Origin of the sequence: Caulobacter hibisci (assembly GCF_016135805.1) — a bacterium.
GTDB lineage: Bacteria > Pseudomonadota > Alphaproteobacteria > Caulobacterales > Caulobacteraceae > Caulobacter > Caulobacter hibisci.
In genome coordinates, this window is the sequence record NZ_JADWOX010000009.1 from 108,738 (window position 1) to 164,565 (window position 55,828).

Here is a 55,828-nt window from a genome sequence, read left to right on the forward strand (position 1 = left end):
TGCATCTCGACGGTCTTGGGCGACAGGCTGAGCAGGCGCGCGATTTCCTTGGAGCGCTGATGCTGGGCGATCAGGCGCAGGATCTCGCGCTCACGGGGCGTGAGCTTCTCGAAACCAAGGCTGTCGGCAGGCTCGACCATGGCGCTAACATGGTCCCAGCACAGCCTCCCGTCCAGCGGCTGCGGCGTCAATTCCGGACGTTTCAAAGTTAACAATCAGACAGTTCGCCCGATTGCCCCCCTGACGAGACCCCGGATGGAGTCTCGCTCAGGCGCCGCCCACGAACGGCAGGCGGGTGGTCGCCTGGCCCGACAGCGCCAGCAGGGCGTTGGCCGTCGCCGGGCCGATCACCGGCGTGCCGGGCTCGCCCACCCCGCTCGGCGGGGCGGCCGACGGCGCGATGTGGGTCTCGACGCTCGGCGCCTCGGCGATCCTCAGCACGCGGTAGGTGTCGAAATTGCTCTGGTCCACCACGCCCTCGGTCAGGGTCACCTGGCCGTACAGCGCCGCCGACAGGCCGTAGCAGGTTCCACCTTCCATCTGGGCGGCGATCTGGTCGGGCGAGATGGCCACGCCGCAGTCGATAGCGGTGACCACCCGGCCGACGCGCGGCTCGCCGTCAACCAGCTTGACCTCGGCCACCTGGGCGACGACCGAGCCGAAGCTCTCGTGCACCGCCACGCCGCGCGTCCAGCCCTCTCCCGCCTTGGGCCCGGCCTTCTCGATCGCGAGGTCCAGCGCCGTCAGGTGCCGGTTGGCCCCCGCCTTGGCGTAGAGGGCGCGGCGGTACTCCACAGGATCCTTGCCGGCCTTGCGGGCCAGCTGGTCGATGGTGTGCTCCATGACGAAGGCGGTGTGGGTCGCCCCCACCGAGCGCCACCACAGCACCGGCACGCCCACTTCTGGGAAGGCGACCTGGGCGTCGACGATCGGCGTGGCCTTCAGATAGGGCGAATCCGACGCCCCCTCGACGGCGGTCTGGTCGACGCCCTTCGAGGGCATCGGCGAGTCCTTCATGATCGACTGGCTGACGATGCGATGGCGCCAGGTCGCCGGCAGGCCGTCCTTGTCGAGCGTCACCCGCACGGCGTGGACCACCAGCGGCCGGTAGTAGCCGGCCTTCATGTCGTCCTCGCGGGTCCAGACCAGCTTCACCGGCTTGCCGCCCCCGACCTTCTTGGCCACGTGCACGCACTCGGCCACGTAGTCGGCGTTGAAGGTCGCCCGCCGCCCGAACGAGCCGCCGGCGAACAGGGTCTCGACCTCGACCGAGCCTGGCAGGGTTCCGACGATCCGGGCCGCGGCCAGCTGGTCCAGCGTCTGGCCCTGCGAGCCGTGCACCAGCTTGACCGAATTGCCGTCGACGATCGCCACGCAGTTCATCGGCTCCATGGTGGCGTGGGCCAGGTAGGGGAACTCGTAGACCGCCTCGAAGGCGTCGGTTCCGCCGGCGGCCTGGGCCGCGTCGCCCTTGGCCCCGAACGATTCCCACTTCTGGTCGGCCGGACCCTTGCCGGTGGCCAGGTCCCGGAAGGCCGCCGTGATCTGCGCCGAACCGCGCTTCTCGGCCTTGGCCTCGTCCCAGCGCACGGTCACGGCTTCCTTCCCCAGACGCGCGGCCCAGGTGGATTTCGCCACCACCGCCACCCCGGTCGGGATCTCGAAGACGTCGACCACGCCCGCCACTTTCCTGGCGGCATCGGCGTCGAAGCTGACGACCTTGGCCCCGAAGCGCGGCGGATGGACGACCATGGCCGTCAGCATGTCGGGCAGGTGGACGTCCTGGGTGTAGCGGGCCGTGCCGTCGCTCTTGGCCTGGCCGTCCTTGCGGCGCACCCGCTGGGTGCCGATCAGGGTGAAGGCCTTGGGATCCTTCAGGGCCGGGCTCTCCGGCGGCGTGACCTTGGCGGCGTCGGCGGTCAGGTCGGCGAAGGCGGCGGACTTGCCCGAGGCGTGGGTCAGCACCCCGTCCTTGACCACGATCTCGCCGGCCGGGACGTTCCAGCGATTGGCGGCGGCCTCGACAAACATCGCCCGCGCGCCCGCCCCGGCCTTGCGCAGCTGCTCCCAGCTGTTGGAGATCGCCGAGCTGCCGCCGGTCAGCTGCGCGCCCAGGGCGCCGTTGCCGTAGAGCTTGGCGTTGGCCGGCGACTGCTCGACCCGCACCTTGGCCCAGTCGGCGTCCAGCTCCTCGGCGACGATGGCCGCCAGGCCCGCATGGCTGCCCTGGCCGAACTCGACATGCTTGGAGATCACGGTGACGAAGCCGTCGGGCTCGAAACGGATGAACGGGCCGAACGCTCCGACCTCGACCTTGGAGCCGGCGCTCATCAGGTCGGCCGGCGAGCAGCCGACCACCAATGCGCCGCCGACCACCGCGGCTCCGACCACCACCTCGCGGCGGCTGAAGCCGTCCGGTTTAACGGGAGCGTTCATCGCACCTCTCCGCGCTGCACGCGCGACGTCGCGCCGGAGGCGGCCGAGATCGCCTCGTCGATATCGGCCTCCGCCGCGGGCTTGGCGGCGGGCGGGGCCGCCACCACGGGAGCGGCGGCGCTGGAGGCGGCGTCCTTGATCGCCGCCCGGATCCGCTGATAGGCGCCGCAGCGGCAGATGTTCCCGCCCATGGCCGCGTCGATGTCGTCGTCGGTGGGCTTCTTGTTGGCTTCGAGCAGGGCGGCGGCCGACATGATCTGGCCCGACTGGCAGTAGCCGCACTGTGGCACGTCCAGCCTGACCCAGGCCTGCTGCAGCGGATGGGCGCCGCCCAAGCCTTCGATGGTGGTGATCTTGGCGCCGGACAGCGCCGCGATCGGGGTCACGCAGGAGCGCACCGGGTCGCCGTTGACGTGCACCGTGCAGGCCCCGCACTGGGCCAGGCCGCAGCCGAACTTCGTGCCGGTCAGGCCCAGCTCGTCGCGCAGCACCCACAGCAGCGGCGTATCGGGATCGGCCTCGACCGACATCGCCTTGCCGTTGACGTCCAAGCTCGCCGCCATGCGTCGCCTCCCTGCCCTTGCACCTGAGCTAACACCGTTCCCCAGGCGGTTCGCCAGTGAAATTTTAACGCCGTCAGGATCGCCCCAAAGCCGGTTCCGCGACGCCTGTTGCGCGAAAGGCCTCACGCTCGCGCCCGACGCGCCCTAGCTTGAACGCACGACTTCTTCAGAGGACGCGACCTTGGATTCCTTCCCCGCCTATTTCCCCCTCGCCGGCCGCAAGGTGGTGATCGCCGGAACCGGCGAGGGCGCCGAGGCCAAGGCCCGGCTGTTCGATGGCGCCCCGGCGACCCTGATCCGGCTGGAGGACGCCAAGGCCTTCCTACCCGGGTCCTATACCGGCGCGGTGCTGGCCTTCGTCTCCAGCCCGGACGAGGTGTTCGTCCAGGCGGCCGCCCGGGCCGCGCGGGCCGCCGGCGTGCTGGTCAATGTCGTCGACAAGCCGGCCATGTGCGACTTCAACACCCCCGCCGTCATCGACCGCGGCGAGGTGGTGGCGGCCGTCGGCACCGGAGGGGCCGCGCCCGTGCTGGCCACCATGCTGCGCTCCGACATCGAGGCCCAGGTGCCCGAGGGCGCCGGCCGGGTCGCGGCCCTGATGCGCAACTTCCAGAGCGAGGTGCGCGGCGCCCTGCCCACCCTGCACGAACGCCGGGCCTTCCTGCGCGAGGCGCTGTCGGGCGAAGCGGCCCAGGCGGCCATGACCGGCGACATGGAAAAGGCCGGCGTGCTGTTCCGGGAGGCCCTGGCCCGCAATGCCAAAAAGGACGGCAAGGTCCGCTTCGTGGCCGGCAAGGGCCCCGCCGACCTGCTGACCCTACGCGCGGTGCGGGCGCTCAGCGCCGCCGACGTGCTGGTCATCGACACCGGCGCCGACCCCGAGGTCGTCACCATGGCCCGCCGCGACGCCCAGCGGCTGTCGCCGGCCGAGGCCAGCCCCGAACACCTGATCGAACTGGCCAAGAGCGGCCGCCAGGTCGTCCGCCTGGTGGCGGCGCCGGTCGAACCGGCCGACATCCAGGCCCTGGCGGCGGCGGGGGTGACGGTCGAGGTGCTGCTGACGGCGCCGGCCGGCTAATTGAAACCTCTCCCGTGGGGAGAGGGAGGGGCCCGCGCCGCAGGCGTGGGAGGGTGAGGGCGTACGCCGTCGGCGGTCCCGTCACCAGTTCGTCCCCGTCATTTCCGGAAAGGTCTAAGCCCCCTCACCCTCCCATGCTGCGCATGGGCCCCTCCCTCTCCCTATGGGAGAGGTTTTCTTCGCCGCATTGACTCCCCGCCCCCCCTCCGTATGTTCCGCGCCGTTCGAGTGACTGGCGTTGAAGGTGGGTGACCACCGGGGAGCTCGAGACGCATATGCCGCGCGCCTGGGCTCCTTTCTGACCGCAACCAGACCCGGAGTCCCCCGTGCCCGCCGCCCCCGACTATCCGTCCGCCCCCGATCTCGTCGCCCCCAAGCGCGCCCTGCTGTCGGTCTCCGATAAGACCGGCCTGGTCGAGGCGGCCAAGGTCCTGCACGAGGCGGGCGTCGAGCTGGTCTCGACCGGCGGCACCAAGGCGGCCATCGCCGCGGCCGGCCTGCCGGTGAAGGACGTGTCGGACCTGACGGGTTTCCCCGAGATGATGGACGGCCGGGTCAAGACCCTGCACCCCATCGTCCACGGCGGGCTGCTGGGCGTGCGCGACGCGCCCGAGCACGCCAAGGCCATGGCCGACCACGGCATCGGCGGCATCGATATCCTCTATGTGAACCTCTATCCATTCGAGGCCACCGTCGCGAAGGGCGGCTCTTACGAAGAGTGCGTCGAGAACATCGACATCGGCGGCCCGGCCATGATCCGCTCGGCGGCCAAGAACCACGGCTACGTCTCGGTCTGCACCGACCCGGCCGACCTGGGCGACGTGCTGGACGCCCTGAAGGCCGACGGCGGCACCTCGCTGGCCCTGCGCAAGACCCTGGCGGCCCGCGCCTACGCCCGCACGGCGGCCTATGACGCGGCGATCTCGGCCTGGTTCGCCGCTCAACTGGGCCAGGACTTCCCGGCCCGCAAGTCCATCGCCGGCGAGCTGCGCCAGACCATGCGCTACGGCGAGAATCCGCACCAGAAGGCGGCTTTCTACACCTTCCCCAATCCCCGCACCGGCGTGGCCACGGCCAAGCAGCTGCAGGGCAAGGAACTGAGCTACAACAACATCAACGACACCGACGCGGCCTTCGAGCTGATCGCCGAGTTCGACCCGGCCCAGGGTCCGGCCGTGGCCATCATCAAGCACGCCAACCCCTGCGGCGTGGCTCTCGGCGCGACCCAGCGCGAGGCCTATGAGCGGGCCCTGGCCTGCGACCCGACCAGCGCCTTCGGCGGCATCGTCGCGACCAACACCCGCCTGACCCGCGAAGCGGCCGAAGCCATGGTCGAGATCTTCACCGAGGTGGTGATCGCTCCGGAAGCCGACGACGACGCGATCGCCGTGTTCGCCGCCAAGAAGAACCTGCGCCTGCTGGTCACCGGCGGCCTGCCCGACCCGCTGTCGACCGGCGACACCTTCAAGAGCGTGGCCGGCGGCTTCCTCGTTCAATCCCGTGACGACGCGCGGATCAAGGCGACCGACCTGAACATCGTCACCCAGCGCCAGCCGACCGAGGAAGAGATCCGCGACATGCTGTTCGCCTTCCAGATCGGCAAGCACGTCAAGTCCAACGCCATCGTCTACGCCCGCGCCGGCCAGACCCTGGGCGTCGGCGCCGGCCAGATGAACCGCAAGGACTCGGCCCGGATCGCGGCCCTGCGCGCCGCCGACTTCGGCCTCGACCTGAAGGGCTGCGCCTGCGCCTCGGAAGCCTTCTTCCCGTTCGCCGACGGCCTGATCCAGGCGGCCGAAGCCGGCGCCACGGCGATCATCCAGCCGGGCGGCTCGATGCGCGACCCCGAGGTCATCGAGGCCGCCGACAAGCTCGGCCTCACTATGGCCTTCACTGGCGTGCGAGTGTTCAGGCACTAAAGGTCTGGCACTAGGGTCTTTGGGGAGCTTTCACGGCTCCCCAAATCCGACTACCCCCGCGAAGGCGGGGGCCCAAGCTGAGGTTCCGGAAAGCCCGCTTGGATCCCCGCCTTCGCGGGGATGCGCGGAGATGAAGACGGGAAGCTAGATGGACAGCACATCCTGGGGAGCCAAGGTCGTCGCGCGCTCGCGGGTGTTCAAGCCCGTGGGCCTGGGGCCTTTTCCGGTGGCGCTGATCCTGCACGGCTGCGGCGGCAAGACCCCTTTCCTGGAGACCTATGCCGAGGTCGCGGTGAAGGCCGGCTACGCCGCTGTCGTGCTCGACTCGTTCAAGCCGCGCGGCATGAGCACGCTCGACGGCAAGCTGTTCGTCTGCACCCTGATGACCCTGCACGGGGCCAAGCGCGCGGCCGACATCTTCGGGACCCTGGCCTGGCTGAAGACGCAAGACTGGGCCCGGGCCGACCAGGTGTTCCTGGCCGGCTGGAGCCACGGCGCCTGGACGATCATGGACGCCTACGCCCTGGGAACCTCGGCCCCATCGGCCACCGGCCTGCCCGACGCCGACGCGGTCGCCCTGCGCCAGCAGGTCAAGGGGGCGCTGCTGGTCTACCCCTATGCGGCCTATCCCTCGATGACCAGCCGGCGCGGCTGGGGTCCCGGCGCGCCGCCGGTCTGGTCGGTGCTGGGCCAGAAGGACGGGGTGGTCGGCTGGCGCTTCCCCAAGAAGGCGCTGGACCGCCTGACCGCCGACGGCGTCAGGGTCGACCTCAAGCTCTACGCCGACGCCACCCACGCCTTCGACGACGACAAGGCCAACGATCCCCGGGCGATCTATCGGCCGGACCTGTTCCAGGAGGTCCAGGACTATTTCGGCGCGGCCCTGCGCGCGGTGGCGTCGAAGCCTGGGATGTTTGCTTAAATAGAAAACCCCTCTCCCGTGGGGAGAGGGAGGGGCCCGTCCCGACGCATGTCGGGATGGGAGGGTGAGGGCGTACGCCGTCGGCGGTCCCATCACCCTTGATCCCTGCCCTGTCCGGACAGGTCTAAACCCCTCACCCTCCCAGGCTATCGCCTGGGCCCCTCCCTCTCCCTCTGGGAGAGGGTTTGGGATTAGTGCTTGAACGACACCGACACGCCCACGAAGCGCGGCTCGCCGGCGATGAAGGTGGGGATGCCGAAGGCGTCGCCGGTGTTACCGGCGTCCTTGATGTAGTCCTGGTCCAGCGCGTTGGTGACGAAAGCCCCGAAGGTCACCGGGCTGTCCTTGGGCTGGTAGCTCAGGCGCAGGTTCAGCAGGCCATAGGCCTTCTGCACCTCGTCCTGCACCGTGTCCTTGATGGTGCCGGTGGTGCTTTGCAGACGCGAGATGTCGTTGTTGTTGTCGAAGAACTGTTCCGACTGCCAGGTCCAGGTCGGCAGGAAGGTGAACGTGCCGATCCCGGTCTCGCGCGAGGCCTTCACGCCCAGCGAGAACGAGTGGTCGGGCGACAGGCGGAAGTGGTTGCCCTCGAACCGGCCGTTGCCGAACCGGGCGTGGCTGTAGCCGTAGGTGGCGAACAGCAGCAGGTCGGGCGTGGCCTTGAAGTTGGCCTGGCCCTCGAAGCCGTAGGCCTTGGCCTCGCCGGCGTTGATGGTGATGGCCGTGCCGGTGCTGGTCGTGCCGCTGGTCTGGAAGTTTTCGTAGCCGTAGCGGTAGATCGCGCCGTCGACGTTCAGGCGGCGGTCCAGCAGGATCGCCTTGGCGCCGACCTCATACGACGTGACCTCCTCGGCCGGGACCTCGCTGAGGCCAGCGCCGGTCAGCACCTTGGGCCGGCGGCCGGTCGAGACCGAGCCATAGACGTTGACGTCGTCGGCCAGCTCGTAGCGCGCCACCAGGCGGAAGGTGACGCCGCTGTCGGTGAAGTCCTTGTAGTAGGTCGAGACCGGCTGGACGATCAGGCCGCGCACGCCGGCCGTGGCGGAGCTGCCGCCGACGATCGACGGGCTGCTGATCGTGGCGCCGTAGCCGCTGGTCTTGTCGTCGTAGGTGTAGCGCAGGCCGGCGGCCAGCTCGAGGCGGTCGGTGGCCTTGTAGGTGACGTCGGCGAAGGCGTCGTACGACTTGGTCTTGCCGTAGTTGGTGTATTCCTCGGTCCGGCTGGACGGGAACACCGACAGGGCCGGGATGGCGTTGACCACGGCCATCGACAGGCCGCCCGGGATCGGCAGCTGGCCGGTCAGGAAGAGATAGGCCAGCTTCTCGTTGATCCGCAGCGGCACGCGCTGGCTGCCGTCTTCCCAGAACATGCTGACGCCGCCGAAGGCGCTGATCTTGCCGCCGGCGTCGTAGTTGAGGCGGAACTCCTGGCTGGCCGACTTGCCTTGCGCGTCCTCGGCGAACACGAACAGCGGCAGCGAGAAGCCGTCCGGATCGAACACTTCCTCGCCGCTGAAGTAGCGGTAGGCCGAGGTCGAGTTCAGGGTCAGGGTGTCGTTCAGCTTGTAGCTGGCCAGGGCCGTCAGGCTCCACAGGCGACGGTCCAGGCCCAGCGGCTGGCCGTTCTCGAAGCCATCGACGGTGGACAGGGCCGCGCCGGAATTGCGGCCGGTGTCGCCGACCACCTTGCCGGTGGCCGGGTCGGTCGGGGCGTAGGTCAGCGACTTGAACGAGGTGCCCGACGGATTGTCCTGCTGGTAGTTGTAGAGCACGTCGAGCTTGAAGCGATCGTTGGGCGTGTAGTTGACGGCCAGGCGCGCGGCCACAGTGTCGGTCGAGTTGAAGTCCTCGCCGCCGAGCAGGTTCTCGACATAGCCGTCACGCTTCTTGACGCGGGCCGAAAGGCGCACGGCCAGGGCGTCGGTGATCGGGGCGTTCACCATGCCCTCGGTCATGAAGTACCCGTAGTCGCCGCCCTCGACCTTGAGGCTGGCGTCGAAGTCGGGCTTGGCCTTGGCCTGGATGATATTGACCGCGCCGATCAGGGCGCCGCGACCGTACAGGGTCGATTGCGGACCCTTGGCGATCTCGACCCGCTCCAGGTCGAACAGCTCGACATAGCTGCCGCGCGACTTCGAGATCGACACGCCGTCCTGATAGACCGACACGCGCGGCTCGTTGGTGGCCTCGCCGCTGTCGGAGGTGATGCCGCGCATCACGAAGCCGGGGTTGTTGGGCGACTGGTTCTGCACGTCGAAGCCGGGCACGAACTGGCCCAGTTCCTCGAACTCCTGCAGGCCCAGCTCCTCGAGCACCGCGCCGGAATAGGCCGTCAGCGAGATCGGCACGTCCACCAGCTTCTGCTCGCGCTTCTGGGCGGTGACGACCACTTCCTGGACCTCGGCGGCGGAAGGCTCCGCGCCCGTCTCATTCGCGGTCGGTGCGGCCAGCACCGGGCTGGCGACCGTCAGGGCCAGCAGGCTGACGCCGGCGAGCGTCGCCTTGAGTGTGGTGGTGCGGATGGCGCGCATGGACTATTCCCCTCTAAACAACTGTACGAGGCCCCGCCCCTAGGGAGCGGCGATGTCGCTCACGCGACGGGCCTGTGACGGAGCCGTGAAACCGCGTGGCGGACAGCGAAGACGACATCGAAGACCTGCTGGACGCGCCCGTCGAAGGCGAACGGCGCCTGACGGCTGAACTGGCGGGCGATCTCGTCGGCCAGCGGCTCGACAAGGCCCTGGCGCTGCTGTTCGGCGAGCTGTCGCGCGCCCGGCTTCAGGCCCTGATGGCCGAGGGGCGCGTCTTCCGCCTCGGCACCGACCGCGCGCCGCTCGCCGTGACCAGCGGCTCGGCCAAGGCCCAGGCCGGCGACTACCTGGTCGTCGAACCGCCGCCGGCCCCGGCCATTCCGCTGCCCGAGGCGATCCCGTTGAGCGTGCTCTACGAGGACGCCCACCTGATCGTCGTCGACAAGGCGCCCGGCATGGCCGCCCACCCGGCCCCCGGCTGCGAGACCGGCACCCTGGTCAACGCCCTGCTGCACCACTGCGGCGACAGCCTGTCGGGCGTCGGCGGCGTGGCCCGTCCCGGCATCGTCCACCGGCTCGACAAGGACACCTCTGGCGTCATGGTCGCGGCCAAGAGCGACGCGGCCCATCGCGGCCTGTCGGCCCTGTTCGCGACCCACGACATCGACCGCATGTACGTGGCCCTGGTGCGCGGCGCGCCGACCCCGGCCGCCGGCACGATCGAAACCCGCCTGGGCCGCTCGCCCCACGATCGCAAGAAGATGGCGGTGCTGAAGAGCGGCGGACGCGAGGCGACCACCCACTACAGGGTCGAGCGCGTCTTTGGCGGCGACAAGCCGCTGGCGGCGCGGGTGTCCTGCCGGCTGGAGACCGGCCGCACCCACCAGATCCGCGTGCACATGGCGTCCAAGAGCTCGCCGTGCCTGGGCGATCCGGTCTATGGCGCCGGCGCTCCCGCCGCCCCGGTCAAGGCGGTGCTGGTCGAGACCGGCTTTACCCGCCAGGCCCTGCACGCGGCGGTGCTGGGCTTCGTCCACCCGGTGACGGGCGAGACCCTGCGCTTCGAAACACCCCTGCCGCCGGACATGGCGGCGGTCGAGGCGGGGCTGGAGGCGCTGTAGACGCCTTGCGCCCGAGCAATATTCGCGCCCTAATTCAGCTTCGCCGCCCGCGTATCGGTACAGGGCTGGAGATCCGTCCCATGTCCTTCGCCGCCCGCCTCGTTCCCGCCCTGCTGCTTCTGGCCGCGCCCGCCGTCGTGTTCGCCGCCGGCGCCGACGACGAGGTGGTGGCCACCGCCAAGGCGACGACCAGCCCGGCCCAGGCGCAAGCCGCGGCAGAAGCCGCCCCCGCTCCGGCCGCGCCCGCCGCGACCCGTCCGCTGACCACCCAGGAGCAGGTCGACGCCTGGCTGAAGGCCTCGCCGGTCAAGACGGTCGATGACGGCGGCCCGCTGAACCTGTCGCGCGCCGACGAAGACGGCCCGACCAAGCGCAAGATCCACGGCAGCGTCGAAGTCGGCGTCGGCACCGGCGGCTATCGCCACATGGGCGTCACGGCCTTCTATCCGGTCGGCGAGACCGGCACCCTGGGCGTCGCCGTCAGCCAGACCGACTATGGCAAGAACGGCCGCGGCGGCTACGGCTACGGCTACGGCTACGATGGCTACGGTTATGGCTATGGCGGCCTCGGCTACGGCGGTCTTGGCTATGGGGGCGGCCCCTACGGCTATGGCCGCGGCGGCAAGAGCCAGTCGATCGCCCTGTCGCTCGACATGTCTTCCGGCCGCAACGCGACCGACCGCTGCGTCGACAACGTGCGCGCCGTCGACGGCCGCTATGTCGAGCCGCTGTGGGCCACCGAGATGCGCGGCGCCCAGCGCCCCTGCGACATCCAGGACCGTCCCTAGCTCTCCCGTTCCGCCGTTCGCCGAAGCTTAACGGCTTGCCGTCATGGTGCCAGGCAATCGGGGACCTTCAGGCGTAAGCATGCAGCCGGACATCACTGCGTATCACCATGCCGCCACGGGCCGCGTGACCTATCTCGTCACCGATCCGGCGACGCTGCTCTGCGCCATCGTCGATCCGGTGCTGGATTTCGACCCGGCGACCGGCGAGACCTCCACCGCCTTCGTCGACGGCATCATCGCCGACATCCGCGAAAAGGACCTGGGCCCGACCTGGATCCTCGAGACCGCCGTCCACACCGGCCACCTGTCGGCCGCCGGCCACCTGAAGTACGAGACCGGCGCCTCGGTCGCCATCGGCGCCCACGTGCTGGAAAGCCTGCAGCGCCTAGTTCCGGCCCTCGGCGCCGAGGGCGTCGACCTGGAAGGCTGGGACTTCGACAAGCTGGCCCGCGAGGACGATGAGCCGCTGATCATGGGCGGGATCGAATTCCACCCCATCGCCCTCTCCGGCCGCCTGCCCGGCGCCGTGGCCTACAAGGCCGGCGACGTGGTCTTCGTCGGCGACGCCATCCTGCCGACCGGCCTGCCGGACAGCGACGCCCCCGGCGCCGACGCGGCCGGCCTGTTCGCCGACGCCCGCAAGCTGCTCTCGCTGCCCGGCGACACCCGCCTGCTGTCGAGCCAGGGCGAGACGACCGTCGCCGCCACGAAAGCCGCCAACCCCGACGCCGGCGACGCCGTGGCCGAAGCCGAATTCGTCGCCCGCCGGGCCGGCGACAAGCCCGCCCCTTCGGCCCTGACCATCGCCGCCCTCGAGGTCGCCGTCCGCTCGGGCAAGCTGCCCTATCCCGACGAGGCCGGCGTGCGCTTCCCGTCGCGGAATATCAGTTCGCTTTAAAAACGGACTTGCCTTCCATGTCATCGGCGCGCCTAATACTTCGCACGTGAAGCATTAGGAGGCCTCGCCATGGCCGACGACCAGAGCGCCAACCTCACCGCCGTCCAGGCCGGCAGCCTGCCCGACCACCTGGGCCTGCAATGGCTGGAGGCCAAGCCGGGCTTGGTGCGCGGCCGCTTCGATGTCGCCCGCCACCACATGGCCCCCAACGGCTTCCTGCACGCTGCCGCCGTCATCGCCCTGGCCGACAGCGCCGCCGGCTATGGCTGCGTCGTCTCCCTGCCCGAGGGCGCGACCGGCTTCACCACCATAGAGCTGAAGTCCAACTTCCTGGGCACGGCCCGCGACGGCGGCGTGGCCTGCGAGGCCAAGCTGATCCACGGCGGCCGCAACACCCAGGTCTGGGACGCCGTCGTCACGGCCGAGGCGACCGGCAAGACCATCGCCCTTTTCCGCTGCACCCAGATGGTTCTCTACCCCAGGGCCTGAGCCAGCACGGTCCGGACCCGGATCAAGCCGCGGCGCGGCGCAGGAAATTGCGCCCCGAGACAGAAAACCGCATCTTGGCCTCTTGCGCTCTTCCGGCGGCGCGGATAGGTATCCCGCCCTCACTCAAGGCCGGCCCAGAGCCAGCCACGAAGACCCCCTGGAGAGGTGGCAGAGTGGTCGAATGTACCGCACTCGAAATGCGGCGTGCCTGGAAGGGCACCGTGGGTTCGAATCCCACCCTCTCCGCCATTACCCCTAGATAAGTCGCTGTTTTTCCTCAGAAAACCAGCCGACGCCTTTACCGGCCCTACTATGGGTCCCACTTCGCCTATGCCCGCCCAATTGGTCCGGCGCTGGCCGGAGGCCAGCTGTGCGGGAGCATATTGGAGTCCCGGATCGATCCTCGGCTCCACCAAGGACCACGCTTAAGCACTTGTTTTATATCAGAAATTCAGCGCAGGCCGGCAGCCCGACCCACATTTTCCCCACGTTTTCTCCGGGTCGCGTTGGCTCCAGTTGGAACCTTTCGGGCACTGCTGGGATAGTGCCATGACGGGGCGGGGGTACTGCTCGTAAAAGGGCTTATCGGTTGGCCGCCCTGCGTTGCTTCTAGGCTCATGGAACGATTGCAGGAGCTCGACCTTCGGGTGCGGTGCGCAACGACCGCAGGATCACGGCAGTGGCGCCGCTCTCCCTGTAGGGCTGGCTAGGTCCGCCGGTTTCGATGCCGCTGAACTGGAGCTAGGCAAGCCACGTCGCGGGCCGACGCAACTGTGCTCGCCGCTGCAGCCGATCCTGCGCTCGGGCAAACGCTTGTCGACGCCCAGGCAAAGTCCGGTTCTGGTAGCCCGGATCTTCTAAGCATCGACAGAAACCCGCTCGGCTTCAAGCCGCGCGAGGCCCTCTTGTCAAAGTCAAAACTCCTCCCAACTGTTCGCCGCCAACTGAGAGCCTGGGCGAAGAGCGGCGACCGTCTTAGCCGCCGGTCGCCGCATCACCGGCGTGGAAGCCTCCGGCACGGCGCGCGAAGAACTTGGCGCCCGCCCGCCAACCTCGAACTTGGAGACCAGCGAGACTAGTTCGCCCGTCTCCGCCTTGAGGCTGGCGCAGGCGGCGGTCGCTTGCTCGACCATGGCCGCGTTCTGCTGGGTGACCTGGTCCATTTGGTTCACTGCGGAATTGACCTCGTTGAGACCGGTGGCCTGTTCCTTGGAGGACTGGGCGATCTCGACGATCAAGCTGTCGATTTCCGTCACTTGGGCGACGATGGTCTGCAGGGCCGAGCCGGTATCGCCCACGAGCTTGACGCCCTTGGCGACCTGCGCCGAGGAGCCGGCGATCAACACCTTGATCTCCTTGGCGGCCTCGGCCGAACGCTGGGCCAGCGCCCGAACTTCCTGGGCGACGACCGCGAAGCCCTTCCCCGCGTCGCCCGCCCGGGCCGCCTCGACTCCTGCGTTCAAGGCCAGCAGGTTGGTCTGGAAGGCGATTTCGTCGATCACCCCGATAATCTGGTTGACCTGACCCGAGCTCTCTTCGATCTCGCTCATCGCCGCGACAGCCTCCGCGACGACCGCGCCGGAAAGCTCCGCCTGGGTCCTGGCCCCGGAGGCCACGCTGGCGGCCTGGGCGGCGCCTTCGGCGCTTCGCCTGACGGTCGCGGTGATCTCGTCGAGCGCGGCGGCGGTTTCTTCCAGGGAGGCGGCCTGTTGCTCAGTGCGGCGCGACAGGTCGTCCGACGCCAAGGCGATTTCGTCGGCGCCGCCTCGGATGCCGCCGGTCGCGTTGGAGATGCTCGTCATCGCCTCGCGCAGGCTCTCGACCGCTTGATTGAAGTCGCGTTTGATCTGAACGTACTGGCCCTGGAATTCCGCGCTGATCTGCGCGGTGAGGTCGCCCCTCGCCAGACGCCCGAGGCTTTCAGCCAGCGTGGTCACCACCATGGCCTGCTCGGCTTCAGTCTGCCGGCGTTCCGCCTCCGTGCGATCGCGCGCGCCATCGGCGGCCTGCCGCATCCGCTCGGCGTCCGCTTCCAGAGCCTTGGCGGCGATGCCGTTGTCCTTGAAGATCTGGACGGCCTTGGCCATGGCCCCGACCTCGTCGGCGCGAGCTTGACCGTCGATCTCGACGGAGAAGTCGCCTCCGGCCAGGCGGCGCATGCTCGCCGCCAGGCCGTTCAAGGGCTTGGCGATCTTGCCGCGAGCGATCCACAAGCCCATCCCGCCAGCCAAGACCATGCCAACCAGGCCAAGCGCGATGTTCACAACCACCGTCATGACCGCGGCGTCGGACAAGGCGTTGCTGCGGGCCAGGTTTTCGGCGCTTTCGGCCTGATTGGCCGCGCGCAGATCCTTTGTCAGGCTGGCGATTTTCGGGTCCATCGCGTCAAGGGCCGCGTTGGCGCCGGCGTGATCGCCGCGGTCCGTGTGATGCAGCACGGCGTCAGCGTGCTTGATGATCTCCTCAACCCGGACCCGAAACGCAGCGATTTCGCCGGCGTCCTTGGGAACGTAGCCGGCGGCGTTCTCGAGGTTCTTGAGCACCTTCTGCTGCGCATCGACCATGGCGTCCCTGGCTTCCCGCGCGTCCGAAGAACCGACCGGATGCGAAAGAAGACGGTAGCCGGCATAGCCCATTTGGTTGATCTGGCGATTGACACGCGCCATCTCGACGGCCGCGGGGGCCTCGTGCTCGGTGAGCTCGGAAAACTGAGCGTCCTGATCGAGCAGCTTCAGGCTGCTGAAAGCAATGGTCACCGCAAAGGCGACCGAGAGGAGCCCAAGCGCCGAGGAAATCTTGGTGGCGATCTTCCAGTCGTCGATGGCGAGCATTTTTCCGCACAGGTCCAGGGTGTCTTTGAAGTGACTCTCGCGTAACCGCGTTAACAGCCCTGTTAACCGTAGGGGCGGCAAATTACCGCAGACCGTTCGAGCGCTCGGCTAATGCCGGTTCTTGGAGATGCCACCGGCAGGAAGGCGCTGCCCAGCCAGCTCCGTGCCCAAGGCATGGGCTCAGAAGGCGATGGGCTCGAAAGGTGGCTAGAGGATCTCAGCTCCGCTATGGCGCGACCAGACACTGCCATATGGAGTTATGAGGGCGCAGTTTGAGCGAGTTACGAAGGGCCAGCCTGTGAAATGGATCGTGCGCGTAGCAGTTGCCGTGCTGATCATCACGATCACCATGTTCGCAATCCGCATGTGCACTTCGATCGAGGAAAACGTATCGCGCGAGCGACCTTCGGCCGTTGGCTAAGGGGTTGTGCGATGACATGGCTGCTGTCGGGCGAGGCGCCGTTGGGAAACGGCGCCTTGCTTCAGGTTTTGAGCGTCGTGTTGAGACGAGCAACGCCGCTTAAGCAAGCGCCGCTCGGGGCTTAGAAGGATGGGAGACCGTTCTGGCTGGAGAGCGGTCTTGCATGACATCCGGCCAAGCGTCCCCTCACTGGGCGGGCGCGTGGTCGATGCTGAAGGTCCGGGACATGAGCCATCGACCGTCAGGGCCAAGCTTCCAAAGAATTGAGAACCGCGCCTTGCCGGCGAGGCGTTCTGGGCCGTCGCCCTTTCTCTCGTAGAATAGGTGCGTTCCTTCCTCCACGGCGCCGAAGCCCGGAATGGCGTAGACCTTGAGCGTGCCGGGCGCGAGCTGCCGACGAGGCCGCCACGCGTCGGGCGCGGGCTTGAGGGCGCAGCTCTTGGCGTAGTCGGCATTGAAAGCGTCCCGGCCCATCGCCCCGCCCTTGCCGTGGTAGAACTCCATGTCATCGGCCACGATGGTCGCCAAGGTTGCGGCGTCGCATTGCTCGGACATCACGTCGAACATGACCTCGTCACGCCCCTGGATGGCTTTGGTGAGTGCCGGCTTCGTTGGGATGAGGACCAAAGTCGCGGCAAGCGCGGCTAGAAGAGAAGGCATCGACCGGCTGGACACCAAGGCCGCGCTTTGGCAGAAATCGGTCTGATATCCACGGTCGATAAAATTGGGGGAGCTGATGCTCGCACGACTGGTCATCACTTCGATCATCGCCCTGAGCGGCTCTGCGGCCATGGCGCAATCTTCCCAGTGGTACTTCTACAAGGAGGTCAGCGGGATCGAGGTCTATTACGCCGTGCGCATCAATCCCGATGAGGCGCGGGTCTCGTGGAAATGCGTGAACAAGACGGGCGAGGCCGTCAGCTGTTCTGTCGGCGCCGGCCAGAACAAGGTCTATCGATGTGTCCGCGACGGCACGCCCGTCGGCTTCACCGAAGCACTGGGCGAGCGCGCAACAGCTCCGGCCCGCGGCGAATACGCCTTCCCGTCGGAATCGGCCTGCAAGGGCAAGGGTGCCAGCCAGGTCGAGCCCTACGGCGTCCAGATCAGCATCGAGCGGTAGCCACCATGGACGGTATCAATCCCCTCGGCATGCGGCTTTGGATCGGTCTGGCAATCGCCGGGGCCCTTCCCGCCGGCGCCGGCGCCCAGCCCCAGGCCGCCCAGCCTGCCAGCATCGCGCCGGGGAGCCAGTACACCTATTGCTGGGCGACCCGAAAACCCCAGCCCGGCCAGATCGACAATTCATACTACTACTCGCCCATCTTCGTGGGGCGCCCGGGCGACGAGGCCGACAAGGCGGCCTTCGCGGCGGCCGTGGTCGGTGCCTATGGAGGCGAGGCGGGCGTCTCGTCCTGCTCGTCTCGCGCTACGGCGGCGGAAATGATCGCCGTTCGGGACAGGCGGTTCAACAGGGACGCCCCCCATGCCGTCATGACGAGCCTCCTGCCCGGCGGTGCGCGGGTCGCCAATATCGAAGGCGCGTCCGTTCCGCGAACCGATCCCCCGGGTGACGGCTCGCTCGAACGGCCGCTGATCCTGGAATGCACGGCCGCCGCCGGCCAGTTCAGTTCCTTGACCCAGCGGTACGAGACCGCACAGAGCGTTCTGGTAAAGATCGCCGGGGGGCAGGTCTCGATCTGGAAGCGGTCGGCGTCCTCCTGGATCCAGCACCCTTGCGTGGAGAACAGCCGCAACGGGCAGTTCTGTGCGATCACGCCGACCCGCATCTGGCTCAAGGACAGCTACGAGCTGACGCGGGGAGCCGAGGAGTCGAACGAACTGGACATCGACCGCCGGTCGGCCGGATTCAAGTTCGAGACGCTGCTGGCGACGCCGAAGGTGGCGCCGTACATCCAGGCCCGCCAAGCCACGGGCGCCTGCCGGCCAACGAAGGAACCGGCGCCCGCGGCCACCCCGCCAGCGCCCCGCACCGCTTTCTAAGGGAGCCGGGCGTTCGGTTTGGAGACCGCGCCTCAAGGCGGTGTCTGTCGCAAGGGTGAGATCCGGGTGGCCATGACCTGCGCTTCGCGCCGCAGTCCGGGATCCTCCGGGCCGGCGCGGATTTCGGCCCGGCGCTGGCGACAACGGAACGGCGCCAGTCACCCCGGGAAGTCGCCTTCGGCCGCCACCCATCCCGGCCGGCTCTGTGTCGGCCATGCCGCGTCCGCTCCGCCGGACGTCGCCGAAGCCTTCGCCAGGCTGGCGACCGCACGCTGGGCTGCCGGCCTTCGCGCGGTGTCCTTCGCCGACCGATCGTCCTGACGGCGCGGTGATGGCCCGGGTATCGGGCGGCGCCTGGCCGAGCAAATTTTCGGCGTGGGCGACTTGACGTGTTTCGGCCGCGCCCTAACTCATCGCCTGCTTGCCGGGCGCCGACAGGGCCTGGCCCTGGGGCGCACAGCGCTTGGCTCTGCGCCCCTCATGTCCAACTTGCTTTCGAGGAGATGGAAATGAGCACCGCGTTTGACTTCAAGCCCTTCTACAGCTCGATGATCGGTGTTGATCGTATGGTCGGTCTCTTCGAGACCGCGCTGCGCACCGAGGCGAGCGGCAGTTTTCCGCCGTACGATATCGAGAGGACCGACGAGGCGGCCTACAGGATTTCTCTGGCGGTCGCCGGTTTTGCGCCGACCGATCTCGAAATCGTCGCCGAGCCCAATCTTCTGGTGATCAGGGGACGCAAAGCGGCCGGCGAAGACGCGGGCGCGCGAACGTTCCTGCATCAGGGCCTGGCCCAGCGCGCGTTCGAGCGGCGGTTCGAGCTGGCGGACTACGTCGTCGTCAAGGACGCTGTCCATGCCCATGGCGTTTTGTCGATCGACCTTGTCCGAGAACTTCCCGACGCCTTGAAGCCTAAGCAAATTCCCATCGGCCTGGGCGCGTCCCAGCAGGTGCTGGAACTCAGGGGCCCCAAGGCCCGCGAGGCGGCCTAGGGAGCCGGCTATGCGCATGAACACCAATCCGGGCGACCGAGCCCGTCCCTGGCCCGTCCGGCCGGCGGTCGGTTTCCTTCATCCTCTGGAGGTGCTGAAGGACCAGGACCTCGATCTCGCCGAAAAGCGCGAAATCCTGGCGGCCTGGGCTTCCGATGCGAGCGCGGTCGAGCATAGGCCCAGTCAAAGATGGCTCTTGGGGACCCCCGCGCCCGTACCGCTCAGCGAGGTCTTGTCCGCGCTGAGCCGCCTGGACCGCGAAATGTTCTCTTGAGTCGGGGCGGGCGGCCGGTCTGCGGAGGGCCGGCCGCCATTTTGTCCCGCAAAATATCGTGCACCATAGCCATGCCCTGTTTCATTTTCGTCGAGCCGTCGGGTGACGGCTGGGTCGTTCGCGGCGATTTCCGCAATAGCCCCCTGATGTTCCCCACCGGCGGGCGGGCCGAGCAGGCCGCCCGTGACTTGGCGCTTGGCCTGGCCGAAGCCGGTGATCCGGTGGTCCTGGATATTCGGCTGCTGGATGGGGGGCGCGCCGGACGATACCTGTTTCCAGCTCACGCGGCTGCGGACGCTGCCTTGGGGCTGCGCGCCTAGCCTGTGGGCAGGCGATCCAGCCCTCGCGCGCTCGCCGGGGGCGGCCGTCCCCGCGCGATCCCGGCGGCGACTGTTGGCGGGGGTCGCAAGACGCATCCCCGGGCGGTATGGCGCGGCCGGATCAAGCTCAATAGGCGCGGGCGCGCGTCTAGCCGGGGGCGCGTCCCGCCTGGGAGGCGAAGGGATGAGGACGGCGCGCAAGCCGCACGGCGACGGCGGGTCGCGCAAAACGCCGCGGACCATCGACAAAGGCGCTCGGCGGTGACACTCGTCTGTCCGCTCAGGGCCGATCCGGGTCGACGTCGCTTGGGCGAGCGGTCCGTCCTCAGAACCGCTCGATCTTGAGCGCTTTGTGGAGTCGAGCGATGCGTCTGGAGCGAGCCTTTATCTGGTCTGATCCCCTGCGAAAGGCGCCCGTGGCCCTGCGCTACGTGCTGGCCACCGCAGTGGTACTGGCTTTTTTCGCCGTGCGGTCGGTGTTTGCGCCCGTCCTCGGCGGCTATCCGTTCCTGCTGTTCTTCCCGGCCATCATCCTGATCTCGGTGGCCCTGGATCGCGGGACGGGCATGTTCTCGGTCTTCCTCAGCGCGATCCTGGCCTGGTACTTCTTCCTGCCGCCGGTCAACTCCTTCGCGCTTCCCGACGCCAAGGCGGCGGTGCCGCTGGCGCTCTATCTGTCGATCGCGTTCTTCCTGGCCGCCGTCGTCGAAGCCCTGCGATCGACCGCCCGGCGCTTGGCCCAGACGGCCGACAAGCTAGAACGCAGCAACGAGTTCAACCGGCTCCTGCTGCTGGACGTCAATCACCGGGTCAAGAACCACTTGACCTCGATCACCGGCCTGTTGCGCCTGTCGGCGCGCGAGATCGACGACCCCCGGGCTCGCAGCGCCATCGAAAACGCCGTCGGCCGCATCGGCGTCCTGGGCCAGGTCTATGAACGGCTCCACCTGGGCGAGCGGGCGACGGTGGTGTCCTCGCGCGACTTCATCGTGTCCCTCTGCGAGGGCCTTCGCCAAAGCGTCCTGGGCATGCGTCCCATCGCCCTTCGGGTCCAGGCCGAGGATGTCGCCCTCAGCTCGACCCAGGCCGTGCCGATCGGCCTTGTCATCAACGAACTTGTGGAAAACGCCCTCAAGTACGCCTTCCCGGATGATCGCGCCGGCGACATCCGGGTGATCTTCGGGGTCGACCAGGACAACTTGGTGCTCAGTGTTCGTGACGACGGGATGGGCAGCGATCCGGCCGCCAGGCCCGGCGGCGGTACGCGCATCGTCGGCTCCCTGGTCCAGCAGCTGGGGGGCGTGATCCGCCGCCAGGGCCCGCCCGGCACGGAGGTGATCGTCACGCTTCCCCGCCAGGCCCCCGAGGAGGACGCTGCGTGACGTGGGGGAAGAGGCGGCAGGGAACGATGCGCGCGTGCAGGGGCTATTAGGCCATCGGCCCGCTCGCGGGCCTCACTCCTGGAGGCTCTCATGTCCATTCTCGCCTGGATCGTCCTGGGCCTGGTCGCCGGCTTCATCGCCAGCAAGCTGGTCAGCCGCAGCGGCGGCAGCCTGGTCCTCGACCTAGTCCTTGGCATCGTCGGCGCGGTCGTCGGCGGTTTCCTGTTCAACCAGTTCGGCAGCGCCGGCGTCACCGGCTTCAATCTCTACAGCCTGCTAGTGGCGACGATCGGCGCGGTCGTGGTCCTGCTGATCTACCACCTGATCGCCGGGCGACGGGCGCTTTAGCGACCGGCGCGGACCTTCATCTCGTCCCCGGGCCGTGGCCAGGGGATTCTTCATGGCCGCTGCGGAAGCCGCGCGCCTAGGACATCGCCTCCAGCCGGCGCACGGCGGCCACGGCCGTGGCAAGGTCCTCGTGGCGGAAGGGCTTGACCAGGCGCGGCAGGTCCGGCGCCAGATCGTCGACATCGGCATAGCCCGAGGTGATCAGCACCGCCCGCCCGGGCCAGCGGGCGCGCACCCGGCGACAGAACTCCGCGCCGGACATGCCGGGCATCAGGTGGTCGGTGACGATGATGTCAGGAGAAAGTCCCTCGTCGAGCAGGGCCAGCGCCGCCTCGGCCTCGCTGGCCTCGACGACCAGATAGCCAAGCTCGGTGAGCTGGTCGGCGCTGGAGGCCCGGACCAGGGGTTCGTCGTCGACCAGGAGCGCCACGCCGGCCTGTTTGGCGGGCTTGACCGATGGCGCAGGGGCAGGGACGGGCGCCTGGCGGCTGACCGGCAGCCACAGCTCGAAGGTGGAGCCCGCGCCCGGCGCGCTCGCGATCGTCAAGACGCCGCCCAGTTGCGCGGCCAAGCCATGGACCATCGACAGACCCAGTCCTGTCCCCTTGCCGATCCCCTTGGTCGAAAAGAACGGCTCGATCGCCCGCGTCCGCGTTGCCTCGTCCATGCCATGGCCGGTGTCGGCAACGGACACGCGGACATAGGCGCCGGGAATGAGCCCGGCTGGCTGAGGCTGGTCGGCGTCCGCCGAACGGGCCGAAAGGCGCAGCGTCCCGCCGTCCGGCATGGCGTCGCGGGCGTTCACCGCCAGGTTCAGTAGCGCCATCTCCAGCTGGTTGCGGTCTCCATGGGCGGGAGCGACGCCGGGTTCCACATCGACGACGATGCCGATCTGCGGGCCCGTCACGCTTTCAAGCAGGGCGCCCATGTTGGCGATCAGGCAGGCAAGATCCACGGCCGCCGGCTGCAGGGGCTGGCGGCGGGCGAAGGCCAGGAGCCGTTGCAGCAGATCGCGCGCGCGTTCAGCCGAGGCCAAGGCGCCGTCGATCAGCCGCTGTTCGCGCTCGCCGCCCAGGCCCTGGCGCTTGAGGCGATCCAGGCTGCCGAAGATCGGCGTCAGCAGATTGTTGAAGTCGTGGGCCACGCCGCCGGTCAGCTGCCCCATGGCCTCCAGCTTCTGGGACTGACGCAGGGCCTCCTGCGCCTCGTTGAGCGCCGCCGTGCGCTCGGCCACGCGCGCCTCCAGCGTCGCGTTCAGGGCGTGCAGGGCCTGCTCGGCCCGCGCTCGCTCCACAGCATCCCACGTTCGGGCCGCGACAGCCTGCGCCAGGGCGGCGTCGTGGTCGGTCCAGCGTCGCGGTTTGGGCTCGTGGATGTAGAGCAGGGCGGTTAGCTTTCCGCCCCGTACCAGCGGAACGCCGATCATGGCGCGCACGCCGATCGAGGCATAGCCATCGGCATGCGGGGCGGCGCGGGCGTCGTCGGCCAGGCTGTCCAGCCGTACCGTCTCGCCGGCGCGCAGCGCGGCGATGATCTCGGGGCCAAAGCTCTCCAGGAGGCGGCTTTCTCCGGCGAGGCTCGCCATGCCTGCCGTGGTCCAGTCGGACGCGACGGCGACATGTTGGCCGTCGGTCGAGATTTCTCCATAGCCGACCCGCGCCGCGCCCAGCGTCTCGCCCAGCAGGGCGACGGCCGCGCTCTTGGCCGCTTGCGCATCGGCGGTCTGGGCCAGCCGGTCAGCCAGGTCCAGGAGCGCCTTGTGGCGCCGCTCGGCCAGCACCCGCTGGGTCGTCTCGCTGACGATGCAGAGCACGCCCCCGACCGACCCGTCCGCTTCCAGCACGGCGGAGTAGGAGACGTCGAACCAGACGTCCTCGGGGTGTCCGTGCCGCTCGATGTAGAACTGACGGTCCCGGGCCTCGAAGGTGGCGCGCGTCTGGCGCACGCCATCTAGCAGGGGGCCAAGATCGTCCCAGAGCTCGGCCCAGCCCTCGCTGGCCGGCCGTCCCAGGGCGCGGGGATGCTTGTCGCCGATCGTCGGCGCATAGGCGTCATTATAGAGGGCGCAGTATCGCTCGCCCCAGAAGAGGACGATCTGAGCGCTGGCCGGCAGCATCAGTCCGACCGTGGTCTTCAGGCTGAGCGACCAGCCGGCTGGCGGGCCCAGGGGGCTGTCGGACCAGTCGTGCGCGGCCATCAGCCGGCCCAGGCGGCTGTCGCTTCCAAGAAACGCCAGATCCTGATTGGTCACACCCCTCGCCTCTAGCTCGCGCGCTAAACCGCTGCCGACAACCGCCAAGGCCAGGCTTGGGTTCCATGCCTTGAGCCCGTCCACGCCCGACAAGGCTGCGACAATCAACCTCAGGCCAGATCAATGGCCAAGCAAACCTTCCAAGTCGACTGTAACGCCTCGCGGAGGGGATAATCTTGGAGACAGGTCAAGCCAACGAGGCGGATCAGAGACTGGCCATCCTGCAGTCTCTTGGGCTGTTGGGCTACGAACCCGAGCTGGCATTCGACCTGATCGCCGAGGCGGCGCGGGCCGCCATGCAATCGGACGGCGGGTTCGTGACCTTCGTCGGCGGCGATGAGGTTTGGTTCAAGGCCGCCTCCGGCCTCGTGGCCAAGAGCCTGCCAAGGTCGCAGGCCTTCTGCGACCGGGTGGTGAAGACCAAGGCGCGCGTCCTCATCGAAGATGTCGGGCGCGATCCGGAATTTTCCCATATCGACTATGTTGGCGCCTATGCCGGCGCGCCGGTGCTCGTCCAGGATCACGTCGTCGGAACGGTCTGCGCCACGAGTCTGGCGCCGCGTCCCTTCACGGCGGCTCAACTGCACCAACTCGACCTCCTGGCGCGCATGGTCGGCGAGCGCCTGGAGACGAGGCGGGAAAAGCTCTTCCTGTCGCAGCTGTTCGACGGGACCTCCGACGCGGTGCTGATCGTCGATGAGCAGCAGACCATCATGCACTGGAACGCCGCGGCCGAGACGCTCTTTGGCTATCCGGCGCGCGAGGCCTTGGGCCGTCCCTTAAGTATGATCATCCCGGCGCGCCTGCGCCCTGGCCATGATCGCGGCTTTGCCCGGCTTTGCAACGGCGGCCGGCCAACCATGGCTGGCGCGGTCGAGGTTCCGGCCCTGCGCCAGGACGGCTCGGAATTTCCTGCCAGCCTGTCTCTGTCGATGTGGCGGGACAATGAACGCACCATGGTCGGGGCGATCGTCCGCGATATTTCCGATCGCGAGGCCCTGCACCAGGCCCGCGTCGCCAGCGAGGCCAAGACCCGCTTCCTGGCCAATATGAGCCATGAAATCCGCACGCCCCTGAACGGGATTCTCGGCCTGGGCGATGTACTTTCACGCACGGCCCTGGGCCCCGAGCAAGCCGAACTGCTGCGCGCCATGACCGGCGCGGCGCGCACCCTGGAGGCGTTGCTCAGCGACGTCCTGGATCTGGCGCGCTCGGAGGAAGGTGCGCTGCGCATCGCCCGCGAGCCGTTCGACCTGCCGGGCCTAGCGCGCGAAGTCGGTGAGTTGCATCGGCCGACGGCGGAGGCCAAGGGCCTAGCCTATGCCGTCCAGGCTCCCTCAGGCAAGCATTGGGTGGTTGGAGATCCCGTTCGCCTGCGCCAGGTGCTGGGCAATCTGCTCAGCAACGCCGTGAAATTCACCCATGAAGGCTCGGTCAACCTGCAAGTCGCCGCCGTCGAGGAAGGATGGCGTTTCTTGGTGTGCGATACAGGCATCGGCTTCGACGCGGCCGCCAAGGCCCGTATCTTCGACCGTTTCGCCCAGGCCGACGACTCCATCACCCGCAGCTATGGCGGGTCAGGACTGGGATTAGCGATCAGCGCCGATCTCGTCCGGGCCATGGGCGGGGCGCTCTCGGCGGCGTCCACGCCGGGCGCGGGTGCGTCGTTCACCTTCGGACTGACCCTGCCAGACGCCCCGCCAGTGCTTGAGCCGCCCGCGTCCCAGGCCCGCCTGGATCGTGCTGTACGCGTGCTTCTGGCCGAGGATCATCCGGTGAACCGGAAGGTCATCGAGCTGATCCTGGGTGAGGTCGGCGCGGAGCTGACCTCTGTATGCGACGGCCGCCAGGCGGTGGAGGCCTTCGGCGCGGCCGATTTCGATCTGATCTTGATGGACATGCAGATGCCGGTCATGGACGGGCTGAGCGCCACTCGCGAAATCCGCGCCCGGCAGCAGCGCCTGGGGCAGCGCCCCTGTCCGATTATCATGCTCACCGCTAATGTCCTGCCAGAGCATCTGCGCGCCAGCTTCGAAGCGGGAGCGGATCGCCATCTCGGCAAACCGATCGAAGCGGCTCGCCTGCTGTCAGCGCTCGACGAGGTTCTGGCGGCGCGCACAGATTGACGCTGAGGGAGCATCCGCGGACTGAGCGTGGTGAGATACCAGCGGAGGTTCGCCGCGGATTACATCCGACCAACGGCTTTGGAGCGAGGCGGCAACCTGAGCGGGGATCCTGCACGCAACGCGCGCCAACACGCCACATGGCTACACCCCTGCGAGTGTGTGAGAATGCTCGCGTAAATATTGCAGGTTAACGATGAGTAATCACCCCACCGATACCCATGTGGGAGCCATGATCCGCGGCCGTCGCAAGGCGCTCGGCATTTCCCAACAGGCTCTTGCCGATCGGCTGGGTGTGTCGTTCCAGCAGGTCCAGAAGTATGAGCGCGGGGACAATCGAATTAGCGCCTCGAAACTGTACGCTGTGGCCCACTGTTTGTCTTGCCCGACCACATATTTCTTTGACGGCCTGTCGACCTGCCACATCAGTACAGAAGGCGGGCCGTTAATGTTGACCGCTGAGGATCTGGAAGTCGTTCGGCTTCTGTCCACGATACCTAGCTCCAAGGTGCGGCGACAGATCGTCACTCTCGCGCGCGCCTTAGCAGCAGAGGCATAATTTCTCCCTCCAAAAATCTCTTGACCGTGCTTAACAGGCTAGTCCTGGTCGCCACTGCGAATGCTGAGCTTGTGAATGGCCCGGCATAACGAAATGAAGTTTTCTCGGCGCTAGCTGGAAGTGTACCGCTCTGAATTGATCGGCATGGACGCTCTCCCGGGCGGAGAGCCCGCGCAAGCTAGTTAACACGGACTTACGACCTTAACTGGATAAGGCAGCTGCGTGGACGTTTCGGCGGCCTCGCCTCTCGCAAGCACGCCGCTAACTTATCCCGGTTCTGCGCCACGATCGCCGCCCCATCGCTACCGTCTTGCCACTTCTGAGTATCAGCGGCTTGTAGCAACCGCTCCCCTGCGGGCCACAGACCCCGCTGTAGCGCATGCGCCGCCATCTTCTCCGGCCAGGCCCACCGCTCGGGCGCCGCCGTCGCCACGACACCAGGCAGGAAGACACCCAGAAAGGCCCCAGCCAGCAGGCCCACAGACCCCACCTGCAGCAGTCGCCAGTTCTGAGCGCTCGCCAGCCGGGCCCGATCGATCCATCCGTCAAGATCGCGCATCGCTCGCTGCAACCCATCCTGGGCCTGGCTCAGCGCCGCCCGATCCTGCCGCCGCACCTCGCCCCCCGCCGCCGCGACCTGCCGCGCCACCTCTGACGGACTCATCGCCAGGCCCGGACTGGCCATCACTTTCCGCAGCCGCGCCCCCACCACCGATAAGCCTTTAGAGATCTCACCCAGCGTCTCGCTGTAATCGGGCGCCGCCGCCCGCTCGGCCGCGAGCCCGGCCAACGCGACGTTCAGCAACGCCACCTCCCGCCGCAGCGCTTCGAACGCCGCCGCCGCCGGGTCGACCGGCGCCTCTGATCCGATCTCCTGCTCCATCATGACCTCCTAGATGCCAAGCCCGCGCCCTCGGCCGATGCCGAGGTATTCGATCAGCCCCTGCCCGACGCTGCGCCCCATCTCCGGCGGCAGGCCAAGCTCGGCTCGCCGGCCGCGCAGCAGCGATTCCATCTGCGGGTCGCGCTGCAGGCTCTTGGCCATGTCGCCCAGGCGCTCCTTGATCTGGCCCGCGCCGCTCACGTCGCCCGCGCGATGCAGGGACGAGCGCTGCCGCTCCAGGCCCTGCCAGCGCTCCACGAACCGGTCGGCCCGCAGCCGCGGATCGACGCGTACCTCCGCCTCCAGCTGCAGAACCCGGATTGCGCCCTGCGTCCGCCCCGCGGCGGTCTCGCCGGCCAGGGCCGGGTCGCGGACATAGGCCCGCTCCAGATCCTTGGCGGCGTGCGGGCCGATCTTCCCAAGCGCCTCCCGCGCTTCCCCCAGCGCCCGCCGCTGATGGGCCAGGATCGGCAACCCGCGCTCGTCCATCCGCATGACATCGGCCGCGGCGCGGGCGTGACGCTCGATCGCGCGATGCTGGTCGGCCTGGTCCGCGTCCCGCGCCGGCGCCGGCGCCGCCGGCTCGCGCACGGGGCTAGCCGGCTTGAAGCCGGCGAACATCCCGCGCTCGCGCTGCGGCGGCCTTTGCGTCGCATCGACGCCGGCACATGGATGTCGCGCCGCTGAGCAAAATCGCTGGCCATGTCCTTGGCCCGCTCGCGCGAAAGCACGCGGGTCAGCTTGCCCAGATCCTCGAACTCATCTCGGCCGTAGTGGATGTGCACGCTGTCGCGGTGACGCGACAGGGCGACATAGGCGCCGTGACGATCAAGACCGGGCGTGGCCAGCACATGGGCGCGATCGACGGTGACGCCCTGGCTCTTATGGATGGTCGCCGCATAGCCGTGATCGACCTGGGCGTAGTCCTTCAGGTCGAAGGCGACGGAGCGGCCGGCGTCGAGCCGCACGGTCATCTGGCTGGGCGAGACCTGCTCGATCTCGCCGAGCATGCCGTTCTTCACGCCCAGCCCACGATCGTTCTTCAGGAACATCAGCCGGTCACCCGTGGCGAACGACCGCTCGCCGCGCTCAGCCTTGACCGTTACATCTTCGCCCAAGGCGCCGGCCTGGCCCAATCGACCGCGAGCAGTCAGGTTGAGATCGCGCACTTCATCATTGGTGTGGGTGAGGATGATCCGGCTCTTGTCCGGCTCGGCGATCCGATCGCGGTCCCACCGCTCGACCAGATCCTCGCGCGCCTGGTCGCGCGTCTCGGCGGCGTGGACCATGCCGCGCGCCTCGTAAGACGCCAGCGCCTCACCGGTCCGGCCGGTGGCCAGATGGCGCGTGGCGTCGCGCTGCCAGTCCTCATGTTGGCGACGAACTTGGGTGATCTCGACGTGGGAATGACGCTCGGCGATCGACCGGAAGGCCGCCCCGGCCTCGATCGCCTGAAGCTGCTCGGGATCACCGACCAGCACCACCTTGGCCCCAGCCTTTTCAGCGGCCGACAACAACCGCTCCATCTGCCGCGAGCCTATCATGCCGGCCTCGTCGATCACCAGCACGTCGCGGACGTCTAAGAGCTCGCGCTCCTGCTTCCACTGGTGCTCAAGGCTGGCGATGGTGCGCGAGGCGATGCCCGATCCGCCCTCCAGGTTCTCGGCGGCTATGCCGGATAGGGCCAGGCCCTGGACGCGATAGCCGGCGTCCTCCCAGGCTCCGCGCGCCACGCCCAGTAGCGCCGACTTGCCGGTGCCGGCATAGCCGACGATGACGCCCAGATCTCGCCCCTCGGTGACATGCTCGAACGCAGCCTTCTGCTCACCAGAAAGGACGAGACCGCGCTCCCCTGCCCGCGCCAAGGCGCGCCGCTGCTGCAGCTGACCGACCTCATGCGCGCGGCGCTGCGCCATCACCTCGCTGGCGCGATGCAGCCGGTCCTCGACGGCCAGCATCTCGCGACTGGTGAAGCGATCCTGGCCGCGGCCGTCCTGGCCCAACGTCACGAGTTCAGGCGAGGTCTGCACCGCGCTCATGGCGCGGTCGAACTGATCCTTGCCGTCCGAATGGCGGTGGATGAACTTGGCCAGATCCTGGCGGGTGAACGTCGCCTGCTGGTGGGTGATGGCGTCGAGCGCGACGCGCGGATCGGCGATGATCTTGTCGCCGTTCTCACGGGCGATGCGGTGATGATCTTCGAGCCGCTCTGTCTCGACGCCTTCGCCGGCCATACGCCCGGCGGCCGGACCAATCTTGTTCTGCGGCTCAAGCTCGATGCCCTGGTCTTCGAGGCTGCGATGATCGATCCGCGCGTCGATATCGAGGGCTGCGAGCCGCTCGTTGACGTGATCAGCCCAAGCCTCCCGCCAGTGCTCGACAAGCTCGGTGCGGTTCCAGTCGCGCACCTTGGCGCCAAAGTCGTCCTCGCCGACCCCGCGCATGGTGAGCATGACGTGGGCGTGCGGCTTGGCCAGGCCATCGGGGCCGATATCCCAATGCACATTGAGGTCGGCCACCATGCCGCGATCGACCATCTCGCGCTGGACGAAGTCGCGGGCGAGAGCGACGCCCTGAGCCTGGTCCATCTCGCGCGGGATGGCGAACTCGACCTCGCGAGACAGCTGGGCGTCCTTGCGCTTTTCGCCAGCCTCGACGGTGTTCCACAGCGTGCCGCGGTCAGCGAACTGCTCGGGCGCGCCGTCCGGCAGCATGACTTCGGAGTGGACGACGCCGGTCTTGCCGGTGAAGTCGTGGTCGCGGTCGAGCCGCTCGTCGTGCAGTCGGCTGGCGGAGCGATAGGCGGCCGAGGCCACGGCGCTGGCCCCGGTGGCGCGGCTGATGACTTTGACGCTGAAGTGGTAGATCGCCATGGCGACAGACCACTTACGCCCTCAAGCGCACGTCGGCACGACGTATAAGCGCGCCCTCCCAGATAAGAATCTCGGGAGGGACCGGGCCGTCCCAGTCTGCTCCGGCGACCTTACAGCATTCCGACAGCTGCTGTTTTATCCTGAACGCATCCCGCAATCGATGGAGACTGCGATGCGCAAACCCCGTGACTTCGACGCTGAACTGAAGAGCCTCGAAGACAAGGCCAAGACGCTGAAGGATCGCAAGGTCCGCCAGCTTGGCGAGCTGGTGATCGCCACCGGCGCCGACGCGCTAGAAATCGAGACCCTGGCCGGCGCGCTGCTTTGGATCACCGACTCCGGAGAGGCCGCCCGCAAGCAAGCCTGGACAAAGCGCGGCGCTGCCTTCTTTCGACGGGGCAAGGTCGAGCCCACACCTGCGGACGCTGCGCCAAGCGCTGGCGGCGGTCAGTGAAGCCGAGCGACGGACCACAGCCGCGCGCCATCGCCTGGAAGCCCAGCGCGCCCGGTTCGACACGCGGGCCTGGGCGGTGAAGCGGCGAGAGCGGACCCGTCACTTGATCGAGCTCGGCGGTCTCGTGCAAAAGGCCGGCCTCGTCGACCTCACGCGCGATGATCGCGCCGCGCTCTACGGCGCTTTCCTGACCCTGGCGGCGATGCTCAAGGCCGAAGACGGCGAGCACACCCTGGCGCTCTGGCGGCGCGGCGGGAAGCGGGCGTTCGAGGTGGAAGCCGAGGGCAAGAACGGCCAGAGCTGAGGCCGGGCCATCACCGGCGCCGACCGCCCTCCCCTCGGAGACCATACGCCCTGGATCGCATGGTGGAACAAGGGCCGGACGGGCTGGTGCGCGTCAAGGGTGCGCGCCCTTGGGCGCGCATCGCGGAGCGACGGCGAAGCCGCCCTTGACCCGCACCAGACCGCCCGGCAGACGCTCACCAAGCGCTCCAAGGCGAGCACCGACCGTTCCGGTCCTGGCTCCCGCCACGGGAGAGGAAGACGCCAGGCGCTGCGGCCGGCCGACGCACCTAAGAAGAAAGGGCTAGCTGCCGCAGGTCGGCGTCCCACAGTTGGGACACCGGGTGATGCGCAGGTCTTCCATCGCCGACTTGAAGAGGTCGTAGCCGTCGCCCTGCTGGTGGATCATCACCTGTAGCGCCACCTCCAGCTTGGCGACCGCGCCCTTCAGCTCATGGGCGCGCAGCTTGGGCAAGGCGTCGAGCCAATCGCGCTGGCGGTCGAACAGCGGCTTCAGCTCCGCGTCGATGGCGTTCATTTCCTCGGTGGGCGTCATCGCAACCCGCTCCTCGGGCGTCATGCGCTCCCACCGCCGCTGCTGGACGAGGATGGTCTCGAGGTCCGACCAGCGGCTTAGCAAGCGATTGATCTGTGCGTCCAGCGCCAGCCATTCGGCGCAACGCGCCACCACGGGGTTGGCCGGAGCAGCAACGCCAACACCTGCACCAGCAGCCAAGGGCGCAGCGCTGGCGGCGCCGATGACGACGCGGCGCGAGATCGGCAGCGGCCCCTTATCGTCGGACATCGGAGCGCTCCGGGTTGGGCAAAGACCGCGACGCCGGCCGACGGCGCTCGATCAGGTCGACCGTGCGCGAGACCTCGACCAGCGCCCTGGCGAACAGCGCCTGCACCTCGTCGGCCGACAGGCCCATGTGGCGGGCGATGAAGCTGTAATCCAGCGCCTGGACGGCATTGAGCAGGAAGACGTCTCGCCGCTCCACCGGAAGCCGCATCACCGCATAGGACATCACTTGCTGGACATTGTGTGGATCGAACGCCCGGCCGCGCCAGAGATCCGGATATCGCCAGCGCCACCACTGGCTCGGGCTAAGCGGCCACAGATTTCGCAGGAGGGTCATCGATGGTCTCCCTCGTCATCGATATCAAACCAGGAGGCGGCCGCGGTTACGGCGTCGATCAGCGCGCGCACGACCAGGCAGGCCCAAGCCCAATCCACCGCCAGGATGCTCTCCCTCGGCATCCGCGCGACGGTGTGGGTTTGGTAGAAGGGGCTCAGCAGCGCGGCCAAGTCGGCGAGCCCGGCGGGCTCAGCCCGAAAGCCCGCGCGCCTTGCTGACTTCAGCGCCTTGACGAGGTCGTGGCGAAGGTGGACCCGGTTCCAGTCGTCGGTGACGCCGCGATCCAGCAGATAGGCCTTCAGCGCCAGTTCGATGGCGATGGCCAGATGATAGCGCGTTCCCTCGGGATGGCGCTCCAGTGCGTGCTCGGCCGATAGCAGGAAGCTCGCCGCGTTACGTCGGAACGTCGACGCCAGGGGGCGGTCGGCGCCGTCTCGTCGGCGGGGTACGCGGCACGTCATTTGCCACAGAAGGCGGTCAGGTCACGGGCCGCGCGGGTGATCAGGCCGTGAGCTTCTGGCTCGTCATCCTCGAAGATCAGGCAGGAGGCCACCATCAGGTTGGCGATCACCGCCTCGACGCTGGCGGCGGGCTTTGGCCGCATGCTCTTGAGTAAAGCAAGCCTCTCGACCTGCAGCACATCGAGGCGCGCGTCGATCTGCGCGAGCTTCTGGCCTTCCGGAATGGCGGCGCGCTCATCTGGCGACAGGCGGTGCCATTGCATCTTCCGGATCAGCCAGCCTTCGAGCTGGCCCCACTCGGTCATCAGCCTCCGCTGCTCGGCGTCGACGGCGAGCCAGCGCTGGCAGAGCATCACGGCAGGATCGGGCTTGGCCGCAGGAGCCTGCAAGGTTGCCGTCAGCGGCGCTGTCGCGCCGCCTGCCATCACGGCGCGCCTGGAGAGCTGGTCCAGACGCGCGGGCGTAGGCCCCGCCTTTCGACGTGACTCCATGACCTCTGTCCTTTGATGTGTATTAGTCGGTTTGCACCGTCACCACAGCACAATTTGCGATTAAAAGTGCCACCTCACATTAAAGATGACAAGGCGAAAATCACGGCTGGCCAGATTCGAGCCGCCCGAGGACTTATTGACTGGAGCGGGCCGAACCTCGCTGAGGCTTCCGGAATAAGCCTTCATACGATCCGCCGAATGGAAACCATGGGCCCGGAGCGAAGCACCGCGGCGAATGTCCAGGCCGTGAAGCGCGCCCTCGAAGAAGCGGGCATCGTCTTCCAGGGGGAAAATGACGAATTTGGTGCGGGTGTTCGCCTGCGAAAATAGGCGCAGCCGACCGCAATAGACCGCATGCAGATGCAGCGGAGCAGCGCCCAGTACTCCCTACCTACTCTTTTGCCGCAGGGAGTTTCTTTTTCTTTCCCACAGTACGATCGGGTTGTTTGGGGGTCTTGCGGACGCTGTAACTCGATCCAATTCTGGCTCGTCGAATGCTTTCAGATCTCATTCTGTGGAGTCTAAGCCATGGCCGAGCCCGATCGTATCCTGCGTATTCGCACTGTGCTGGCCCGGACGGGCCTTAGCCGATCCACCCTCTACCGGAAGATCAACGAGGGTTCGTTTCCCAAGCAGGTGGCGATCAGCGTTCACGGCGCCGGTTGGCGGGAGTCGGCGATCAACAGCTGGATCGCCGATCCGGCCGGCTATCACCAGGCCGCTCCCAAGGCGCATACGTGACTCATCTCTGACCTTGGGAAGGTCCGCTTCCTGGCGGTGGCCCTGCGCCGTCGGCCCAGGCCCGCGCCTGACTCTGACCTTGGGAAGTTCGGCTTCTGGCGACAATTCGATGTGGCCTTAATTAATTTTGCAAGCGGAATGAGGCGCTGAACGGTTGCATCTTGGCCTCAATTCGCGAGGCGGGTTACCGATGGGAATTGCTCAGGATAACAGCTAAGGAATGGCCAAGCGCAGGAGCAGACTAGATGTCTAACGGGCAATCGCAGATCGGGTTCGAGCAGCTTGGACTTGGCTCAGTGCTCAAGAGATATCGCTTGTTGGTGCCGCCAAATCAACGAGATTATGCTTGGACAGAAAAGCACGTCACCAAGCTTCTCCAAGATCTCACTTTGGCGATTACCGAAGATGAACCGCAGCATTTTCTTGGAACCATTGTTACAATTCCAACCTCGGATGGTGTTCTCGAAGTAGTCGATGGTCAGCAGCGCCTTGCGACCACGGCTCTTATTCTTGCTGCAATGCGCCAAGTCGGCGGAGCGGAAAACGCCAAGCTGGCAAAAGCGCTTGAAACTTATATCATCGATATCGACACGGCGACACTTGAGCTCGCTCCGAAGATGCAACTCAACGCTGCTGATAATCAAGTGTTCCATGAACTCCTTGAGTCAGGTTCGAGTAAATCAGCTCTGCCAAATCGTGAATCTCATCGACGCCTAATTGCAGCATTCGATGTCGCGCGAAAGCACCTTATAACGGTCGTTAAACCGATTGCGGAGTCTGAACGCCCTAAAGTATTTGTGCGATGGATGAACTTTATTGAGCATAAAGCTCGCGCTATACTATTAATAGTGCCCGATTCGGCCAACGCATTCAAAATGTTTGAGACTCTCAATGACAGAGGCCTCAAAGTTTCTCAGTCTGATCTCGTAAAGAATTACGTCTTCGGTCAAGCCGATAAGCGCCTCGGCGAGGCGCAGCAAATTTGGTCGTACATCAAAGGCGCGCTGGAGACGTTAGACGAAGACGAAATAACCATGACGTTCCTTCGGCAAGCGCTTATTGCCATGAATGGATACATCACGGAACTTGAAGTATACGAAAGAGTGCAAAAGGCCGCGCGCGGCTCCCAGTCTTCTATTGCATTGCTATCGACGCTTGAAATTCTTTCAAACGATTATGTCGCCATTGCATCGGCCGACTCAGAGAAATGGAATGGATATCCCCATAAAACGCGCGAGCTGCTGCGCGTTTTGGATCTGTTCGATATTAAGCCATTTCGACCGTTGCTGCTTGCCATTGCGAATAAGTTTGAGCCAGCAGAAGCGGCCGATGCGTTTGAGAAGCTCGTGTCGTACGGCGTGCGTCTGATTATCGCTGCCAGCACTAGAACTGGCTCGGTTGAGCAGCCTCTCGCAAAAGCCGCGAAGCAAGTGTTCGATGGTGAAATTGTTACAGCCAAGTCAATGTCTGCAGCTCTCCTTTCTATCGTTCCGGCCGATGAAGTCTTCCAGCAGGCCTTCGAAATTGCAACCGTTTCGCAAGCTAAGTTCGCGCGTTATTATTTAAGATCAGTGGAGCTCGCCGCCAAAGGGCAAAGCGAGCCGTGGCTCATACCTAACGATAATCCAGAGGCGTTAAACCTCGAGCACATTCTGCCCCAAAAGCCGATGGCCAACTGGCCAGAATACGACGAAGATCAAGTTAGAGTTTACTCAAAGAGAATCGGCAATCTCGCTCTTCTTCAAGTAACTGCTAATTCAGACCTCAAAAGTGCTCCGTTCTCTGAAAAAGTGACTGTGTTTGGAGAGTCGGAATTGCTGACAACGAAGATGATATCTGAGCAAGCTGAATGGGCCCCGAAGTCAATCATTGAACGTCAGAAAGCATTGGCGAAGTGGGCTCTAACGGCATGGCCTCTGTAGGTTGGGGTAGGCTACCTCACACCCGGCGGCCCTCGAGCCAACTGTACGCGAGATCGGAGGCGGGGCGCAGCTGCCAGCCGTCCCGCGAGGGACGTAGCCAATCGATCAGTCATGAATCCCCACGCCGCCGCTTGCCAGTTGCGCGGGCCTTACCAACCGGGGCAAATGAGCGGCTAGGGGAGGAAACCGTCTTTGCGACTCAGCTGGAATGAAATCCGCGCCCGCGCCGCCGACTTCGCGCGCGAATGGGCCGACGCCCACTACGAGAAGGGCGAGACGCAGAGCTTCTACAACGACTTCTTCGAGGTCTTCGGCGTCCGCCGCCGCAAGGTCGCGACCTTCGAAGAGTCGGTCCGCCTGCTGGGCGAGAAGCGCGGCTTCATCGACCTGTTCTGGAAGAGCGTCCTGCTGGTCGAGCAGAAAAGCGCAGGCCGCGACCTCGTCCGCGCCCGCAAGCAGGCCCACGACTATTTCCCCGGCCTCAAGGACCACGAGCTCCCGCGTTACATCCTGCTGTGCGATTTCCAGTTCTTCGAGCTGATCGACCTCGACACCCGCGAGGAGACCCGCTTCGCCCTCGCCGATCTGCCCGCCCATGTCGAGGCCTTCGGTTTCATCGTCGGGGTCGAGAAGCGGGTCTTCCAGGACCAGGACCCGGTCAACATCATCGCCGCCGAGCTGATGGGCAAGCTGCACGACGCCCTCAAGCCCACCTACGACGGCGCGCCGCTGGAGCGGCTGCTGGTGCGGTTGCTGTTCTGCCTGTTCGCCGACGACACCGGCATCTTCCCTGAACGGGGCATGCTGGAAACCTATCTGCGCGACCGCACCGCGTCCGACGGTTCAGACCTCGGCCCCAAGCTGAACCTGATCTTCCAGACCCTAAACACTCCCGAGGACGCAGCCTGGCGCAAGGGACTGGACGAAGATTTGAACCTGTTTCCGTACGTCAACGGCGACCTGTTCCGCGAAGTCCTGCCTATCGCCAACTTCAACACGGCGATGCGCGACCGGCTGATCGAGGCCTGCGGCTTCTCGTGGGAGAAGATCAGCCCGGCCATTTTTGGCGCCCTGTTCCAGTCCGTGATGAATGCCAGGGAGCGCCGCGCCAAGGGCGCCCACTACACCACCGAAAAGAACATCCTAAAGGTCATCGAGCCGCTGTTCCTCGACGACCTCCGCGGCGAACTGTCCCGCATCAAGGGCATGAAGCGCGGTCGCGAGGCCGCCCTGCGGGCATTTCAGGACAAGCTGGCCGGGCTCAACCTGTTCGACCCCGCGTGCGGCTGCGGCAATTTCCTGATCATCGCGTATCGCGAACTCCGCGCGCTCGAGATCGAGGTGCTTAAGGCCCTCTATCCCACCGGCCAGCGCGAGCTTGAGGCCGCCGCCCTGTCCAAGGTGGACGTTGACCAGTTCTACGGCATCGAGGTCGATGAGTTCCCCGCCCGCATCGCCGAGACGGCGATGTGGATGATGGACCACATTATGAACAACCGGCTCAGCCTCGAGTTCGGCCAGGTCTTCGCCCGCATCCCTTTGAAGGCCGCGCCGCACATCGTTCATGGCGATGCGTTGGAGACCGACTGGGCTGGGATATTGGCGCCGGAGCGGTGCAGCTATGTCTTCGGCAACCCGCCGTTTGTGGGGCAGAGCTTCCAGACCCCAGCGCAGCGCGTTCAAATGAAGAGAGTAATTGGTGCCGACAGTGGGCGCGGTGGATCGCTCGACTATGTGGGCGCGTGGTTTATCAAGGCAGGGGACTACCTCCGGAACTCCAGCGCTCGCATCGGCTTCGTATCGACCAACTCGATCACCCAAGGTGAGCAGGTCGCTCAGCTGTGGCCGCTGCTATTTCAACGCTACGGACTTGAGATCGCTTTCGCCCATCGCACATTCGCGTGGGGCTCGGATGCCCGTGGCAAGGCCCACGTACATGTGGTCGTGATTGGGTTGGTCAAACGCGGTGAGGCTCCAGCAGAAAGGCGCCTATTCAGCTACGACGACATCAACGGCAATCCGGACGAAACTCGTCATTCGGTACTATCGCCTTACCTCTTCGACGCTTCAGCGCTGGGGGACCCGCATTTGGTTGTGAGAGAAGCCAGGCTGCCCATTGGTCTTATGCCGTCTTTGCGCATGGGATCGAAGATCGTCGATGACGGGCACTACATCTTCACTCCGGACGAAAAGCGAGCGTTCCTGGCGGCCGAACCGGAGGCCGCACCCCTCTTTCGCCGGTTGGTGGGCGCCGTTGAGTTCATCAACGGTATTGAGCGATGGATTCTTCGCTTAGACAACGTCGAGCCTCAGACGATCCGCCGTTTGCCGCTAGTCGCAGAACGAGTTGCCGCCGTGCGTGCTTATCGTTCCAAAAGCCAGAAGTCGAAGACCCGGGAGCTCGCCGACCAACCGACCAAGTTCGAAGTCACGACCATTCCCGAGCGGCCGTTCCTAGCGATTCCGAAAGTGAGCTCCGAACGCCGCGAGTATCTGCCGATAGGTTGGTTGGAACCACCGACCCTGCCGAGTCAGTTGGTGCAAACTCTGGTGGATGCCACGCCGTGGCAGTTTGGACTACTCACGTCCAATATGCATATGGCCTGGATGCGGCACATCGGAGGGCGGCTGAAGAGCGACTATCAATACTCGATCGGCCTCGTCTACAACGCCTTCCCTTGGCCCACACTGACCGAGGCTGACAAGTCGCGCCTAAACGGACTTGCCCAAGCGGTGCTGGACGCCCGCGCCGCCCATCCGGGGGCGACACTGGCCGACCTGTACGATCCCGACGTCATGCCGGCCGACTTGCGCCGCGCGCATCGGGCGCTGGATCAGGCTGTCGGCCGCCTCTACCGCAAGGCACCGTTCGACAGTGACCGCGAGCGGGTCGAACACCTGTTCACCCTGTATGAGAAGATGACGGCGGGTTTGCTTGTCGCGCCGTCGAAGTCCAAACGGCGCAAGAAAGCCGACGCCTGATGGCCACCGCCGCTGATGTTCCCACCCACGAAGCCTTCATGTGGCCGATCATCGAACGGCTGAAGGCTCATGGGCGGTCCATGAGCAATGCGGAGATGCTGGAAGACGTGGCCCAGCACATGGGCCTAAGCGAAGACGTTCTGGCCGTCCGGGTCGGCAAGTTTAATGAACTCGCCGTGGCCCAGCGGCTGGGTTTTGCCCGAAGCTGGTTGAAGCTGGCCGGCGTGGTCGATAACAGCCAGCGCGGCGTCTGGACTTTGACGCCGGCGGGCGCGGACATAACGCCGATTGAGCTCGCGGAGAATATGCGACAGGTCCAGCGCAGCTATAGCCGAAAAGTGCGGGAGGCGCGCGACCAGCCTGTCGAGCCGGGCACGGTTGCTGGTGAGGAGGCCTCAGGCGACTGGAAGGACCAACTGATGGCGCAGCTGCTGGTCCTCGACCCCTCCGCCTTCGAACGTCTCTGCCAACGCCTCCTGCGCGAGTACGGCTTCATCAAGGTCGAGGTGACCGGCAAGTCCGGCGACGGCGGCATCGACGGCACTGGGGTGCTGCGGGTTAACCTGCTGTCCTTCCACGTCCTGTTCCAGTGCAAGCGCTACTCCGGCTCAGTAGGGGCGGGCGCCGTGCGCGACTTCCGTGGTGCGATGGTGGGGCGCACCGACAAGGGGCTAATCATCACCACAGGAACCTTCACCGCCGATGCCCGACGCGAGGCTACCCGCGACGGCGCGCCGGCCATCGATCTGGTCGACGGCGACGCTCTGTGCGACCTGCTAAAGGATCGCGGGCTGGGTGTAAGGGTGCGGATGGTCGAGGAAGTGACCGTCACCGAAGCGGCGTTCGCGGACTTCTGACCCAATCCGCCTGAGGTTGTTGATCCAGCATAGGTCAAGTCGCGTTACGAGCGACGACCCGAAGCCTCGCGAAGCTTGACAATAGATCGAACGCGGCCTTGGCGGGGGTAATATACACATCAGACCTAAGTCTTGTCGGCTTTCGCAGCGCGGCAACACCGGTGTTGAGGCGCACCAACGCCCGCCGGGCGATGACGATCCGCTCGACTTAGGTCTCAATGTCGCGTTTTCTTGGGCGAAGCTGATGTCCGGTTCGGGCGCTGCTCCCGCCGCTCCACGTAGATCGGTGCATACTTCAGCGCGCGAGCGATGTGGCAACGCTTGGGCGCGCCGCAGCCGCAATTTCTGCTGAGCCCATACGGGATGAGTGCTAGGCTTGGCCCGTCATCCCCGCGCGGACCATGCCAGCAACGCTCTACACCGACACCCTGATCCGCAAGAGGGATCCGACCCTTGCCGAGGACAAGGTCCAGGCGCTGGCCGCGGTGTGGGACGAGGTTGTCCAGCGGATCATCAAAGCCCTGTTCGATCTCGAAAAGGCAGTCGAACGCGAACTGCATATCAACATGAAGGCCGAGATGGCGTTCGAATTGGCCCGGCTGATGCTGTTCTACGCCGAGCGGGTCGTCGATAAGCGCGTCGGCGAACGACGCTTGCAGGACATCGACCCGCAAGCAGAGCGGGCTGAATGCCTTGGCCCGGAGGGCGAGGGGATCATCATGGAGACCGCTCGGATCGGCCACGAGCACATCTGGTCCAAGAAGATGGACGAGCGATGGACGCCCAAATCGCGAAAAGCGCTTGAGCTTGAGAAGACGCCGCGCCTGCCTGGAAAGCTCGCGGTCAAGACCGTCACGGACAAGCATTTCATCAGCCGCTGGTTCATTCGCGACTTTTGGGCCGACGGCCCGTCCGCGACGCGGTGGAAACGCAAGGACGGCGAGTGGGCGGGCGACGCGATCTTGTTCGCCCAATGGGGTCACCGCACCGGCCTATGGGACGACCGCGTCGAGGCCTATTTCGCGCTGCTGGAGAATGACGGCAAGCAGCCGATCGAGATGCTGCTGCAGACCATCCCACTCAACCAGCCTCAGCAGCTGGCGTTCGTCGGCTATCTCGTAATCCACCTACTGCGAAGTCCGCGCTTCATCGGCCAGCTTCGGGTGTCGATGCGCGATATGCTCGACGAAGCCGCTCGCGACGCCGGCATCGAGTTCGATGAAATGGCGCGCCGCGCTTACGCGACCCTCTTCACGGAAAACCAAATCTACAACGCCTACTCGCGCCCAATCATGTGGAGCCAGTGGGCGATCTTGACGGCGCAAAAGCCGGTCTTTGTTCTGCCGGACACCTTCTGCGCACGCGGCTCGATCGACGGTGAACATCGCCTGATCGTCCCGCTGACGCCGACGAAATGTTTCGTCACCCTGGCGGCCAAGGAGGAGGAAAAGCGGGTGGTCCCCTTTTCCCATACTGCCGACCCTGCTCTTGCCTCGGCCATATCCCAGCTCCTGGTCGAAGCCGCTCAGGACGACTTTCTGGCCCATCGCGACTTCGCGCCCGCCAAGGCTGACCCGTCGGTAAATTTCGCCAAGGTGCTTGAGGCCCTAGGCGAGGCGCTCGGCGATGAACCCCAGGACGCCTACCCGTCGGCGCCGTGACTACACAGCCGGCGAATGTCCGGTTATCGGAGACGCATCAAGTTCTGGTAATGGCGCGGTTCAGGCGCAGCGCCGCCTCTGAGATTACAGGGCAGGGTGGGTTGTAGACCTTGCCTGGAGGATAGGAGGGCTGTTCAGCGGTTCGCATTCGCCGCTGAATCGATGTTCCGTTTTGCCCCGGCCTCTGCGTTGGTAAGTTCGGCCCGATAGGCCTCATCCCTCGCCCGCAGCTCATCGTGGCGCGCTTCCAATAAGGCTCTGGCTTCCTCTGCGAAGGATAAGGGTCGCCCAGCCACCTGGCAATCCGAGAGGTCGCTGGACATAGCGACATGCTCTTCGGAGATGAGGCCGCTGATGCATACATGGGTGTCGCTGATGGCGCTGCTGGTCGCAACGTGATTGTCGCTGGTGGCCGTCCAGGTCGCGACGTGGTTGTCCGATCGCCGCATCCATTCCCGCACTTGCGCCGATCTCTCGAGCTCCGCCTCGTTGGACAGGTTGACGAACCCGCCGCCGCCCGCGCGCGCGACCGCGGTCAGTTTGGCCGCCTCGCCCGATGGCAGGTTGAAGCCGATGACATTGATGATCGCCCGCGTGCGGCCGCCGTTGATCCGACGGGCGACGTCCACGGGATCGCCGCCGCAGGTCTCTTCCCCGTCCGACACGACATAGATGACCTGCTCACCGCGCGTGGTGGAGGCGGCCAGCAGCGCCTCGGCGCGACCGAGCCCGGCGGCGAGCGGCGTCCAGCCGACCGCGCGGACCTGTCCCAGCGCCGTGCGGAGGCTCCCCCGGTCCGCCGACATCGGCGCGAGCACGTCGATGGTCGAGCAGGATTTCGCCTTGCCGGCCTGGCTGTTGTTTCCCTGTTGGCCGAAGACCAGCAGGGACGTCTGCACCGACGCGGGCAGTCCATCGACAAAGCCCAGCGCCGCCTCCCGCGCCAGTTCGAGCTTGGTCCGACCGCCCATTTGTCCTGCCATCGAACCGGACCCGTCGATCATCACGATCACGCGCGTCGGCGGGACCCGTGCGCCGATTGCCCCAGCGGGACCTTTCAGCGTCGGCTGTTGAAGCGCCACATCCTTTTTGAAGCACGCCTCTGGGTCCTTCTTCGTGAACTGGGCGACATAGGCCCGGGCCTCCGCAGAACCTGTTTGGGCTTTTCCCTCGGACTTGACCAGGTCGCTGTCAGTCGCGGCGCTCTTATCGCTCGAGGGGCCTCCGCAGCCGATCAGTGTAAGGGCAAGCGTAGAGCCCACGAGACTACGAACAGGAATAACCATCATCTGCGTCGCCTCTCTCATCAGCACGCGGCCGGTCGTAGGCAAAGCCCTAGTAAGGGCGATGCAGTCTTCTCGACCTTGATGTTGAACGCCCGGTTCCTGGAAGCGGTCCTAAGATCGCTTTTGGCGCCAGCCAGCCGATCCGCGACCTCGTCCGCAGCGACCCCGCCCAGGCTCGTGCAAACGCGATCTACCATCGCTGCTATAGCAATCGTTGCTTCCAGTGCGCGTTATGCGCCACCCGATCTATAACGGCCACGCAAGGTTGGACATGCTTGGGACCTCAGGGGAGCACCATGAATGAAGGCGTTCTTGAAACCAGTATTCGCGATCGCCTTTGCGCTCGCCTGTCAGGCGGCGGCCATGGCTGAGCCGATCGGCCGTGTGACCGGCATTGGGGGCGTGTTCGTCAAAAGCAAGGATCCCAAAGCCCTGGCGAACTGGTATCGCGATGCCCTTGGCTTGGATGTCGCCGCCTGGGGCGGTGCGGCGCTGCCTTACGATGCGCCGGGCCACCCGCCTAAGATCTCCTGGATGGCCTTCCCAGACACCTCCGACCACATGGCGCCATCAACGCGCGAGTTCATGGTCAACTTCGCCGTGGATGACATGGATGCGATTAGCACTCGGCTGCGGGCGTCAAACGTCGCCATTTTAAAGCGCGACGACGACAATGCCTTCGGACGGTTTGCCTGGGTGCAAGACCCCGACGGCACGCTGGTTGAGTTGTGGCAGCCTAAATGAGCCCTACGGACCTGGCGCGGGTTCGGCCCCACGCCGCCATGGGGTCAGAACCTCGTAGCGGGTCACGTCGGTGGTGCCGGACCGGGTGGGGCGTATCAGGTCTCGCTCGGCAAGATGGATCACCGCGGCCTGAACGCTGCGCTTTGACAGTCCGGTCCGCTCCGCCAACTGGGCGTGACTGAGGCGAGGGCGGGTATCGCCCAGGGCCGCCAAGGCTAGATAGACCAGAAACGCCGAGGCCCGGTGATCGTGACCCACCAGGTCGCGCATGAGAGTGTCGAGGACATAGGCGTCCACCGTGTACTGCTTGTTGCTCATCGGACTAGCCGATACCACGCGGGTCTCTGGTCGCAAGTTGACGGCCTGTGGCGTGGAAACTGGCTGGTGATCAAGAAGCTCAACTATGTTGGAATTCCAACCAGAGATCAGGAGCGGGCCCTAGCCTTTTGGACAGGCGTCATGGGGTTTATCATCACGACGGATCGCCCGATCGGCGACAGGCGCTGGATCGAACTCTCCATCCCAGGCGCCCAAACCGGCATCTTGCTCTTCACGCCGGAAGGTCACGAAGACAGAGTTGGCACCTTTTTCAACGGTTCCTTTGGCTGTGACAGCGTGCAGTACGAATACGAACGACTGCTGGAAAAGGGGGTGACCTTTTTGGCGCCGCCAGAGTTAAAGCCTTTCCCTCATGTCTATTTCCAGGATCCGGACGGGAATACGTTCTTTCTATCAAGCCGATGACGGATTGCCGCTCAATCTACCGGGTGGTTCGTGTCACCGGCAGACAAGCTCGCTGAGCGTCGCCTTCCTGGAGAGATCGTCGAGTCCGCAATTGGCGCACCTAGGCCCGCCGTCCATGCGCCCGTGAAGCTAGACGGCGCATAGCCACGCACGGCTGAGACCTTGTTCGCACGAGGGTTGGATGCGATAGACAGGGCTGGGTGGTCAGCCGTGTTGGTTGATCAGGGTTTACGTTGGTCGGGCCGCCAGCGCGGAGACCCGCGCCATGCTTGACCGCCCCCGCAAGCTGTCTGTCTTACGAGAACTTCTGGACAGCGGAGCCGCCGGCGGGCTCCTCCTCATGGCCGCCGCCGTGCTCGCGCTTTTCGTCGCCAATTCACCGTTCGCGGACAACTACTTCAGCGCGCTTCACACGTCGTTCGCCGGTCTCGACCTTCTCCATTGGATCAACGATGGCCTGATGGCGATCTTCTTCCTGTTCGTCGGGCTGGAGATCAAGCGCGAGTTCCTGGACGGGCAGTTGGCCACCTGGTCAAACCGAGCGCTGCCGTGCATCGCCGCGGCCGGCGGTGTTGTCATTCCCGGACTCATCTATGCCGGTTTCAATACAGCAAGCAGCGACACACTTCGCGGCTGGGCGATCCCGACCGCAACAGACATCGCCTTTGCGCTCGGCGTTCTCTCGCTCCTGGGTCCGCGAGTTCCGACGAGCCTCAAGGTTTTTCTGGCGACGCTCGCCATTGTTGACGACCTCGCGGCGGTGCTGATCATCGCCGTGTTCTACACCGCCGAACTCAATGTCGCGGCGCTCGCGGGGGCAGTGATCGCCAGCCTGCTGCTGGTGGGCCTCAACCGGCTAAAAGTGACGAGGCTCGCGCCCTATCTGGTGCTCGGCCTTGCCCTTTGGTGGCTCGTCTTCCTGTCGGGCATCCACGCCACGATCGCCGGCGTGGTCCTGGCCATGACCATTCCCTTGCACGCCTCAAAGGCCGCGCCGGACGATGCGACCTCGCCGCTCCATCGCCTGGAACACGGGCTGTCGCCCTGGGTGGCGTTCCTGGTCGTCCCGATCTTCGGCTTCGCCAATGCCGGCGTATCCTTCGCCGGCATGACGGCTTCGGTGCTTTTCCAGCGCGTCACGCTGGGCGTGGCCTTGGGTCTGTTCCTGGGCAAGCCAGCCGGCGTCTTCCTGGCGGCATGGCTGGCGATCCGCTTGCGGATCGCGTGCTTGCCCGTCGCGGCCTCCTGGCTCCAACTTTACGGTGTCAGTCTGCTGTGCGGGATTGGTTTTACAATGAGCCTCTTCATTGGGCTCCTGGCGTTCAAGGATGCGGCGCTTCAAGACGAGGTGAAGGTGGGGGTTCTTGTCGGCTCGCTTGCTTCAGCGTTGCTTGGAGCCGCCCTGTTGAGCCGTTCCAAGAAGCGCCTACCAGTTGCGGCTCAAACGCTTGAAGCGTGACAGCCGAGCGTTTCGTGGCCGGTGATCACTCGATGAATCTGCCCCGCAAAGGTCGTGTTCCTGGAGCCGGCCCAGGGTCGGCTCCTGGCGCTACGTGGCCGCTAGCCGGATATCCGAGCCCCGCAGCGCAGGGTCAGGGCGGCGACAGCGGGCGGCAGGTCAGACCCTCGCGGCGGCTGCGTCACGCGTGGGCTGATAGCGCGCTGCTCGTCTGAGACGCCTCCATCACGACTGTTTGGCTCTGACCCGGCGGCTTCGCATAATCGACGAGTGAGACGATCCGCGGCTCCGCCTTCAGCACCGCGATGCTGTTGGCCGCAGGGTGGGGCGAGAACGCCGCCCCAGCCGGCGTGCTCCAAAGCAGAGTATTGAGCTGAGAGATGCGCCCCACGTCGGTGACTTCGGTGACCATGGCGGCCATGGAGAGGCCGATCGCGCGTGATCGGCCAGCGCCGCCAATGGTGATCGACACCCGACCGTCCCGCTGGACATTCGCCAGTTTTTGGCTCTCGCGGGCCACGACAAAATACAACGCCCCGCCGTCATGCAGATAGTTGACGTGCGTGGCCTGCGGCCAGCCGTCGGGCCGGTTCGTGGCCAAGGTCATGACTTGGTTGTCGTCGAGAACGGCGTCGATACGGCGTCGTTGCTCAGGCGAGATCAAAGCGGCTTCCCCGTCAGAGCAACTGAGGCTGTCCGTGGGCATGGCGTCGTTCCTGGTCGCTGGGGGAATCTTGGCCGGCCGCCGCCAGCGCACGGACGTGGCAGCCACCCCATGCTAATGCTCGCGGGGCCCTAAAGGCTGCGACAGCCAGGGAGGGACTGATGATCCAGGCGGGCGAAGAGAGCGGCTTTCACACCCACGGTTGGCGCCGGACGGTGCTGGCGCGATGCGCGGGCGCGCCCCCGGTCCCGACGGCGGTGGCCCATCCCTGCGACGTCAGTTCGATCAGCGCCGCGGTAGAGAGCGCGGCCCTGGGCTTGATCGCGCCGATCCTGGTGGGCCCCCGCGCCCGGATCCAGGCCGCCGCCGATCTGGCCAAGGTGGATATTTCGACCTTTCGTCTAGAGGATGCGCCGCACAGCCATGCCGCCGCCGCGCGCGCCGTCGCCTTGGTCCGCGCGGGTGAGGCGCAGCTGCTGATGAAAGGCTCGCTCCACACCGACGAGCTGATGAGCGCCGTGATGGCGGTCGAGACCGGATTGCGCACTGAGCGGCGGATCAGCCACGTCTATCTGATGGACGTCCCCCGCTACCCGCGGCCGCTGCTGATCACCGACGGCGCGATCAATATCGCCCCGTCCCTGGCCGACAAGCGCGACATCGTCCAGAACGCGATCGATCTGGCGCTGGTGCTCGGCCTTGAGACCCCCAAGGTGGCGATCCTGTCCGCCGTCGAGACCGTGAACCCCAAGATCCAGTCGACGCTCGACGCGGCCGCCCTCTGCAAGATGGCTGATCGTGGCCAGATCACCGGCGGTGTGCTCGATGGCCCGCTGGCGTTCGACAACGCCATCAGTCCGGACGCGGCCAGGGACAAGGGCATCGTTTCGCCGGTCGCGGGGGAGGCCGATATCCTGGTCGTGCCAGATCTGGTGGCGGGCAATATCCTGGCCAAGCAGCTGACCTTCCTGGCCGGCGCCGACGCCGCCGGCGTCGTGGTCGGCGCGAAGGTCCCGATTATCCTGACCAGCCGCGCCGATCCAGAAAGCGCCCGCATCGCCTCGTGCGCGGTGGCGGTGCTGATGGCGCGCGCGGCTCAGGCCGCAGCAGCCAAGGCCGCCCTGTGAGCCAGGCAATCCTCACGCTCAACGCCGGTTCTTCGAGCCTGAAGTTCGCGGTCTTCGCGGTCAACCCTGGCGATGAAGTCAAGCCTCGCCTGCGCGGCAAGGTCGAGAACATCGGCGCCGCGCCCCACATGGTCGCGGTGGATGCTGACGGCGCCGTCTTGGTCGAGCGACGCTGGAGCGCTGACGCGGGGTTGGCGCACGAGGCCTTTCTCGAGCCGCTGCTGGAATGGATCGACGATCATCTGGGCCAAGCACGCCTGAAGGCGATCGGCCACCGCGTGGTCCATGGCGGCGCCTCGTTCACGACGCCGGTTCTCGTCACCGAGCCGGTGCTGTCGGCCTTGGACGCCCTGACGCCCATGGCCCCCCTGCATCAGCCGCACAACCTGGCGGCCATCAGAGCCGCCCAGGCGGCGCGCCCCGGCCTGCCGCAGGTCGCCTGTTTCGACACCGCCTTCCACAGCGCTCACGCCGACGTCGTGACCCGCTTTGCGCTGCCGCGCGCCTGGCACGAGCAGGGCGTGCGGCGCTACGGATTTCACGGACTGTCTTACGAGTATGTCGCCGGACGATTGCAAGCGCTCGATCCGGCGCTATCGGCCGGCAAGGTGCTGGTCGCCCACCTTGGGGCTGGCGCCAGTCTCTGCGCGATCAGCTCGGGCCAAAGCCTAGACACCACCATGGGCTTTACCGCCCTGGACGGACTGATGATGGGCACGCGGTGCGGGGCGCTCGATCCTGGCGTGATCCTCTATCTGCAACAGCAGGCGGGCCTCACCCCGGCCGCTGTCGAAGATCTATTGTACAATAGATCCGGCCTCCTGGGCGTGTCGCAGGTGTCCAGCGACATGCGCGCCTTGCTGGCCAGCGAGGATCCCAAAGCCCAGCAAGCCGTCGATCTCTTCGTGTTTCGCATCGCCCGCGAGGCCGGCGCGCTGATGTCGTCGCTCGGCGGCCTGGATGGCGTGGTCTTCACCGGCGGCATCGGCGAGAACGCCGCGGCGATCCGAAACGCCGTCGCCAACCGCCTGGCCTGGACTGGCCTTGTCCTTGACCAAGGCGCCAACCAACAGGGCCAAGGCCTCGTCAGCGACAGCCAGAGCAGGGTGGCGGTCTGGGTGATCCCCACGGACGAGGAGGTGATGATCGCCCGTCATGCCCTGGAGATCATCAAGGACCTATGACTTGAGGCGGCCTTTCGAGCGCGGCGGTTCCAGGCTTTTGAGATAGGCCGCCAGTTGGGCGATCTCGTCGTCGCCGAGCACCGCCATGGGCATGCGTGGATGGCGCCTCGGCGAGCCCTCCTCGGGCATGCGCGAGGGTTGCAGCATGCCTTCCTCCAGAAGCTCAGCCAGGCCGCCGGCCCTATAACGCTTGTGCAGATCGCGAAACCGCGGCGCATCGGCTAACGGGCTCGGACCCTTGTCGACGGCGTGACAACCCCCGCAGTGTCTCTCAGCCAGACGTCTGCCGCCTCTGACCTCGTCAGCACGTTCAGCGGCGAGCGCGCCCGTACCGGTTGCCAGAACGAAAGCGGCGGTGACCAAGGCCAAGATTCTATGGATCATTTTGGTCATCGTCTCACGCGAATTCAAGGACGACACGAGATGGGACCTGACCATGCTTCAGCCGGTCCAGCACATCGTTGATGGCCGACAGCGGTTGGATCTCGATGTCCGCCTTGACCTTCCCGGCCGCGGCGAAGGCCAGGGCCTCGGCCATGTCCTGGCGCGTGCCGACGAAGGATCCGCGAATGGTGATGCAGTTGGCGACTACGTCGAACAGCGGCACTGGGAATTCGCCGGCCGGCAGGCCGACCAGGACGCAGGTCCCGCGCTTGCGCGTCATGGCGACGCCCTGATGGAACGCCTCAAGCGAAGGCGCGGTGATCAGCACGCCATGGGCCCCGCCGCCTGTCGCATCCCTCAACGCCTCTATGACGCCACCGCCTTGGGCGTTGAAGACTAGGTCCGCGCCAAGGCGCGTCGCATGGGCCAGCTTGCCATCGTCGATATCGACGGCGCAGACCCGAAAACCCATGGCCTTGCCGTACTGGATGGCCAGGTGGCCCAGCCCGCCGGCGCCCGAGATCGCCACCCAGTCGCCCGGCTTGGCGGCGGTCTCCTTGAGACCCTTGTAGCAGGTGACGCCGGCGCAGATGATCGGCGCGGCCTGAGCCGCGCTCAAGCCATCCGGGATGCGGGCGACATAGTCGGGATCGGCCAGCAGAAATTCCGCAAAGCCGCCGTTCTGAGTGTAGCCGCCAAACTGCGCCTCGCCGCAGACCGTCTCCCAGGCTGAAAGGCAGTGCTCGCAGTGACCGCAAGCCGAATAGAGCCACGGCGCGCCGACGAGGTCGCCCAGCTTCACCGCCGTAACGCCCGCGCCCAAGGCGACAACCCGGCCAATGGCCTCGTGCCCTGGGATGAACGGCGGCGTTGGCCTGACCGGCCAGTCGCCATTGGCCGCGTGAAGGTCGGTGTGGCAGACGCCACAGGCCTCGGTCTTGATCAGGATCTGGCCAGCGGCCGGTACCGGGATATCTAGGGATTGCAGCGCCAGCGGCGCGCCAAACGCCACAACGACCGCAGCTTGCATCTTCGAGGACATGGGGTTGGCCCTTAAAAGTCTCGCCTCCGGTCAGACGCTCAGGTCCGGGTCGCACTGGAAATCCAGCGCGAGCAAAGTCGTCAGACCGCAAGCGCCATTGGCGGCTCAACGCCCGGGCCCGCGAATGCCTTGTGCTCGATCAAGACGGCCGTGCCCGGTGTCATGTCGACGACTCGAACATCGGCTTTCAACTGCGTCGCCAGGGCGCGAACGATACTGGTGCCAAGGCCTGGCTTTTCGGCGCCGCCCGTCGGCATGCCTACGCCGTTGTCGGTCACCGACATCGACCAGTTTGCTCCACGCGATCGATAGCTGACCTTGATCATCCCACGGTGCCCGGGGGGAAAGCCGTGCTTGAGCGCATTGATCACCAGCTCGGTGATGATCAAGCCCAGGCTGACCGAAGTCTCCGAGTCGGTGGCGCTGGCGTCACACTCGACGCTAAGCGTCAGCTGCCCCGGGTCAGGTATCATCGAGGCGGCGATGCTGGCGCAAAGCTCCGTGAAATAGCCGGCTAGGCCGACCTCTGGCTCGCCTGTCGTCACCAACTGGCGTTGTACAGCCGCAACTGACATCACCCGATGATGCGCGTTGTGGAGATGACCCCGGGTCTCTTCCGACTGAACCTTGCGAGCGCTCTGCAGCAGGACGCTGGCAATGATCTGCAGACTATTAGCGACCCTGTGCTGCAGTTCCTTCAGCATGGCGGCCTTCTCGCGCACGAGGTCGTCCCTCACCTTTACGGCGAGGCGCTGGTCGGTGACGTCGGCGACGGCCAGCAGCAGGAGTTTTGTCTCGGGCCCGCCAAACACCAGCTTCTCGGCGTTCAGCACCAGTTGCCTGGAGGCCAGACCGGGCACCTTAAGCTCCAACTCATAGGCGTCGACCTGCGCGCTGCCGGAGGCCGTGGCGCTTAGCAGCGACTTCAGTTGAGGCACGTTCCATTCGCCCGATCCAAGATCGGTGATCCGTTGGCCGGCGATGCCGATGGGTTCAATGTGAAAGGCAAGGCAAAAGGACGCGCTGGCGGCGATCACCGTCTGGTCTTGATCCAGCAACAGCAAGGGCTCGGTTGACGACGCCACGATGGCCAACGCTAAGCCATTCCCGGCGTCCTTGTGCAAAATGGAATGGGCAGCCACGGCTGTCCCTTCAAGAGTCAGAGGCTCGCGGAACGAAAGCCGTACCTGATTCGTATTTTGGAAATTGAGATATGATAAAATATCACACGCACTCAATATCGAGAAAATACTAGCATCGATGAGTGGGGTCCGGCACGATAAACTTATTTATCATTTCCGCACGATCCCATGCACCTCGCAGAGACTGCGGTGCGTTGATGCTGGGCGCAGGGGTATGCCTCCTCGCCTAGCAAGGCTCGCGCTCTCGATTGGGCACAGGTCCTGATCAGTGGAGCGGTCTTTTCCGAACCCTCAATGACCGAAGCCACCCTCCTGCGCCAACAAGACGTTCTGGCCAAGTTTGGCGAGATGGCGCTGCGTTCCGAGAACCTCGACGACATCTTGACGGAAGCCTGCCGATTGGTGGGAGAGGCGCTTGGCACCGATCTGGCCAAGGTGATGGAGATCCAGGCTGACGGCCTGACCCTGCTGGTTCGCGCCGGCGTGGGCTGGAACCCGGGCGTCGTCGGCCATCTAACGGTGGAAGCCGTGAAGGGGTCGTCAGAGGGCTATGCCCTCAACACCGGTGAGCCAGTTATGTCCGTCGACATCGATCATGAGACGCGGTTCGAATACGCCGACTTCATCAAGGACCATGGCGTCAAGTGCATCGTCAGCGTCATCATCCTCGGTGCCGAGGGTAAGGGGCCGTTCGGCATCTTGCAGGTCGATAGCCGCACGCCCGGACATTTCGTCGCACGCGACACAAAATTCCTCCGAGGCTACGCCAACCTGATAGCCGCCGCCGTCGACCGCCTTCAGGTCGGCCAGAAGATGCGCGCCGCCCAAGCCGAGTTGCGGATTAGCGAAAGCGCACTTCGCAAAGCCAACGAGACATTGGAAGAGCGGGTCGCCGAACGCACCCACGCCTTCGAGGCCGAGCACGGCCACCGAGAACTGGCCGAGGAGAAGCTGCGGCAGAGCCAAAAGATGGAGGCGATCGGGCAACTGACCGGCGGCATCGCCCATGACTTCAACAATCTGCTGACCGGGATCACTGGATCTTTGGATCTCATCCGCCGGCGCATGGACGCCGGCCGGACCCAGGACATCGCTCGTTTCATGGACGCAGCCTCGACCTCGGCGCAACGGGCGGCGGCCTTGACCCATAGGCTCCTGGCGTTCGCGCGTCGCCAATCGCTCGACGCCAAACCTTCGGACGTCAACGCCCTGATCGCTGGCATGGACGACATGCTTCGCCGGACACTCGGCGAGCAGGTCCGGTTCGAAGTGGTCTTGGGCGCGGGGCTCTGGCCCGCTCTTACGGACGCCAACCAACTCGAGAACGCCATCCTGAACCTCACGCTGAACGCGCGTGACGCCATGCCCGAGGGCGGGCGACTGCGGATCGAGACCACCAATACCCAGATGCACGCGTCCCAATCCCTCGTCGGTGAAGAGGTCACGCCAGGCCCTTATATCGTCGTCTGCGTCTCCGACACTGGAACAGGCATGACGCCGGAGGTCGTCGCCAAGGCCTTCGACCCGTTCTTCAGCACCAAGGCGCCGGGGCAGGGCACGGGGCTTGGCCTGTCGATGATCTATGGCTTTGCCAAGCAGAGTGGCGGCCACGTCCGCATCGACAGTGCGGTCGGCGCCGGAACGACCGTGAAGCTTTACCTGCCGCGGGCCAACAGCGCGGAAAGGTTGATCGGTGATGTCGCCGAGGCCGCCACGCCGCAGGGGCGCGGCGAGAACGTCCTGGTTGTCGAGGATGATCCGACGGTGCGTTTGCTGATCGTCGAGGTCCTTACTGAGCTAGGCTATGTCGGCCATGTCGCCGCCGATAGCCGAGAGGCTCTGCCGGTGCTGAGATCGGATCAACGCATCGACCTAATGGGGTCTGACGTCGGCTTACCCGGTCTCAACGGCCGCAAGCTAGCCGATCTTGCGCGCGACATTCGGCCGGGTCTTAAGGTGCTGTTCGTCACCGGATACGCGGAGAGCGCCGCTGTCCGCGGCGATTTCCTGGCGCCGGGGATGGACTTGCTGACCAAGCCTTTCACGCTCGACGCCTTGGGCGCCAAAATTCGGGAGATGATCGAGAGCTAGGTCCTTGCTGCTCCCTTCAATGTTGGATCGAAGATCCCCCTGGCGTGGTCGGCCGCAGTCGTGAAGGTCGGATTCTGGCGCTGTTCTAGAGTGCGCTGATGGCGCGGACCCTTCCAGGCATTGGCGAAGGCGTCTTGCAAAACTCATCAGTCTCGGCGGCGTTACCGCAAAGGGCCCGCGCTGGCGCGCGCATATGAGGCATCAGCATGATCAGCTGACGTTCGAAATCTGCGAGTGAAACCGCCTTGGCAGCCGAACGAATGGATGCATGGGGCAAGTTCGCGAGATGGGAATGGCGCTGCCAATAGCGAGTAATCATCAAGCGTCGTGAGTTGAAAAGATGAATCTTTGGCGGCATGACAGCGGTTAAATATTTCGCCGGAGAAAATACTGCGCTGGCCGTGCGGGCTATCAAGGTCACGCTTGATATGCACATCCTTCGCTGATTTTTTATTATGTCAGAAGAGTCTTCTATATAACGCGCGCCTCTGGAAGTTTGTGTTATGCCGAGCTGTCTCAGTCGCGGCGCTATCATCAGATCGCCCTCCGTTTCGCGAACGGTTTGACCGAAAGGTCAGCTTGCAGAGCGCCGATGGGAGCGAACTGATGTCGACCCTTGCGCCGAAGACTCAAAGGCAAAAGCGCGCCGAAGCTGCGGTCGAGGATTTTCGACGTGACCTGGGGCCGTTTGTCGTCGCGGCCGACACCACGCGGATGCCGATGCTGTTCACCGACGCCAAAGCCGCGGGCAACCCCATCATCTTCGCCAATGACAGCCTGGTGAACCTGACTGGGTTCACGCGAGAGCAACTCCTCGGCCGAACCTTTGGCGACCTCATGGCCGATGACCAGGCGCGAGAGGCCGTCGAAATTGCATTTCACACGGCCCCTCACGACAGCATCGATGCACGCTGCCGCTCGCGGACCGGCGAAGTCTTCTGGGCGGAGATCTTCGTCAGTCCGGTGCGAAACGAAACAGGCGCCGTGATCCAGTATTTCGCCTCGGTTTTTGATTTGACCCGGCACAGGGCGCAGGAGGAGGAGCTTCGCTGTCTGCTGGACGAGCTCAACCATCGCACCCAGAACACGCTGGCGACGGTGCAGGCCTTGGCGATGCAGACCTTCCGCGGTTGCCCCGACAAGGCGCTCATCGAAGCGTTCCAGGGGCGCATCCTGGCGCTTTCCAAGGCCCATGCGTTGCTGGCGCGCGGCCATTGGCGGGCCGTCAGCCTTGGGGACGTCGTGGACCAGGTGCTGCGTCCCTTCGGCGCGACGGAAGGCGGGCCCCTGACCGCGCGCGGCGCACGCGTAATGCTGCAGCCGAAAACGGCGCTGACCCTTGCGGTGACGCTCCATGAACTCGCGCTCAACGCGACCCGGCACGGGGCTCTGATCGCGGGCGGGTCAGGACGGGTGGATCTTGGTTGGACGCTGAGGCAGAGCGGCGCCGAGCGCGAGATGAGCCTGTTCTGGCGCGAGCACGGCGGCCCTCCCGTCCAGCCGCCGCGCCGCAAAGGGTTTGGCGCGCGCTTGTTTGATCGCGACTTGGCCCGGGAACTGGGGGGAGCGGTCGAGCTTGACTACGCGCCCGGCGGACTGACCTGCGCTATCGTCGTGCCTGTCCCCGAGGCCGGCGCGTGACCGGAAGTTTGATCGGACGCCGAATTTTGGTGGTGGAAGACGAGATGGTCATCGCCTGGCTTCTGACGGAGATGCTCGACGAGCTGGGCTGTCACGTCGTGGGGCCCGCGTGCACAGTCGGGCAGGCACTGGAAACGATTGATCGGGAGGCCTTCGACGCGGCGTTGCTGGACGTCAATCTCAACGGCCAGTTCAGCTACCCCGTCGCGGACGTCCTTGCAGCGCGTTCCATCCCTTTCATGTTTTCGACAGGGTACGACCGCAGCCGCATCCGGGAGGGATATCGCGACGCGCCGATGCTGCAAAAGCCCTACCATTCAACAGAACTCGAAGGGGCTCTGACGCTCCTGTTCGCGCCCGGTGGCGGACAAGCCGCACCGATCGCGGCCTAACCGATATCCGCCTAGGGGACGATGCGACCAATCCAGAGGGTCTGCCTGCGCGAATCTTCAGGCGCTGCTGACCCGGCTCGAAGCCTGCCGTGCGGGAGATTGAGCTTGGCCGATTTTCCTCGACCTGCGCACCCCCGATCCTCTGTTCATCTTCTATGGCTCAGCGCATCCGAGAAGATGGATTTGGCGACCATCAACAGTATGCACGCTGATCTCGAGGCTAGGCTGCTTGGGACCTTGACGCCTTTTGAACGGGCGATGGTCTTCGACGCCATTAACGAACTTGCCGGTTTGGCGGTATCGCGCTTGGCGGCCGACCTCGCGCTTCGACGTAGTGCCGAAGCATGAAGGCGGTGGCGCCGGATATCGGCGTTGGAGGATGCCCATCATCGACCGAACGTCGCATTTCTGGAGGCAGGCCAACGTCAGCTATTGGCGCAACGCGGCCGGCGGCGCGGACTTTCGATCGGGAGGGCGGGGAGTCCTCAAACCGTGCACGCCGACACTGCTAAGTCCAATAACGAGTTGGCGCGGTCCGCTAGTCGAATGGCGCGCTTGGTAAATGTTCAAATTCTCCGCTGCCCTAACTTCCCCTCATCGGCGCCGGCGATCTCCATGATTGCCGAGGCGCTCTAATCCTGGAGAAGGCAGCTATGAACAACCTCATTAAGGACGCACGTCACATCCCGGTCGACGACACCGGGACCACGGTGTCGTTCAGCCCGATTACCCTGGACGCGCCCGGCCGGGGCCTGCCGCTCGAGCTGCGGATCACCGGCCCCGTTTCGGGCGACGCCCTGCCCATCGTGCTGCTCTCGCACGGCCATGGCCCTTCGAACTACATCCCCTCGAAGGATGGCTACGGCCCGCTGGTCAACTTCTACGCCGAGCGCGGCTTTGTCGTGATCCAGCCCACCCACCTGAACTCCAAGGTT

The 55,828-nt window shown here is 65.8% G+C and carries 54 protein-coding genes, 1 tRNA gene and 1 riboswitch (2 of these 56 only partly in view); of the genes, 35 read left to right on the plus strand and 20 right to left on the minus strand.

Features of this window, described 5'->3' with window-relative positions; all coding sequences use genetic code 11:
• The 3 genes from I4Q42_RS14325 to I4Q42_RS14335 all read right to left on the minus strand — a co-directional run.
• Nucleotides 1-140 carry the start of a response regulator transcription factor gene (locus I4Q42_RS14325; protein ID WP_198576763.1) on the minus strand. The gene continues 601 nt to the left of window position 1, outside the view, so 140 of the gene's 741 nt are visible here — the first part of the coding sequence; its start codon is at nt 138-140; the stop codon falls past the left edge of the window.
• 127 nt (nt 141-267) lie between these two features.
• Nucleotides 268-2,436, minus strand: coding sequence for a xanthine dehydrogenase family protein molybdopterin-binding subunit (locus tag I4Q42_RS14330; RefSeq protein ID WP_198576764.1), 2,169 nt, complete (start codon nt 2,434-2,436; stop codon nt 268-270).
• Nucleotides 2,433-2,999 (minus strand): (2Fe-2S)-binding protein, encoded by a 567-nt coding sequence (locus I4Q42_RS14335; RefSeq protein ID WP_198576765.1) that lies wholly within the window; start codon nt 2,997-2,999, stop codon nt 2,433-2,435. Before I4Q42_RS14335 ends, I4Q42_RS14330 begins: the two co-directional genes overlap by 4 nt.
• A gap of 181 nt (nt 3,000-3,180) precedes the next feature.
• Between I4Q42_RS14335 and I4Q42_RS14340 the strand changes: the two genes are divergently transcribed.
• From I4Q42_RS14340 to I4Q42_RS14350, 3 genes are all read left to right on the plus strand, one after another.
• Nucleotides 3,181-4,077 (plus strand): NAD(P)-dependent oxidoreductase, encoded by an 897-nt coding sequence (locus tag I4Q42_RS14340; RefSeq protein ID WP_198576766.1) that lies wholly within the window; start codon nt 3,181-3,183, stop codon nt 4,075-4,077.
• A gap of 218 nt (nt 4,078-4,295) precedes the next feature.
• A riboswitch (ZMP/ZTP riboswitch) is annotated at nt 4,296-4,376 on the plus strand.
• A 27-nt stretch (nt 4,377-4,403) separates the two neighbouring features.
• The gene (gene purH, locus I4Q42_RS14345; RefSeq protein WP_198576767.1) at nt 4,404-5,996 is read left to right on the plus strand and encodes a bifunctional phosphoribosylaminoimidazolecarboxamide formyltransferase/IMP cyclohydrolase; all 1,593 of its coding nucleotides are present in this window, start codon (nt 4,404-4,406) and stop codon (nt 5,994-5,996) included.
• 148 nt (nt 5,997-6,144) lie between these two features.
• Nucleotides 6,145-6,918, plus strand: a complete 774-nt coding sequence (locus I4Q42_RS14350) for a dienelactone hydrolase family protein (RefSeq protein WP_198576768.1) — start codon at nt 6,145-6,147, stop codon at nt 6,916-6,918.
• A gap of 191 nt (nt 6,919-7,109) precedes the next feature.
• Here I4Q42_RS14350 and I4Q42_RS14355 read toward each other — a convergent pair whose 3' ends face one another.
• Entirely contained in the window at nt 7,110-9,449 is a 2,340-nt protein-coding gene (locus I4Q42_RS14355; protein WP_198576769.1) for a TonB-dependent receptor, read from the minus strand.
• 95 nt (nt 9,450-9,544) lie between these two features.
• Between I4Q42_RS14355 and I4Q42_RS14360 the strand changes: the two genes are divergently transcribed.
• From I4Q42_RS14360 to I4Q42_RS14380, 5 genes are all read left to right on the plus strand, one after another.
• Complete coding sequence (locus I4Q42_RS14360; RefSeq protein WP_198576770.1) at nt 9,545-10,570, plus strand: RluA family pseudouridine synthase; 1,026 nt, start codon at nt 9,545-9,547, stop codon at nt 10,568-10,570.
• A gap of 80 nt (nt 10,571-10,650) precedes the next feature.
• Entirely contained in the window at nt 10,651-11,358 is a 708-nt protein-coding gene (locus I4Q42_RS14365) for a hypothetical protein (protein WP_198576771.1), read from the plus strand.
• Between the two features lie 79 nt (nt 11,359-11,437).
• The gene (locus I4Q42_RS14370) at nt 11,438-12,256 is read left to right on the plus strand and encodes an MBL fold metallo-hydrolase (RefSeq protein ID WP_198576772.1); all 819 of its coding nucleotides are present in this window, start codon (nt 11,438-11,440) and stop codon (nt 12,254-12,256) included.
• A 69-nt stretch (nt 12,257-12,325) separates the two neighbouring features.
• Entirely contained in the window at nt 12,326-12,745 is a 420-nt protein-coding gene (locus I4Q42_RS14375; protein WP_198576773.1) for a PaaI family thioesterase, read from the plus strand.
• A 159-nt stretch (nt 12,746-12,904) separates the two neighbouring features.
• Nucleotides 12,905-12,994, plus strand: a tRNA-Ser gene (locus I4Q42_RS14380).
• Nucleotides 12,995-13,659: 665 nt separating this feature from the next.
• Here the strand turns inward: I4Q42_RS14380 and I4Q42_RS14385 are convergent.
• Entirely contained in the window at nt 13,660-15,576 is a 1,917-nt protein-coding gene (locus I4Q42_RS14385) for a methyl-accepting chemotaxis protein (protein WP_198576774.1), read from the minus strand.
• Between the two features lie 607 nt (nt 15,577-16,183).
• The gene (locus tag I4Q42_RS14390; RefSeq protein WP_232793135.1) at nt 16,184-16,789 is read right to left on the minus strand and encodes a nuclear transport factor 2 family protein; all 606 of its coding nucleotides are present in this window, start codon (nt 16,787-16,789) and stop codon (nt 16,184-16,186) included.
• Here I4Q42_RS14390 and I4Q42_RS14395 point away from each other — a divergent pair.
• The 7 genes from I4Q42_RS14395 (at nt 16,788) to I4Q42_RS14425 (ending at nt 21,314) form a co-directional block, all read left to right on the plus strand.
• Nucleotides 16,788-17,117, plus strand: coding sequence for a hypothetical protein (locus I4Q42_RS14395; RefSeq protein ID WP_198576775.1), 330 nt, complete (start codon nt 16,788-16,790; stop codon nt 17,115-17,117). The two genes, I4Q42_RS14390 and I4Q42_RS14395, sit on opposite strands and share 2 nt — an antisense overlap.
• 5 nt (nt 17,118-17,122) lie before the next feature.
• Complete coding sequence (locus I4Q42_RS14400; protein ID WP_198576776.1) at nt 17,123-17,998, plus strand: hypothetical protein; 876 nt, start codon at nt 17,123-17,125, stop codon at nt 17,996-17,998.
• Between the two features lie 509 nt (nt 17,999-18,507).
• Complete coding sequence (locus tag I4Q42_RS14405; protein ID WP_198576777.1) at nt 18,508-18,990, plus strand: Hsp20 family protein; 483 nt, start codon at nt 18,508-18,510, stop codon at nt 18,988-18,990.
• A gap of 10 nt (nt 18,991-19,000) precedes the next feature.
• Nucleotides 19,001-19,264, plus strand: coding sequence for a hypothetical protein (locus tag I4Q42_RS14410; RefSeq protein ID WP_198576778.1), 264 nt, complete (start codon nt 19,001-19,003; stop codon nt 19,262-19,264).
• 71 nt (nt 19,265-19,335) lie between these two features.
• On the plus strand, nt 19,336-19,584 hold the full coding sequence (locus tag I4Q42_RS14415) for a hypothetical protein (RefSeq protein WP_198576779.1): 249 nt from the start codon (nt 19,336-19,338) through the stop codon (nt 19,582-19,584).
• A gap of 416 nt (nt 19,585-20,000) precedes the next feature.
• Nucleotides 20,001-20,966 carry a sensor histidine kinase gene (locus I4Q42_RS14420; RefSeq protein WP_198576780.1) on the plus strand — a complete coding sequence of 322 codons (966 nt, stop codon included), beginning with the start codon at nt 20,001-20,003 and terminating at the stop codon, nt 20,964-20,966.
• 90 nt (nt 20,967-21,056) lie between these two features.
• Entirely contained in the window at nt 21,057-21,314 is a 258-nt protein-coding gene (locus tag I4Q42_RS14425) for a GlsB/YeaQ/YmgE family stress response membrane protein (protein ID WP_198576781.1), read from the plus strand.
• Nucleotides 21,315-21,390: 76 nt separating this feature from the next.
• On the opposite strand, the gene I4Q42_RS14430 is transcribed toward I4Q42_RS14425, so the two are convergent.
• Nucleotides 21,391-23,565: an ATP-binding protein gene (locus tag I4Q42_RS14430; protein WP_198576782.1), complete on the minus strand. Its 2,175-nt coding sequence runs from the start codon at nt 23,563-23,565 to the stop codon at nt 21,391-21,393.
• Nucleotides 23,566-23,804: 239 nt separating this feature from the next.
• On the opposite strand from I4Q42_RS14430, the gene I4Q42_RS14435 reads away from it, so the two are divergent.
• Nucleotides 23,805-25,691 carry a hybrid sensor histidine kinase/response regulator gene (locus I4Q42_RS14435; protein WP_269816503.1) on the plus strand — a complete coding sequence of 629 codons (1,887 nt, stop codon included), beginning with the start codon at nt 23,805-23,807 and terminating at the stop codon, nt 25,689-25,691.
• 229 nt (nt 25,692-25,920) lie between these two features.
• Nucleotides 25,921-26,247 (plus strand): helix-turn-helix domain-containing protein, encoded by a 327-nt coding sequence (locus I4Q42_RS14440; RefSeq protein ID WP_232793136.1) that lies wholly within the window; start codon nt 25,921-25,923, stop codon nt 26,245-26,247.
• A gap of 193 nt (nt 26,248-26,440) precedes the next feature.
• On the opposite strand, the gene I4Q42_RS14445 is transcribed toward I4Q42_RS14440, so the two are convergent.
• Genes I4Q42_RS14445 through traA form a run of 3 tightly spaced genes read right to left on the minus strand, consistent with a single transcriptional unit; the run spans nt 26,441 to nt 30,003 of the window.
• Nucleotides 26,441-27,130, minus strand: a complete 690-nt coding sequence (locus tag I4Q42_RS14445) for a DUF6118 family protein (protein WP_198576785.1) — start codon at nt 27,128-27,130, stop codon at nt 26,441-26,443.
• Nucleotides 27,131-27,139: 9 nt separating this feature from the next.
• A complete protein-coding gene (locus I4Q42_RS26085) occupies nt 27,140-27,292 on the minus strand; it encodes a hypothetical protein (RefSeq protein ID WP_232793137.1) in 153 nt (50 codons plus the stop codon).
• 35 nt (nt 27,293-27,327) lie between these two features.
• Nucleotides 27,328-30,003 carry a Ti-type conjugative transfer relaxase TraA gene (gene traA, locus I4Q42_RS14450; protein ID WP_232793138.1) on the minus strand — a complete coding sequence of 892 codons (2,676 nt, stop codon included), beginning with the start codon at nt 30,001-30,003 and terminating at the stop codon, nt 27,328-27,330.
• 172 nt (nt 30,004-30,175) lie between these two features.
• Here traA and I4Q42_RS14455 point away from each other — a divergent pair, with 172 nt between their 5' ends.
• Nucleotides 30,176-30,457 (plus strand): conjugal transfer protein TraD, encoded by a 282-nt coding sequence (locus tag I4Q42_RS14455; RefSeq protein ID WP_198576786.1) that lies wholly within the window; start codon nt 30,176-30,178, stop codon nt 30,455-30,457.
• 76 nt (nt 30,458-30,533) lie between these two features.
• Nucleotides 30,534-30,761, plus strand: coding sequence for a conjugal transfer protein TraD (locus I4Q42_RS26090; RefSeq protein ID WP_408611072.1), 228 nt, complete (start codon nt 30,534-30,536; stop codon nt 30,759-30,761).
• Nucleotides 30,762-31,043: 282 nt separating this feature from the next.
• On the opposite strand, the gene I4Q42_RS14465 is transcribed toward I4Q42_RS26090, so the two are convergent.
• From I4Q42_RS14465 to I4Q42_RS14480, 4 genes are read right to left on the minus strand one after another with little or no spacing between them, the layout of a single operon-like run.
• Entirely contained in the window at nt 31,044-31,544 is a 501-nt protein-coding gene (locus I4Q42_RS14465; RefSeq protein WP_198576787.1) for a hypothetical protein, read from the minus strand.
• Nucleotides 31,531-31,878 (minus strand): sigma-70 region 4 domain-containing protein, encoded by a 348-nt coding sequence (locus I4Q42_RS14470; protein WP_198576788.1) that lies wholly within the window; start codon nt 31,876-31,878, stop codon nt 31,531-31,533. Before I4Q42_RS14470 ends, I4Q42_RS14465 begins: the two co-directional genes overlap by 14 nt.
• On the minus strand, nt 31,875-32,339 hold the full coding sequence (locus I4Q42_RS14475) for a HEPN domain-containing protein (protein WP_198576789.1): 465 nt from the start codon (nt 32,337-32,339) through the stop codon (nt 31,875-31,877). The genes I4Q42_RS14470 and I4Q42_RS14475 overlap by 4 nt, the downstream gene beginning before the upstream one ends.
• Nucleotides 32,336-32,830 carry a hypothetical protein gene (locus I4Q42_RS14480; protein ID WP_198576790.1) on the minus strand — a complete coding sequence of 165 codons (495 nt, stop codon included), beginning with the start codon at nt 32,828-32,830 and terminating at the stop codon, nt 32,336-32,338. The genes I4Q42_RS14475 and I4Q42_RS14480 overlap by 4 nt, the downstream gene beginning before the upstream one ends.
• 198 nt (nt 32,831-33,028) lie before the next feature.
• Between I4Q42_RS14480 and I4Q42_RS26410 the strand changes: the two genes are divergently transcribed.
• From I4Q42_RS26410 to I4Q42_RS14510, 6 genes are all read left to right on the plus strand, one after another.
• Nucleotides 33,029-33,160 carry a hypothetical protein gene (locus tag I4Q42_RS26410; protein WP_269816500.1) on the plus strand — a complete coding sequence of 44 codons (132 nt, stop codon included), beginning with the start codon at nt 33,029-33,031 and terminating at the stop codon, nt 33,158-33,160.
• Between the two features lie 198 nt (nt 33,161-33,358).
• Nucleotides 33,359-33,571: a helix-turn-helix transcriptional regulator gene (locus I4Q42_RS14490; protein WP_198576791.1), complete on the plus strand. Its 213-nt coding sequence runs from the start codon at nt 33,359-33,361 to the stop codon at nt 33,569-33,571.
• Between the two features lie 245 nt (nt 33,572-33,816).
• On the plus strand, nt 33,817-35,493 hold the full coding sequence (locus I4Q42_RS14495; RefSeq protein WP_198576792.1) for a DUF262 domain-containing protein: 1,677 nt from the start codon (nt 33,817-33,819) through the stop codon (nt 35,491-35,493).
• 192 nt (nt 35,494-35,685) lie between these two features.
• Nucleotides 35,686-38,475 carry a DNA methyltransferase gene (locus I4Q42_RS14500; protein WP_198576793.1) on the plus strand — a complete coding sequence of 930 codons (2,790 nt, stop codon included), beginning with the start codon at nt 35,686-35,688 and terminating at the stop codon, nt 38,473-38,475.
• Complete coding sequence (locus I4Q42_RS14505; RefSeq protein ID WP_198576794.1) at nt 38,475-39,332, plus strand: restriction endonuclease; 858 nt, start codon at nt 38,475-38,477, stop codon at nt 39,330-39,332. The genes I4Q42_RS14500 and I4Q42_RS14505 overlap by 1 nt, the downstream gene beginning before the upstream one ends.
• Before the next feature lie 401 nt (nt 39,333-39,733).
• Entirely contained in the window at nt 39,734-40,993 is a 1,260-nt protein-coding gene (locus I4Q42_RS14510; protein WP_198576795.1) for a hypothetical protein, read from the plus strand.
• 134 nt (nt 40,994-41,127) lie between these two features.
• On the opposite strand, the gene I4Q42_RS14515 is transcribed toward I4Q42_RS14510, so the two are convergent.
• Nucleotides 41,128-42,282, minus strand: a complete 1,155-nt coding sequence (locus I4Q42_RS14515; RefSeq protein WP_198576796.1) for a vWA domain-containing protein — start codon at nt 42,280-42,282, stop codon at nt 41,128-41,130.
• Between the two features lie 297 nt (nt 42,283-42,579).
• On the opposite strand from I4Q42_RS14515, the gene I4Q42_RS14520 reads away from it, so the two are divergent.
• A complete protein-coding gene (locus I4Q42_RS14520) occupies nt 42,580-43,023 on the plus strand; it encodes a VOC family protein (RefSeq protein ID WP_198576797.1) in 444 nt (147 codons plus the stop codon).
• Nucleotides 43,024-43,026: 3 nt separating this feature from the next.
• Here the strand turns inward: I4Q42_RS14520 and I4Q42_RS14525 are convergent, their stop codons facing one another.
• Entirely contained in the window at nt 43,027-43,359 is a 333-nt protein-coding gene (locus I4Q42_RS14525; RefSeq protein ID WP_332873083.1) for a MarR family transcriptional regulator, read from the minus strand.
• A 48-nt stretch (nt 43,360-43,407) separates the two neighbouring features.
• Here I4Q42_RS14525 and I4Q42_RS14530 point away from each other — a divergent pair, with 48 nt between their 5' ends.
• Nucleotides 43,408-43,767, plus strand: coding sequence for a VOC family protein (locus tag I4Q42_RS14530; protein ID WP_101717104.1), 360 nt, complete (start codon nt 43,408-43,410; stop codon nt 43,765-43,767).
• A gap of 265 nt (nt 43,768-44,032) precedes the next feature.
• Nucleotides 44,033-45,226 (plus strand): Na+/H+ antiporter NhaA, encoded by a 1,194-nt coding sequence (nhaA, locus tag I4Q42_RS14535; RefSeq protein ID WP_198576799.1) that lies wholly within the window; start codon nt 44,033-44,035, stop codon nt 45,224-45,226.
• Nucleotides 45,227-45,407: 181 nt separating this feature from the next.
• Here the strand turns inward: nhaA and I4Q42_RS14540 are convergent, their stop codons facing one another.
• Entirely contained in the window at nt 45,408-45,932 is a 525-nt protein-coding gene (locus I4Q42_RS14540; RefSeq protein WP_198576800.1) for a pyridoxamine 5'-phosphate oxidase family protein, read from the minus strand.
• 119 nt (nt 45,933-46,051) lie between these two features.
• Here I4Q42_RS14540 and I4Q42_RS14545 point away from each other — a divergent pair, with 119 nt between their 5' ends.
• The gene (locus I4Q42_RS14545) at nt 46,052-47,017 is read left to right on the plus strand and encodes a bifunctional enoyl-CoA hydratase/phosphate acetyltransferase (RefSeq protein ID WP_198576801.1); all 966 of its coding nucleotides are present in this window, start codon (nt 46,052-46,054) and stop codon (nt 47,015-47,017) included.
• Entirely contained in the window at nt 47,014-48,201 is a 1,188-nt protein-coding gene (locus I4Q42_RS14550) for an acetate/propionate family kinase (RefSeq protein ID WP_198576802.1), read from the plus strand. The genes I4Q42_RS14545 and I4Q42_RS14550 overlap by 4 nt, the downstream gene beginning before the upstream one ends.
• Here the strand turns inward: I4Q42_RS14550 and I4Q42_RS14555 are convergent.
• The 3 genes from I4Q42_RS14555 to I4Q42_RS14565 form a co-directional block, all read right to left on the minus strand.
• Entirely contained in the window at nt 48,196-48,564 is a 369-nt protein-coding gene (locus I4Q42_RS14555) for a c-type cytochrome (protein WP_232793140.1), read from the minus strand. The genes I4Q42_RS14550 and I4Q42_RS14555 overlap by 6 nt on opposite strands.
• A 34-nt stretch (nt 48,565-48,598) precedes the next feature.
• Nucleotides 48,599-49,627, minus strand: a complete 1,029-nt coding sequence (locus I4Q42_RS14560; protein ID WP_198576804.1) for a zinc-dependent alcohol dehydrogenase — start codon at nt 49,625-49,627, stop codon at nt 48,599-48,601.
• Between the two features lie 80 nt (nt 49,628-49,707).
• Nucleotides 49,708-50,769, minus strand: coding sequence for a sensor histidine kinase (locus tag I4Q42_RS14565; protein WP_198576805.1), 1,062 nt, complete (start codon nt 50,767-50,769; stop codon nt 49,708-49,710).
• 294 nt (nt 50,770-51,063) lie between these two features.
• Between I4Q42_RS14565 and I4Q42_RS14570 the strand changes: the two genes are divergently transcribed.
• The 5 genes from I4Q42_RS14570 to I4Q42_RS14590 all read left to right on the plus strand — a co-directional run.
• Nucleotides 51,064-52,860 carry an ATP-binding protein gene (locus I4Q42_RS14570; protein WP_198576806.1) on the plus strand — a complete coding sequence of 599 codons (1,797 nt, stop codon included), beginning with the start codon at nt 51,064-51,066 and terminating at the stop codon, nt 52,858-52,860.
• Nucleotides 52,861-53,466: 606 nt separating this feature from the next.
• Nucleotides 53,467-54,501, plus strand: a complete 1,035-nt coding sequence (locus I4Q42_RS14575; RefSeq protein WP_198576807.1) for an HWE histidine kinase domain-containing protein — start codon at nt 53,467-53,469, stop codon at nt 54,499-54,501.
• The gene (locus tag I4Q42_RS14580) at nt 54,498-54,893 is read left to right on the plus strand and encodes a response regulator (RefSeq protein ID WP_198576808.1); all 396 of its coding nucleotides are present in this window, start codon (nt 54,498-54,500) and stop codon (nt 54,891-54,893) included. The genes I4Q42_RS14575 and I4Q42_RS14580 overlap by 4 nt, the downstream gene beginning before the upstream one ends.
• A gap of 183 nt (nt 54,894-55,076) precedes the next feature.
• Nucleotides 55,077-55,241, plus strand: a complete 165-nt coding sequence (locus I4Q42_RS14585) for a hypothetical protein (protein WP_198576809.1) — start codon at nt 55,077-55,079, stop codon at nt 55,239-55,241.
• A 305-nt stretch (nt 55,242-55,546) separates the two neighbouring features.
• Nucleotides 55,547-55,828, plus strand: the 5' portion of a protein-coding gene (locus I4Q42_RS14590) for an alpha/beta hydrolase family protein (RefSeq protein WP_198576810.1). It continues 687 nt past the right edge of the window; only the first 282 of its 969 coding nucleotides appear in the window; it begins with the start codon at nt 55,547-55,549; the stop codon falls past the right edge of the window.

Excerpts from the sequence above, each read along its gene's own strand:
- I4Q42_RS14520 (WP_198576797.1), top strand. The coding sequence starts at position 42,580 with ATGAAGGCGTTCTTGAAACCAGTATTCGCGATCGCCTTTGCGCTCGCC.
- I4Q42_RS14560 (WP_198576804.1), bottom strand. The coding sequence starts at position 49,627 with ATGTCCTCGAAGATGCAAGCTGCGGTCGTTGTGGCGTTTGGCGCGCCG.
- I4Q42_RS14470 (WP_198576788.1), bottom strand. The coding sequence starts at position 31,878 with ATGACCCTCCTGCGAAATCTGTGGCCGCTTAGCCCGAGCCAGTGGTGG.
- I4Q42_RS14440 (WP_232793136.1), top strand. The coding sequence starts at position 25,921 with ATGATCCGCGGCCGTCGCAAGGCGCTCGGCATTTCCCAACAGGCTCTT.
- I4Q42_RS14475 (WP_198576789.1), bottom strand. The coding sequence starts at position 32,339 with ATGACGTGCCGCGTACCCCGCCGACGAGACGGCGCCGACCGCCCCCTG.
- I4Q42_RS14385 (WP_198576774.1), bottom strand. The coding sequence starts at position 15,576 with ATGCTCGCCATCGACGACTGGAAGATCGCCACCAAGATTTCCTCGGCG.
- traA (WP_232793138.1), bottom strand. The coding sequence starts at position 30,003 with ATGGCGATCTACCACTTCAGCGTCAAAGTCATCAGCCGCGCCACCGGG.
- I4Q42_RS14390 (WP_232793135.1), bottom strand. The coding sequence starts at position 16,789 with ATGGCCGCAGAGCCGCTCAGGGCGATGATCGAAGTGATGACCAGTCGT.
- I4Q42_RS26085 (WP_232793137.1), bottom strand. The coding sequence starts at position 27,292 with ATGGCCAAGAGCCTGCAGCGCGACCCGCAGATGGAATCGCTGCTGCGC.
- I4Q42_RS14410 (WP_198576778.1), top strand. The coding sequence starts at position 19,001 with ATGCGCATGAACACCAATCCGGGCGACCGAGCCCGTCCCTGGCCCGTC.
- I4Q42_RS14375 (WP_198576773.1), top strand. The coding sequence starts at position 12,326 with ATGGCCGACGACCAGAGCGCCAACCTCACCGCCGTCCAGGCCGGCAGC.
- I4Q42_RS14365 (WP_198576771.1), top strand. The coding sequence starts at position 10,651 with ATGTCCTTCGCCGCCCGCCTCGTTCCCGCCCTGCTGCTTCTGGCCGCG.
- I4Q42_RS14405 (WP_198576777.1), top strand. The coding sequence starts at position 18,508 with ATGAGCACCGCGTTTGACTTCAAGCCCTTCTACAGCTCGATGATCGGT.
- I4Q42_RS14505 (WP_198576794.1), top strand. The coding sequence starts at position 38,475 with ATGGCCACCGCCGCTGATGTTCCCACCCACGAAGCCTTCATGTGGCCG.
- I4Q42_RS26410 (WP_269816500.1), top strand. The coding sequence starts at position 33,029 with ATGGAAACCATGGGCCCGGAGCGAAGCACCGCGGCGAATGTCCAGGCC.
- I4Q42_RS14395 (WP_198576775.1), top strand. The coding sequence starts at position 16,788 with ATGGCGCAATCTTCCCAGTGGTACTTCTACAAGGAGGTCAGCGGGATC.
- I4Q42_RS14515 (WP_198576796.1), bottom strand. The coding sequence starts at position 42,282 with ATGATGGTTATTCCTGTTCGTAGTCTCGTGGGCTCTACGCTTGCCCTT.
- I4Q42_RS14465 (WP_198576787.1), bottom strand. The coding sequence starts at position 31,544 with ATGTCCGACGATAAGGGGCCGCTGCCGATCTCGCGCCGCGTCGTCATC.
- I4Q42_RS14480 (WP_198576790.1), bottom strand. The coding sequence starts at position 32,830 with ATGGAGTCACGTCGAAAGGCGGGGCCTACGCCCGCGCGTCTGGACCAG.
- I4Q42_RS14400 (WP_198576776.1), top strand. The coding sequence starts at position 17,123 with ATGGACGGTATCAATCCCCTCGGCATGCGGCTTTGGATCGGTCTGGCA.
- I4Q42_RS14445 (WP_198576785.1), bottom strand. The coding sequence starts at position 27,130 with ATGGAGCAGGAGATCGGATCAGAGGCGCCGGTCGACCCGGCGGCGGCG.
- I4Q42_RS14350 (WP_198576768.1), top strand. The coding sequence starts at position 6,145 with ATGGACAGCACATCCTGGGGAGCCAAGGTCGTCGCGCGCTCGCGGGTG.
- I4Q42_RS14425 (WP_198576781.1), top strand. The coding sequence starts at position 21,057 with ATGTCCATTCTCGCCTGGATCGTCCTGGGCCTGGTCGCCGGCTTCATC.
- I4Q42_RS14545 (WP_198576801.1), top strand. The coding sequence starts at position 46,052 with ATGATCCAGGCGGGCGAAGAGAGCGGCTTTCACACCCACGGTTGGCGC.
- I4Q42_RS14495 (WP_198576792.1), top strand. The coding sequence starts at position 33,817 with ATGTCTAACGGGCAATCGCAGATCGGGTTCGAGCAGCTTGGACTTGGC.
- I4Q42_RS14455 (WP_198576786.1), top strand. The coding sequence starts at position 30,176 with ATGCGCAAACCCCGTGACTTCGACGCTGAACTGAAGAGCCTCGAAGAC.
- I4Q42_RS14540 (WP_198576800.1), bottom strand. The coding sequence starts at position 45,932 with ATGCCCACGGACAGCCTCAGTTGCTCTGACGGGGAAGCCGCTTTGATC.
- I4Q42_RS14355 (WP_198576769.1), bottom strand. The coding sequence starts at position 9,449 with ATGCGCGCCATCCGCACCACCACACTCAAGGCGACGCTCGCCGGCGTC.
- I4Q42_RS14490 (WP_198576791.1), top strand. The coding sequence starts at position 33,359 with ATGGCCGAGCCCGATCGTATCCTGCGTATTCGCACTGTGCTGGCCCGG.
- I4Q42_RS14415 (WP_198576779.1), top strand. The coding sequence starts at position 19,336 with ATGCCCTGTTTCATTTTCGTCGAGCCGTCGGGTGACGGCTGGGTCGTT.
- I4Q42_RS14570 (WP_198576806.1), top strand. The coding sequence starts at position 51,064 with ATGACCGAAGCCACCCTCCTGCGCCAACAAGACGTTCTGGCCAAGTTT.
- I4Q42_RS14575 (WP_198576807.1), top strand. The coding sequence starts at position 53,467 with ATGTCGACCCTTGCGCCGAAGACTCAAAGGCAAAAGCGCGCCGAAGCT.
- I4Q42_RS14330 (WP_198576764.1), bottom strand. The coding sequence starts at position 2,436 with ATGAACGCTCCCGTTAAACCGGACGGCTTCAGCCGCCGCGAGGTGGTG.
- I4Q42_RS14510 (WP_198576795.1), top strand. The coding sequence starts at position 39,734 with ATGCCAGCAACGCTCTACACCGACACCCTGATCCGCAAGAGGGATCCG.
- I4Q42_RS14335 (WP_198576765.1), bottom strand. The coding sequence starts at position 2,999 with ATGGCGGCGAGCTTGGACGTCAACGGCAAGGCGATGTCGGTCGAGGCC.
- nhaA (WP_198576799.1), top strand. The coding sequence starts at position 44,033 with ATGCTTGACCGCCCCCGCAAGCTGTCTGTCTTACGAGAACTTCTGGAC.
- I4Q42_RS14370 (WP_198576772.1), top strand. The coding sequence starts at position 11,438 with ATGCAGCCGGACATCACTGCGTATCACCATGCCGCCACGGGCCGCGTG.